The organism is Streptomyces sp. NPDC044704 (assembly GCF_056433525.1).
The window spans coordinates 1-56,186 of the sequence record NZ_JBWKGY010000026.1; the positions used below are offsets into that span (position 1 = coordinate 1).

General features: G+C 68.8%; 50 protein-coding genes and 6 pseudogenes (1 of these 56 running past the window's edge). 19 read left to right on the top strand and 37 right to left on the bottom strand.

Annotated elements, in window-relative coordinates; translation table 11 throughout:
- Positions 1 to 2,083: 2,083 nt before the first annotated feature.
- The 21 genes from AC07B0_RS36085 to AC07B0_RS36185 form a co-directional block, all read right to left on the bottom strand.
- Positions 2,084 to 5,392, bottom strand: coding sequence for a LysM peptidoglycan-binding domain-containing protein (locus AC07B0_RS36085; protein WP_469383268.1), 3,309 nt, complete (start codon positions 5,390 to 5,392; stop codon positions 2,084 to 2,086).
- Between the two features lie 33 nt (positions 5,393 to 5,425).
- Complete coding sequence (locus AC07B0_RS36090; protein ID WP_469383281.1) at positions 5,426 to 5,845, bottom strand: pilus assembly protein TadG-related protein; 420 nt, start codon at positions 5,843 to 5,845, stop codon at positions 5,426 to 5,428.
- 66 nt (positions 5,846 to 5,911) lie between these two features.
- Entirely contained in the window at positions 5,912 to 6,379 is a 468-nt protein-coding gene (locus AC07B0_RS36095) for a TadE/TadG family type IV pilus assembly protein (RefSeq protein WP_469383266.1), read from the bottom strand.
- The gene (locus AC07B0_RS36100) at positions 6,376 to 6,726 is read right to left on the bottom strand and encodes a TadE family protein (protein WP_469383278.1); all 351 of its coding nucleotides are present in this window, start codon (positions 6,724 to 6,726) and stop codon (positions 6,376 to 6,378) included. Before AC07B0_RS36100 ends, AC07B0_RS36095 begins: the two co-directional genes overlap by 4 nt.
- A gap of 139 nt (positions 6,727 to 6,865) precedes the next feature.
- A complete protein-coding gene (locus AC07B0_RS36105; protein ID WP_356877210.1) occupies positions 6,866 to 7,063 on the bottom strand; it encodes a hypothetical protein in 198 nt (65 codons plus the stop codon).
- A gap of 23 nt (positions 7,064 to 7,086) precedes the next feature.
- A complete protein-coding gene (locus AC07B0_RS36110) occupies positions 7,087 to 7,971 on the bottom strand; it encodes a type II secretion system F family protein (protein ID WP_469383264.1) in 885 nt (294 codons plus the stop codon).
- Entirely contained in the window at positions 7,968 to 8,897 is a 930-nt protein-coding gene (locus AC07B0_RS36115; RefSeq protein WP_469383261.1) for a type II secretion system F family protein, read from the bottom strand. Before AC07B0_RS36115 ends, AC07B0_RS36110 begins: the two co-directional genes overlap by 4 nt.
- Positions 8,894 to 10,462 carry a CpaF family protein gene (locus AC07B0_RS36120; protein WP_469383258.1) on the bottom strand — a complete coding sequence of 523 codons (1,569 nt, stop codon included), beginning with the start codon at positions 10,460 to 10,462 and terminating at the stop codon, positions 8,894 to 8,896. The genes AC07B0_RS36115 and AC07B0_RS36120 overlap by 4 nt, the downstream gene beginning before the upstream one ends.
- Positions 10,452 to 11,261 carry a hypothetical protein gene (locus AC07B0_RS36125; protein WP_469383255.1) on the bottom strand — a complete coding sequence of 270 codons (810 nt, stop codon included), beginning with the start codon at positions 11,259 to 11,261 and terminating at the stop codon, positions 10,452 to 10,454. The genes AC07B0_RS36120 and AC07B0_RS36125 overlap by 11 nt, the downstream gene beginning before the upstream one ends.
- Positions 11,261 to 11,842, bottom strand: coding sequence for an SAF domain-containing protein (locus AC07B0_RS36130; RefSeq protein WP_469383253.1), 582 nt, complete (start codon positions 11,840 to 11,842; stop codon positions 11,261 to 11,263). Before AC07B0_RS36130 ends, AC07B0_RS36125 begins: the two co-directional genes overlap by 1 nt.
- Before the next feature lie 194 nt (positions 11,843 to 12,036).
- The gene (locus AC07B0_RS36135; RefSeq protein ID WP_469383251.1) at positions 12,037 to 12,888 is read right to left on the bottom strand and encodes an ATP/GTP-binding protein; all 852 of its coding nucleotides are present in this window, start codon (positions 12,886 to 12,888) and stop codon (positions 12,037 to 12,039) included.
- 14 nt (positions 12,889 to 12,902) lie between these two features.
- The gene (locus tag AC07B0_RS36140; RefSeq protein ID WP_469383249.1) at positions 12,903 to 13,514 is read right to left on the bottom strand and encodes a hypothetical protein; all 612 of its coding nucleotides are present in this window, start codon (positions 13,512 to 13,514) and stop codon (positions 12,903 to 12,905) included.
- Between the two features lie 489 nt (positions 13,515 to 14,003).
- Positions 14,004 to 14,906: a replication-relaxation family protein gene (locus AC07B0_RS36145; RefSeq protein ID WP_469383247.1), complete on the bottom strand. Its 903-nt coding sequence runs from the start codon at positions 14,904 to 14,906 to the stop codon at positions 14,004 to 14,006.
- Positions 14,903 to 17,494: an ATP/GTP-binding protein gene (locus tag AC07B0_RS36150; RefSeq protein ID WP_469383245.1), complete on the bottom strand. Its 2,592-nt coding sequence runs from the start codon at positions 17,492 to 17,494 to the stop codon at positions 14,903 to 14,905. Before AC07B0_RS36150 ends, AC07B0_RS36145 begins: the two co-directional genes overlap by 4 nt.
- Positions 17,479 to 18,147, bottom strand: coding sequence for a hypothetical protein (locus tag AC07B0_RS36155; RefSeq protein WP_478900082.1), 669 nt, complete (start codon positions 18,145 to 18,147; stop codon positions 17,479 to 17,481). The genes AC07B0_RS36150 and AC07B0_RS36155 overlap by 16 nt, the downstream gene beginning before the upstream one ends.
- Positions 18,144 to 19,106, bottom strand: a complete 963-nt coding sequence (locus tag AC07B0_RS36160; RefSeq protein ID WP_469383241.1) for a C40 family peptidase — start codon at positions 19,104 to 19,106, stop codon at positions 18,144 to 18,146. Before AC07B0_RS36160 ends, AC07B0_RS36155 begins: the two co-directional genes overlap by 4 nt.
- A gap of 158 nt (positions 19,107 to 19,264) precedes the next feature.
- Positions 19,265 to 22,306, bottom strand: coding sequence for a hypothetical protein (locus AC07B0_RS36165; protein WP_478900083.1), 3,042 nt, complete (start codon positions 22,304 to 22,306; stop codon positions 19,265 to 19,267).
- A gap of 17 nt (positions 22,307 to 22,323) precedes the next feature.
- Positions 22,324 to 24,909, bottom strand: a complete 2,586-nt coding sequence (locus AC07B0_RS36170; RefSeq protein WP_469383237.1) for an ATP-binding protein — start codon at positions 24,907 to 24,909, stop codon at positions 22,324 to 22,326.
- The gene (locus tag AC07B0_RS36175; RefSeq protein ID WP_478900085.1) at positions 24,906 to 25,355 is read right to left on the bottom strand and encodes a hypothetical protein; all 450 of its coding nucleotides are present in this window, start codon (positions 25,353 to 25,355) and stop codon (positions 24,906 to 24,908) included. The genes AC07B0_RS36170 and AC07B0_RS36175 overlap by 4 nt, the downstream gene beginning before the upstream one ends.
- A 59-nt stretch (positions 25,356 to 25,414) precedes the next feature.
- Entirely contained in the window at positions 25,415 to 25,735 is a 321-nt protein-coding gene (locus tag AC07B0_RS36180) for a hypothetical protein (RefSeq protein ID WP_469383233.1), read from the bottom strand.
- A complete protein-coding gene (locus AC07B0_RS36185) occupies positions 25,732 to 26,535 on the bottom strand; it encodes a conjugal transfer protein (RefSeq protein WP_469383231.1) in 804 nt (267 codons plus the stop codon). Before AC07B0_RS36185 ends, AC07B0_RS36180 begins: the two co-directional genes overlap by 4 nt.
- Before the next feature lie 707 nt (positions 26,536 to 27,242).
- Between AC07B0_RS36185 and AC07B0_RS36190 the strand changes: the two genes are divergently transcribed.
- Positions 27,243 to 27,926 (top strand): HNH endonuclease family protein, encoded by a 684-nt coding sequence (locus AC07B0_RS36190; RefSeq protein ID WP_469383276.1) that lies wholly within the window; start codon positions 27,243 to 27,245, stop codon positions 27,924 to 27,926.
- A gap of 107 nt (positions 27,927 to 28,033) precedes the next feature.
- On the opposite strand, the gene AC07B0_RS36195 is transcribed toward AC07B0_RS36190, so the two are convergent.
- The 3 genes from AC07B0_RS36195 to AC07B0_RS36205 all read right to left on the bottom strand — a co-directional run bounded on the left by AC07B0_RS36195 (position 28,034) and on the right by AC07B0_RS36205 (position 29,515).
- Positions 28,034 to 28,273: a hypothetical protein gene (locus AC07B0_RS36195; protein ID WP_469383274.1), complete on the bottom strand. Its 240-nt coding sequence runs from the start codon at positions 28,271 to 28,273 to the stop codon at positions 28,034 to 28,036.
- Between the two features lie 32 nt (positions 28,274 to 28,305).
- Positions 28,306 to 28,542, bottom strand: coding sequence for a hypothetical protein (locus tag AC07B0_RS36200; RefSeq protein ID WP_469383229.1), 237 nt, complete (start codon positions 28,540 to 28,542; stop codon positions 28,306 to 28,308).
- Positions 28,543 to 28,774: 232 nt separating this feature from the next.
- Positions 28,775 to 29,515 carry a hypothetical protein gene (locus AC07B0_RS36205; protein WP_469383228.1) on the bottom strand — a complete coding sequence of 247 codons (741 nt, stop codon included), beginning with the start codon at positions 29,513 to 29,515 and terminating at the stop codon, positions 28,775 to 28,777.
- Positions 29,516 to 30,524: 1,009 nt separating this feature from the next.
- Between AC07B0_RS36205 and AC07B0_RS36210 the strand changes: the two genes are divergently transcribed.
- On the top strand, positions 30,525 to 31,106 hold the full coding sequence (locus AC07B0_RS36210) for a hypothetical protein (protein ID WP_469383226.1): 582 nt from the start codon (positions 30,525 to 30,527) through the stop codon (positions 31,104 to 31,106).
- 145 nt (positions 31,107 to 31,251) lie between these two features.
- Positions 31,252 to 31,488, top strand: a pseudogene (locus AC07B0_RS36215) (glycosyltransferase family 2 protein); the annotation flags it as partial.
- A gap of 498 nt (positions 31,489 to 31,986) precedes the next feature.
- Here AC07B0_RS36215 and AC07B0_RS36220 read toward each other — a convergent pair.
- Positions 31,987 to 33,900 (bottom strand): DNA/RNA helicase domain-containing protein, encoded by a 1,914-nt coding sequence (locus AC07B0_RS36220; protein WP_469383224.1) that lies wholly within the window; start codon positions 33,898 to 33,900, stop codon positions 31,987 to 31,989.
- 87 nt (positions 33,901 to 33,987) lie between these two features.
- On the opposite strand from AC07B0_RS36220, the gene AC07B0_RS36225 reads away from it, so the two are divergent.
- The 6 genes and pseudogenes from AC07B0_RS36225 (at position 33,988) to AC07B0_RS36250 (ending at position 38,697) form a co-directional block, all read left to right on the top strand.
- Positions 33,988 to 34,344, top strand: a complete 357-nt coding sequence (locus AC07B0_RS36225) for a nucleotide pyrophosphohydrolase (RefSeq protein WP_469383272.1) — start codon at positions 33,988 to 33,990, stop codon at positions 34,342 to 34,344.
- A 7-nt stretch (positions 34,345 to 34,351) separates the two neighbouring features.
- Positions 34,352 to 35,344 (top strand): hypothetical protein, encoded by a 993-nt coding sequence (locus AC07B0_RS36230; RefSeq protein ID WP_469383222.1) that lies wholly within the window; start codon positions 34,352 to 34,354, stop codon positions 35,342 to 35,344.
- Positions 35,345 to 35,447: 103 nt separating this feature from the next.
- Positions 35,448 to 35,744: a hypothetical protein gene (locus tag AC07B0_RS36235; protein WP_469383220.1), complete on the top strand. Its 297-nt coding sequence runs from the start codon at positions 35,448 to 35,450 to the stop codon at positions 35,742 to 35,744.
- A gap of 40 nt (positions 35,745 to 35,784) precedes the next feature.
- Complete coding sequence (locus AC07B0_RS36240) at positions 35,785 to 37,362, top strand: hypothetical protein (protein ID WP_469383218.1); 1,578 nt, start codon at positions 35,785 to 35,787, stop codon at positions 37,360 to 37,362.
- Positions 37,363 to 37,933: 571 nt separating this feature from the next.
- Positions 37,934 to 38,368, top strand: a complete 435-nt coding sequence (locus AC07B0_RS36245; protein WP_478900088.1) for a DUF6892 domain-containing protein — start codon at positions 37,934 to 37,936, stop codon at positions 38,366 to 38,368.
- Between the two features lie 39 nt (positions 38,369 to 38,407).
- Positions 38,408 to 38,697, top strand: a pseudogene (locus tag AC07B0_RS36250) (hypothetical protein).
- A 32-nt stretch (positions 38,698 to 38,729) separates the two neighbouring features.
- On the opposite strand, the gene AC07B0_RS36255 reads toward AC07B0_RS36250, so the two are convergent.
- A complete protein-coding gene (locus AC07B0_RS36255) occupies positions 38,730 to 39,179 on the bottom strand; it encodes a lamin tail domain-containing protein (RefSeq protein ID WP_478900089.1) in 450 nt (149 codons plus the stop codon).
- Positions 39,180 to 39,695: 516 nt separating this feature from the next.
- Between AC07B0_RS36255 and AC07B0_RS36260 the strand changes: the two genes are divergently transcribed.
- The 4 genes and pseudogenes from AC07B0_RS36260 to AC07B0_RS36275 all read left to right on the top strand — a co-directional run bounded on the left by AC07B0_RS36260 (position 39,696) and on the right by AC07B0_RS36275 (position 41,809).
- Positions 39,696 to 39,935: a hypothetical protein gene (locus AC07B0_RS36260; RefSeq protein WP_469383212.1), complete on the top strand. Its 240-nt coding sequence runs from the start codon at positions 39,696 to 39,698 to the stop codon at positions 39,933 to 39,935.
- Between the two features lie 564 nt (positions 39,936 to 40,499).
- Positions 40,500 to 40,631 (top strand): annotated as a pseudogene (locus AC07B0_RS36265) (HNH endonuclease); the annotation flags it as partial.
- A 174-nt stretch (positions 40,632 to 40,805) separates the two neighbouring features.
- Positions 40,806 to 41,240, top strand: coding sequence for a hypothetical protein (locus AC07B0_RS36270; protein ID WP_469383210.1), 435 nt, complete (start codon positions 40,806 to 40,808; stop codon positions 41,238 to 41,240).
- 170 nt (positions 41,241 to 41,410) lie between these two features.
- A complete protein-coding gene (locus tag AC07B0_RS36275; RefSeq protein ID WP_469383208.1) occupies positions 41,411 to 41,809 on the top strand; it encodes a hypothetical protein in 399 nt (132 codons plus the stop codon).
- On the opposite strand, the pseudogene AC07B0_RS36280 reads toward AC07B0_RS36275, so the two are convergent.
- Positions 41,804 to 41,931 (bottom strand): annotated as a pseudogene (locus AC07B0_RS36280) (IS5 family transposase); the annotation flags it as partial. The gene AC07B0_RS36275 and the pseudogene AC07B0_RS36280 overlap by 6 nt on opposite strands.
- A gap of 478 nt (positions 41,932 to 42,409) precedes the next feature.
- Between AC07B0_RS36280 and AC07B0_RS36285 the strand changes: the two are divergent.
- The gene (locus AC07B0_RS36285) at positions 42,410 to 43,015 is read left to right on the top strand and encodes a hypothetical protein (protein ID WP_469383206.1); all 606 of its coding nucleotides are present in this window, start codon (positions 42,410 to 42,412) and stop codon (positions 43,013 to 43,015) included.
- A 203-nt stretch (positions 43,016 to 43,218) separates the two neighbouring features.
- Here AC07B0_RS36285 and AC07B0_RS36290 read toward each other — a convergent pair whose 3' ends face one another.
- Complete coding sequence (locus tag AC07B0_RS36290; RefSeq protein ID WP_469383204.1) at positions 43,219 to 43,656, bottom strand: hypothetical protein; 438 nt, start codon at positions 43,654 to 43,656, stop codon at positions 43,219 to 43,221.
- Positions 43,657 to 43,831: 175 nt separating this feature from the next.
- Here AC07B0_RS36290 and AC07B0_RS36295 point away from each other — a divergent pair, with 175 nt between their 5' ends.
- Positions 43,832 to 45,169, top strand: a complete 1,338-nt coding sequence (locus tag AC07B0_RS36295) for a hypothetical protein (protein ID WP_469383202.1) — start codon at positions 43,832 to 43,834, stop codon at positions 45,167 to 45,169.
- A gap of 10 nt (positions 45,170 to 45,179) precedes the next feature.
- Here AC07B0_RS36295 and AC07B0_RS36300 read toward each other — a convergent pair.
- Positions 45,180 to 45,463 (bottom strand): annotated as a pseudogene (locus AC07B0_RS36300) (helix-turn-helix domain-containing protein).
- 131 nt (positions 45,464 to 45,594) lie between these two features.
- Between AC07B0_RS36300 and AC07B0_RS36305 the strand changes: the two are divergent.
- Entirely contained in the window at positions 45,595 to 46,269 is a 675-nt protein-coding gene (locus AC07B0_RS36305; protein WP_469383200.1) for a hypothetical protein, read from the top strand.
- 360 nt (positions 46,270 to 46,629) lie between these two features.
- Here the strand turns inward: AC07B0_RS36305 and AC07B0_RS36310 are convergent, their stop codons facing one another.
- Positions 46,630 to 47,082: a lamin tail domain-containing protein gene (locus tag AC07B0_RS36310; RefSeq protein ID WP_469383198.1), complete on the bottom strand. Its 453-nt coding sequence runs from the start codon at positions 47,080 to 47,082 to the stop codon at positions 46,630 to 46,632.
- A gap of 486 nt (positions 47,083 to 47,568) precedes the next feature.
- Between AC07B0_RS36310 and AC07B0_RS36315 the strand changes: the two genes are divergently transcribed.
- On the top strand, positions 47,569 to 48,573 hold the full coding sequence (locus AC07B0_RS36315) for a pentapeptide repeat-containing protein (protein WP_469383196.1): 1,005 nt from the start codon (positions 47,569 to 47,571) through the stop codon (positions 48,571 to 48,573).
- 170 nt (positions 48,574 to 48,743) lie between these two features.
- Here the strand turns inward: AC07B0_RS36315 and AC07B0_RS36320 are convergent, their stop codons facing one another.
- From AC07B0_RS36320 to AC07B0_RS36335, 4 genes are all read right to left on the bottom strand, one after another.
- The gene (locus AC07B0_RS36320) at positions 48,744 to 48,974 is read right to left on the bottom strand and encodes a hypothetical protein (RefSeq protein ID WP_469383194.1); all 231 of its coding nucleotides are present in this window, start codon (positions 48,972 to 48,974) and stop codon (positions 48,744 to 48,746) included.
- Between the two features lie 20 nt (positions 48,975 to 48,994).
- Positions 48,995 to 49,603: a hypothetical protein gene (locus AC07B0_RS36325; RefSeq protein WP_469383192.1), complete on the bottom strand. Its 609-nt coding sequence runs from the start codon at positions 49,601 to 49,603 to the stop codon at positions 48,995 to 48,997.
- Positions 49,604 to 49,835: 232 nt separating this feature from the next.
- Positions 49,836 to 50,405: an SMI1/KNR4 family protein gene (locus tag AC07B0_RS36330; protein WP_469383190.1), complete on the bottom strand. Its 570-nt coding sequence runs from the start codon at positions 50,403 to 50,405 to the stop codon at positions 49,836 to 49,838.
- A gap of 411 nt (positions 50,406 to 50,816) precedes the next feature.
- Positions 50,817 to 51,422, bottom strand: coding sequence for a hypothetical protein (locus tag AC07B0_RS36335; protein WP_056789649.1), 606 nt, complete (start codon positions 51,420 to 51,422; stop codon positions 50,817 to 50,819).
- Positions 51,423 to 52,353: 931 nt separating this feature from the next.
- Here AC07B0_RS36335 and AC07B0_RS36340 point away from each other — a divergent pair.
- A complete protein-coding gene (locus AC07B0_RS36340) occupies positions 52,354 to 53,169 on the top strand; it encodes a hypothetical protein (protein ID WP_469383188.1) in 816 nt (271 codons plus the stop codon).
- Between the two features lie 37 nt (positions 53,170 to 53,206).
- On the opposite strand, the pseudogene AC07B0_RS36345 reads toward AC07B0_RS36340, so the two are convergent.
- Positions 53,207 to 53,449: pseudogene (locus AC07B0_RS36345) on the bottom strand (NF041680 family putative transposase); the annotation flags it as partial.
- Positions 53,450 to 54,095: 646 nt separating this feature from the next.
- Positions 54,096 to 55,286 (bottom strand): transposase family protein, encoded by a 1,191-nt coding sequence (locus AC07B0_RS36350; RefSeq protein WP_469383186.1) that lies wholly within the window; start codon positions 55,284 to 55,286, stop codon positions 54,096 to 54,098.
- Between the two features lie 296 nt (positions 55,287 to 55,582).
- On the opposite strand from AC07B0_RS36350, the gene AC07B0_RS36355 reads away from it, so the two are divergent.
- On the top strand, positions 55,583 to 55,762 hold the full coding sequence (locus AC07B0_RS36355; RefSeq protein WP_469383184.1) for a hypothetical protein: 180 nt from the start codon (positions 55,583 to 55,585) through the stop codon (positions 55,760 to 55,762).
- A gap of 69 nt (positions 55,763 to 55,831) precedes the next feature.
- Here the strand turns inward: AC07B0_RS36355 and AC07B0_RS36360 are convergent, their stop codons facing one another.
- Positions 55,832 to 56,186, bottom strand: the 3' portion of a protein-coding gene (locus AC07B0_RS36360; protein ID WP_108999122.1) for a DUF5958 family protein. It continues 47 nt past the right edge of the window; 355 of the gene's 402 nt are visible here — the last part of the coding sequence; the start codon falls outside the window, past its right edge — the gene reads right to left on this strand; the stop codon is at positions 55,832 to 55,834.

Here is a 56,186-nt window from a genome sequence, read left to right on the forward strand (position 1 = left end):
CGCCCCGACGACGACCGCGGCAAGAGCGCGGACAACGCTTCCCACTCCAGATCCGACAGTTCATGACGACGCACCATGCGGCACATGATCCCCCATCAGAACCCTTTGAAGACAGTGCCTAAGGGGGGTGGCCGGCCTCAGGTGGATGGAGCCTCCCGGGGAAGCCCGGATCAGCAAGGGGCGCTGGAGGGAGTGACCCCGCCAAGTTCGGAGCTTGGAGAAGTGGGCGACGCGGGTACGGCTGCCGGCAACTATGCGCGCCACGTCACCACATGTGATCGGTGTCCCCGCGAGATGTGGTGTCCCCAAGGCTCTCGGTTGCGGAGGTACCTCATCGGCGAGCAGAACCACAAACGAGCCCAACATCTGCGGCACCCAACCACCCCATAGGCCAGGACACTGTCGCGGACGCGCTCAGGCCGCCATCGCACTCCTCATCTCGCACCGCACAGCTGACTCACACGCACCGGATACTCCGATGGACGGGTGAGTGGCCGATCCGCCATCGGCCACGGCCGAGCGGGGTCGGCACCGGCCACCGCTGAGGGGCCGATCCTTTCCGCCTGCGGACAGCCGGTGAGGACCTGAGTTGAGACCGGTGAGTTGGCCGGTGAACCTACCAGTGACGTTTGGCTTCGCCGGGACACGGTGACCGACGGACCGGGTGAGTTCATCGGTGAGTTCTCGGGTGACCCGTGACCAAAGTGGTGAACTTGCATCGCGACCGGTGAGTATGAACTTCACTACCCTGCAGGCACGGTCGGACTTGCTCGTTCCGTCCCCTGTAGGTGACGGTCTCAGCGAGCATTCTGAGGGCGAAACCAGCCTCAGTCTGGCGAGTGTGAACCGGGAGATCTGTATGGGTACTGCGCTGCGAATCGACACTGACGGAGCGACGGTCGCGTTGCCGTGGCCTCACGATGACGGAGACCGAAGGCAGGCCGTGCGCGCCGCTGTTGGCGGAGCGCCGGATTACGGGGTCTATCACCGTCGCGCGCACTTCCACGTCCACGGGAACGGGCAGCATGAGGGCCTGCCCGTGAACCTGGCGGCGTGGATTCTCGCTTCCCTCTGGCGTGGTGAGCTTCCGTACGGCTTCTATGGGCCGGTTGTTGTCACTGGGCCGGGAGCCGGTGATCTCGACGACGACATGGTGAGTGAGGTGCTGGCGGTATGTGCCGCAGTCGCGGAAGTACGCCAGGAATGGGTCCTGCGGCCGCCGGCAGGGGAGCCTCAGGCACGCGCCGAACTCTTCGCCGCGGCCAGGCACTCGTTGTCCCGACCCCCCTCTGGCGCAGGCCGCTAGATCCTTCCCCGCACGAACCGCGTCCGGTGCCCAAGCACACGGACCAGCTCGGCAACGAACTCCGGCAGCAGCGGGGGCCGTTTCGGAATTCGGACCCCAGGTATGCGAAGGCGAGCCCGTCTCCAGCCCACTCCCACGCGGCCAGTGGCACCTCACCTCCGCATACCGGACATGGCACGTCGGCCCAGCCGGTGTTCCACCATTCGCCCGTGGCCGGCGAGAACGCCTCACGATGCCCATCCCTGATCGCCGCCGCGCAGTACGGACGGAGCGGCGGTCCGCTGTACTGCGGCGAGAAGAACACCGTCCGCCCAGTGACAGCGGTCAGCCCCTTGCTCCCTCCCGCTTCCCAGAGCCCGGTCGCCTGCTCCTATCGCGGCCCAGGGCCGTAATCTGGCAGGCCACGATTCCCTCGCCCACCAGCCACGCCGCAACCCGCTCCCGTGCACGATGGCGTCCTCGGCGGTCGCGTCCAGGTCGACGATCGTCTGAAAAGAGCTGCTCACCGGCGAACGGAAGGCGGCCTCCTTGATTCCACAAAGCCCGTACATTCTGATCCCTATGGCGATACCCACCCGCGACAAGAATCGGAGGTTCACTTCCCTTGCGCGCGGCACGTCGCATACATGATCGACAAGATGATCGCTGGACCCCGGAGATCGTTTACGGGATGCCCTTGGCTCAGTGCCCGTGCTCCACTCAGCTGGGATCTCAGTACGAAGGGCCGTGCCCCATCACGACGTGATGGGGCACGGCCATGCTTGCGTCAGCGCGGGGCTAGCTTGTGGTGAGCTGCCGTGCGCTAGTGGCCGACTGGGTGGAGAGCACGCGGTTGATGGTTTCCTCGGTGGTGTCGTCCAGGCTGATGTCGTAGGTCCTGGCCATCTGCTGAAGCCGGGCAACCGTCTTGCGGACGGCCGCATGATTCTGAGCGGTCCACTCGATGGTGAGGAGGTCGCGGTAGAGGACCTCGGAGGTCTCCTCGATATCTAGGGCCTGGAGAACGGTACGGCGGGCGGCGTCCAGGTCGGGGTGCTCGCCGTCGGTGTGCCAGCACGCCAGCGTGTGGGCGGTGTCGGTGATCCTCGCCATCATTTCCTGGATCACCGGGTCAGCCCAGGGCAGGACGCGCCCGTCGAACGGCTTGGCCCGGACCAGGGCCATGGCCGCTTCCAGGTCTGCGGTTCCGGACTTCGGGCCCGCGGCGAGACCGCGTGCGGCCAGGGCTTTGAACTGGTCCCAGTCCGAGGTCACGGACGGATGGAAGCTGTAGCCGGCTCCGGACTTCGGCCGGGGCAGCAGGGGCTGGCCGTCGGGGGACGTCCCGATGGCGCCCCGCAGTTCCGACAGACGTGACTGCATGGTGTGGGTGTTCCAGGGGCTGACCGGGTCCACTGCCTGACACAGGTAGTCGACGCTGCGGCCGGGCCGCAGGTGGATCAGGGCCGCGACGGCGGCGGTGCGAGGGGCGTGCGCGGATACGGCGGTTCCGGTCAGCCGCAGAGAGCCGAGCACCTCGATCCGTACGACTCCCCCCTCGACGGCGGACACCGTCACCCCCGTTTCCGGGGCGATATCCGAGTCTCTGGTGTCCTGGCTGGGCACCGCAGCGGCCGGCTCTGTCTTCATTGCCTCGTTGGACGGGGCAGTGGGGTTCAGTCCGGCGAGGAGCGCGGGGAATGGCTTGCCCGGGTCCTTGGCGTCCTCGCTGGTACCGCGGACAGTGAGTGCTGTCCCGCTGGCGGCGGGCTGGCCGTGGCTCTCGGTGAACTCCCAGGCTCCGGCTGCGGGGTTGGCTTCCTCGGTGGTGACCTTCAAGGCGTGCACGAACTCGCGGTACTGCTCGTCGGTGACCCGCTGGAGTGTCACCGGCAGGTCCAGGGGGTCGAGGCGTGTGTCGGTGTCGCGGGCGGTGTTCAGGATTTCGGCGTGGGGGAATGCGCGGCGGGTGGCAGGGGTCGCGGGCAGGACCACGGCTGTGTACAGGTCGCGGGCGGCGGCGAGGGCGTCGGCGAGCTGGGTGACGTGCTCCTCGTCGTGGTCACCGGCGCCGATCATCAGCCACGACAGTGCCTGTTCACCGTTCTGGTGAGCTTCGAGGAGGAGTTCGCCGAGGTCGGCGGCGACGGCCGGCAGGTGCGGCATGGAACGGATCCTGCCCTGGGGGAGGAGTCCGGAGAGGCGGGTACCGAGGCCTGCGGTGAGGATCTCGCTGTAGTCGGTCCACGCGCACGTGCCTAGTTCCAGAGCGAAGGCGCGGGCGACTTCGAGGACTTCCTCCTCGGTGCCGTCCAGGAGTAGGACCCGACAGGTGGTCAGGTCCGCCAGGAGCAGACCGTGATCGCTGGCCCCGAGGGTGACGAGTCCGGGGTAGGGGGCCTGGACGTCGGCGAGATCATCGGCGGCTGGGAGGGATGTTTCGCCATCCAGGACCCAGGTGCGGGAATCACTGCCGGCCAAGAACGGCCGGATGGGTGTGGTCGGCTCGTCGAGGAGCAGCGTGATGCCGCCCCCGGTGAGGCGGACACCCCGCAGACTTGGCAGCTCGGTACCGTCCTGGGCCGCCCAGTGGGCGAGGGTACGCAGCACCCGGTCGAGGAGTTCGACACCCTCGTGCGCGGCCGCGGCCGCGAGGACCTGTTCGGTGGCGGTGGGGTCGCTGTCCTGGGCGATGGTCTGCCCTGCACGCCGTGCGCGGTGCTGAAGGATCCGGCGGACGCCGACGGCCCCGGCGAGGGAGGCGGCGAGGAGCGTTCCGATCCCGCCGACCAGCGCCCAGTTGACACTCTCGGCGGCGGGCTGCGCCTCGGAGCTGGCCGCGGCAGGGGAGGCGGACGCACTCGGCTTTGCGGGGGTCGCCTGCTTGGGCACCTGGGCGGCCGGGGTGGGCGAGGAAGGGGCCTTGGCCGGCGTGCTGGCCGAACCGGTCGGGGAAGGTGCGGGCGTGGTGGCAGGCGAAGGCCGGGCCGACGGTGGAGCGGCCGGCGAGGCCTTCGGCGGGGGAGTGGCCCCTACCGGATCACCGGTGCGGTCGGCGGGCCGGGCAGCATCCGGCGCCGGCTTGCCTGCCTCTTGGGGCTTGGCGCCTTCGGGGAGGGTGAGCTGCTGGCCGGGGTAAATCAGATCGGGGTCGGTGAAGACACCGCCCCCGGGCAGCGGACCGCCCTCGTTGAGCTCCCAGATCTCGAGGTACCGCGCCTGCTGTCCCAGCTGCTCACCGGCGATGCTGGAGAGGCTGTCCCCGCTGCGCACCGTGTACGGAGTGCTCTTGGCGGACTCGGTGTGGCTGCCTTTGGTGCTCATCCCACCGGTCTGAGGCAGCGCTGCTGCAGCCGTACCAGCCGGTGCCGGTGCCGGGGGTACGGGTGTTGCTGCTGTGGGAAGGTGGAGGATCCATCCGGGCTGGATGGGCTGGTCCGCGTCGAAGCTCTGGCCGTCGGTCATGGTCCGGCCCGTGTTGAGGGCGGCGATGTCCGTCCACTTTTCACCGTCGCCCAGTACCTGCTCGGCGATCGACCACAGGCTCTCGGCTGGGCGCACATCACGCACCGTGTACGTCACCGCCGCGCCGCCCGCCTTGTCGGTGCCAGCTGCGGGCCGCTGGCCTTCGCTGTGCGGGCCCGGTGTGCTGGTGGTGCTCACGCTCACGGACTGGGCTGGGGGTGCGAGGGTGGGGGCGGCGAGAGCGGTTCCGGCGGGCAGGACCACGAAGATGGCGCCGACCAGAGCGGCGGCGGCCCGCTGCCCGACGAGGCCGCGGATCTGCGGGGCGGCGCGGCCGCGGAGCTGGGCGGGGATCTCCAGCAGGACTGCGATGGTGAAACAGGCCCAGCCGATCCACCCGGCGACGGCGAGGAGCAGCAGGAAGACCTGGCCGGAGTCGTCGGTGGAGAACAGGGAGGAGAGCGCGGCGACGCCGGGCGGGCCGACGATGGTGGTCGCCCACCAGAGCAGGGCGGGCAGACCGGCGATCAGGGCGGCGAGGACAGTGAGGCTCAGCAGGGCGCGCAGGACCGCGCCGGCTGCTTGGGCACCGCTGCGGGCCGGCCGGGCTGGTGTGCGTGGGGGAGTGGGCGGCTTCGGCATGGCCGGGTCCTTCTCGCTTCAGGGAGGGAGGGGTTACTGGGGTTGGGTGATGCCATGCAACAGGCGGGCGCTGCCGTGCCCGGTGACGTCCATGGACCCGATCCCGACGATCGCCAGGAACTTGGTCTGGTAGCTGCCGTTGACGGCGACGGTCAGCTGGGTCCGGTCCGCGGAAAGGGTGGCGCTGCCCTTCGCGCCGGCCGCGGCCAGGTAGGCCTGTGCTGCGGCCTGGGCGGCGCCGGGATCGGCTTGGACGCCGGTACCGGTGACGGCGGCGGCGGGGTCGATGGCCTGCCCGGCGGCGCGGGCGGCCTCCATCGCGACGGAGTTCGCGCGTTCGGTGGCGCGCAGCTTGCCGCCGCCGTCGATGGCCAGCCCGATGATGCCCAGCAGAGCGATGGCGACGATGGCGGTGAACACGGCGATCCCGCCCTCATCGTCACCAGCGCGCAGCCGGGCCCACACCTGATGCGGCCCCAGCCCGCTGGCCGTCTGAAGCTCTTGTGTTGGGGTCACGGCTTATCCCTCCCGGGATCGATAGGCGTCCACCACGGAAGTGAACCGGCTGGTGAGTGTCTTGGACCCGGGTACTCCTGGCAGCAGGAGATCGGCCATCGTCACGGTGCAGGAGATCGTCACGGTGACGGTGCCGACCTCACCGATCGGCACGGCCAGCCCGGCCGTGTCGACGCTCGTACTCGTCGAGGCGCAGTGGATGCCCTGGTCATTGAGGGAGCGGGCGGCCGCGGCGCTGGCCTCGGCCTGCGCCCCGGAGTAGGTGCGTGAGATGGACGCGGCGCGGGCGGCGTCTTCCGCTGCGGCGTCGATCTTCGCCCCGGAGGTGACGATCCGCCCCCCGGCGATGGCCATGCACAGCAGCATCAGCAGGAGCGGGGTGACGATTGCGGCGGCGATGGTCTCGCTGCCCCGGTCCTCCCGCAGCCGGCTCACCCAACCGTGCGCCTGGCCACTGGCGTTGTCGCTCATGGCGCGGTCCACCGTTCGCGTGGTGCGCCCGCGGACTGCGAGACGCTCAGTCCGGACAGACCTGGGATCAGGGAAGGGGCGGTTCCGGTGACGGTCACCCGGACCTCGGTGGCGCTGCTGCCGGAGGTACTGATGGTGCTGTCGTTCAGGCTGTCGCCCGCGATCCGGCCGAGGGTCTCGCGGGCACGGGCCGCTCCCGCGCTCTCCGGCGCCTGGTGGACACGGGCCGCGGCCACGCCCTCGCGCGCTGCGGTCAGTGCGATGTTGCGGGCGTAGAACCACATGGAGGCCTGGACGACCGCGACCGTGACCAGGATGACGAACGGAAAGACGATCGCCATCTGAATGGACGCCTCCCCCCGGTCGCTCCGCTCCTGGTCGTCTGGGGGAGGTGCCTCCCCGGCTGTGGCCCGTTCTGTGTCCGACACCCCGCCCCCTTCTCCCATGGTTCTGCTGCCACGCTTCGTTGTGCCTGCCGTGCAGTGCTCAGATGCCCGAGAGCTTGGTGTTGTACTTGGTGACGACGATCCCGATCGTCCCGGCGATGGCGAGGGCCCCGGCGACGGCGGCGACCCAGATGATGATCGTGGTGATGGAGATGTCTCCCCGGTCCTTGTCGCTGTGCTCCTTGATCTCCTCCCAGTGCGAACGCAACGCGAGAGACAGACGGATGGCGAGCTTCATGAGTGGACTCCTTCTCAGGTGTGTCAGGTGTTGATCATGCGGATGACGCCGGGGAACGCGATGAGGAGCATGACCAGGACAGCCATCAGGGCGCCGGGGGCGGTCATCTTCTCGCTGTTGGCGTTCGCGTCGGCCGCCTGGGCGGCGAGGAGCTCGGTGCGCAAGTTCTTCGCACGGGAGCGCAGGGTGGCGTAGACGGAGGCGCCGTCGTCAGCGGACTGCCGCATGATCGCGGCGAGATCGTCGAGAACGGGCAGGTCGAGTTCGGCGGTTAGGCGGACCAGGGATTCCCAGTGCGGGACCTTGTCGACCCGCGAGCGGGCCAGCGCTTCCTGGATCCGCTGGAACGCCCACCCCTGCCCGACCAGGGCGGCCTGCTCCATGGCTTGCTCGGCGGACACGTTCCCGGCCCGGCGCAGCGCGACCAGGTCGAGGTAGGCGGCCATGGCGTGGGCGAACTCGTTCCGTGCCCGCTTGGCCTTGTCCCGCAGGGCAAGGTCGGGGGCGAACCACAGCACAATGCTGGCGAGGATCCCCACGATCGCGGGCAGATACAGCGGCACTCCCAGCAGCAGAAGCGGGATCGTGGAGAGGGGCGGAAGCAGCAGACCCCCGCCCGCCAACGCCACCTTCATCAGCAGGAATCGCGCCGGCGCCGTGCCGGTAAGCGCGAGGTCCTTGTAGGGGATCCGTACACCCGGGGCGTCGGCGAGACGCTCCACCAGCCACTGCCCCCACCGCTCGTCCGGGTCGGCTTCCTTGCCGAGGACCGGGGGCGTGGCCGGCTCGTTAAGACGTCGCAGGGCGGGGCCGAGGGCGGGTGCCGGGCGCAGAATCTCGCGCACCGCGAGGGCCACTCCACCGCCGATGGCCGCGCCGGCCAGGATCGCTGAGATAGGTGCAGTCATGCGCTCACCTCCTCGTTCGTGTGTGCCCCGTCAGAGAAGGGGGCGGGCCCGACGGCGCTGCGGGGGTCGGTGATCAGGAAGCGGGGAGTGGGCTTGGTGTCGGCGATCTGCCGCATGAGCGCGAGCACCCCGACGAAGCCGGCCGACAGGATCCCAAGGACCAGCTGGCCGAGAAACGTGCCGTAGGGGGCCGTATAGGAGGGGACAAGGAACCCGGCGCCGATGACGCCGAGGGTGATGATCGTCATCCACCGCATCGTCGTACGGGGCTTGGCCCGGTCCGCCTCGATGACCCGGCGCCGGGCGACCTCCTCGTGGACGGACTCGGCGAGGTCATCGAGAGCCTGCGCCAGGCCCGGCCCGCGGTCGGCCGCCGACATTACGAGCGCAGCCACCACCTTGTCAGCCGTCACATCGTCCAGGAGATCGCCGAGTTCGCGCAGTGCCTCCGTGAGCCGCCACCCGGCCTGAAGCCGGTCAACCAGGTCACCGACCTCGGCTGCGATCTCCGCGGGGCATCCCTTGCGGGACACCTGGAGCGCTTCGTCCAGGCCGCGGCCGAGCCGCAGCACGTTCGCCAGACGCTGCGTCCACTCGCCCAGCGCCTCCAGCTTCCCGATCCGCGCGGTGGCGGACTTCGTCGGCGACAGCAGCCACGGCACGCCGATCACGGCGAGGAACACCAAAGCTGCGGCGATGAACACTCCCGACACCAGCCACAGAGCCATCCCGGCCGTCGCGCCGATGGCCAGCCGCGTACGGCGGACCATCTTCTCGTCGCGGCCCGCGAGTCGGCGTCCGGCGCGTAGCCGGGCGGCTATCCCCGGCCCCTTGGGGGCCGTCGTGCCCGCCACACCGACGACGACACCGACCAGGCCACCCGCGACGGCAAGGCCCGCCAGGACCCACAGCAACAGCACGGTCATGTCGTGACCTCCGGCACCAGCAGCGGAAGAGCTGTCGCCCACGCCCCGGTGGGCGCATCCAGAAGGGCTGCGTCGAAGCCGGCTCGCCGCAGGTCGTTCACGCAGCGCGGGAGCATCAGAGGAACGGCCCGGTGCTCGCCCCAGTCCGGGCGCGGCCCGAAGACCGTGTTGGTCTCCGGCCGTCCGCCTTCACCGATCCCGGTGACCTCCAGGACGTGGGAGACGAACCGGTGCCGGTGCCCGCCGATCCGCGTCTCATCGATCTGCCCGACGAACACGATGAAGTCGAGTCCGTTCGCGGCCTGCCGGTAGGCGAGCGCCTCGGACATGTTCGCCTGTGCCAGCAGATACAGCTCGGCGATCCGGTCGAAGACCACCGACGGCCGGATGGCGTGCAGCGTGCACAGGTTGCCGCCCGCACCGTTGGTCATCGCCTGGAGCATCGCCACGATCTCCGGCCCGCGGACCTCACCGACCACGATCCGCGTCAGCGTCATACGCAGCGCCCGGTACATCAGATCCATCAGCGTGATCTCACCCGCCGCTACCCCGCCGACGACCTCGCCGTTCGACTCCCGGGCCTCCATCGGCACGACCTGCCGGTGGTAGCCGTTCTCGTGGGCGAAAAGCTCGTACTCCGTCTCCAGGGTCGCGAACCGCTCATCGGGGTCGATCTCCCGCAGTAGTGCCCGCAGCAGGGTGGTCTTGCCCGCCGCCTGCCCGCCGACGACCATGATGTTCTTCTCGGCGCGCACGCACGCCCGCAGGAACTCCTCCAGCGTCGTATCGAGCATGCCCTTGGACACCAGCTCGGGCAGATCCGCGTCACGCATGCTGTGCCGGCGGATCGTCACATAGGTGCCGGGGGTGACCTCGGTGACGGCCTGGAGCCGTGATCCCTCCGACAACCGCAGGGCCAGGAACGGGTCCGCCGTCGACAGACTCCGCTCCGACTGGCCGGTCGTGCGCCGGGCCAGATCGTGCAGGAGCTCGCGCAGCTCCTCGTCGGAGTCCGCCACCTGCGGCACCTGGACCCGACGCCCATCGGTGAAGTCGAGCCACACGTCGGAGTACGAGTTGATGAAGATGTTCTCGACGAGCACATTGTCGAGGTGCGCCTGGAGCCGACCGGCACGGAACTGAAGGTCGAATACGGCCTGCGCGATGGCCGCGTCCTCGGCCCCACTGGTCGCAGCGCTGCGCTTGATGGCCTCGGCGTCCGACCATATGGCGACCTGCTCGGCAATCAGATGACGACCTTGCTGCTCCCGCGAAGCCTCCGAAAGCCCCGGCCGGGCCCGCAGCAGGTCGGTCAGCCGCTCCCCGACTTCCTTCTTGATCAGCCGCACCGCCGCATAGTCCAGCGGTGCGGCAAGGACGCTCGGCGTCTGGGCGACGACCGCCGAGACCGCCGGAACGGCTGCCGCCGGGCGTACGGCATCCGGTCCCCAGCCCGTTGGCGGAACCGATGCGGGTGGGACCTGTCGGGTGGGTGCGGGACGCGCTTCGGACAGTCGGGCGGCGAGGGAACCGCGGGGGTCGTGGTGGATGGGGTTAGCGCGCATTGGTGACCGCCTGTCCCGCTGTCGGCGGGGCCAGACGCGAACGCCGGATCTCCACCATCTCCTGCACCCGCACCGCCGCCGACCGCGCCGACCGCATGAACGGACTCGCCTCGAACCGGCGAGGCTGCTCCGCCCCGTCCGACAACACCGCGGCCTCCTTCGGCCGCCACGGCATCACCGCCACCACCTCGACCTCCAACCGCTTGCGAACCTCCTCCCGGGAGAACGGGCCCTCATCGACCAGGACCATGGCGACGTCCGCCCCCGCCCCCAGCTGCTCCCGCAACGCCTTCAGCCGCACCTGCGCGCTTTGCAGGCTCCTCAACGTGTTCCGCGCGACCAGCAGCACGACGTCGGCGCGCTGCGCCAGGACGCCCGACGCTCCGAAGGCTCCTCGACGTCCGAGGTCCACCAGGACATCGTGGCCGTGGTCCTCGATCCCGGCGAACAGGCCGGCGAGCGGCCGCCAGACCGGCTCCATCGCCGACGCGTGCGCCGGGTCGTACAGGCCGGGCAGCACCAGCCGGTCGCGGGTCTCGGCGTCGGTGATGTCCACCAACTGCCGCCAGAACGCATCACCGAGCTGTCCCTGCCGGGAGGCGACGGCCAGATTCCGCAGGCCGTGGGAGTTGTCCAGGGTGCCTTGGAGGGCACCGGGCAGGATCGCCCCGCCGTCGGGGTCCGCCTCGGCGAGGAGCACGCGGTGGCCCTCCGGCATCGGCCACGTCAGCAGGAGCGCCATCGCGGTCGTGGTCACTCCCGGGGCGCCGAGTCCGCCCGCCAGCGCGATGACGGTCATCAGCCCTCCTGCGGCGCGATGATCAAAGCCACCGCACCCGTCGCCACCCGCGCGGCCAGCGTCGGCCCGTCACTGGCCGGCACCGCCACATCGATCACGACCACACCCGTCGCCGGAGCGGCCACACCCACCGCCACCACCGTCGCCGGCAACGTCTTCGGCGCCGCGGCCGCCTCACCCGGCTTGCCACCGTTCGCGGCAGCTGCCTGGGCCGGGTCGGGAGTCGAGACGATCAACACCTTCTGCCCCGGCGCCAGCCGGCTCGCCGGAAGCTGCGACGGCTTCAAAGCCACACCGACCAACTGCTCCCCGGTCTTGACCAGGGAGGTCGAGGTCACCTGTTCCGGCGACAGCAGGGAACCGGCCTTCAAGGCCACCGCCGCGCGCCGGCCGACGATCCCGCCCTTCTTCGCCACCGGGACGGCCTTCACCGCCGGATCCAGCGCCATCGACGCGGGCGCCAGATCCGCATCCGTGATCGCCGCGCCCACCTGCACATCACGCGCCACCACCAGCACACTCGACCGCTGCCCGGACGCGGTGAACAGCAGCGCACCGGACAGACCCCCGGCCGCGATCAAAGCTACGGACAGAGCGATCAGCCCAGGTCGACGACGTCGCTGACGAACAACACGCGGCGCCGACACTGGGCTACAGACAGGACCACCCGGACCGGGAACGGGAGCACGACCCTGCGCGGGCGTGACAGTGCTGCTCACGAGCGATGCCTCCAAGAAGAGGGGGGAGAAAGAGGAGAAGGAGAGGAGGGGCGGGGTTACTGGCCGACTACCTGGACTTCGCCCACGGCGATGTCCACTGCACTGGAGCGGACTTCCGTCAGCTGGCCGCTCTGTCCTCCACCGGTCCAGTCGATGGTCCAGGTCGAGGTGGCGGTCACGTGGTACTTCCCGGGGTTCGCGTAGCGGTGCCCACAGTCCGGCGACGGGTTCTTACCGAACGAGGCGTTGTAGGGCGTGCCCGGGGTGGTGCAGACGACGGTCTTCCCGTCACCCATCACCCACACGATCTTCGACACCTTCGCCGTCGCCGTGACCGTCACGGCACCGGCCGACGCCGACGCGACATTCGGCCCGTACGTCTCGGGGCCGGTCGCCGTCCACATGTAGACCGGCATTCCAACCACCCCGACGCCGCCCGGTTTCGGCACGATGCCGATCGCCGGAGGAGACAGCAGCATCGAATCCACCGCACGCTGCGCCAGCACCGCGGGATCGACCGCCACCGCGCCGGGCGGATCCTGCGCCCAGAAGGCCCGCCCCGCGCCCACGAGGGCTTCGCCCTGGAGACCGTTCCCGATGCCACAGGGGTCGAGGTAGATGGCGCCGTCACCGGGCGAATGCCCCTGCCACAACGTGCTGTCGGCCGGCGGTGGAGGCTGAAGCAGACGGAATGAGCAGTCCTCGCCCATCCCGTCGATGTTCCTCCCCGACCCCTTCGATGAACCGCCCGTCTGCCCCGCGCCCGAACCGGAGGGCGGCTTGCCGCCGCTGCTTCCTTTGTCGTTGGCTTCGAGGCAGATGCGCTTTCTGCAGGGGTCGACTTTGATCGGATCATCCGCGTAAGCGTCCGACGTGCCGGCTGCGAGGAGAGCGACCGCGCCGAGCACGCGCCCGCACCTTCTTAACACGCCTTCCCCTCTTGGTTGTCCTCCAGGACCATCCAGCCGTTCGGCCACTTCTCGACGATCACGGTGTTGACGTAGCGGAGCAGCCGGGATTCGGGCAGCTTCGCTTCCATCCCGTTCTTCTCCAAGGGCTTCCACTGGCTGATGTCCAGGCAGTCCGTGATGACGGCGGTCTCGAGCTTTGCCTCCGGCTTGAAGGTGATCACTGTGCTGGAGTGCTCCGGCTTGCCGGTGAAGACATATTCGCCCTTGCGGTAGTGCGCGAGATCCTGCTGGTTTTGCACGAGCGCTGTTCCGGTGACGACCTTGCTTAGGTCCGGGTGGTTGGGGTCGGCCTTCGCGTAGGCGGCGGTTAGCACGTCCCAGTACCGGGTGTATGCCGTTTGCACCTCGGCCTTGACCGCGGCCTCGGGGTCGGCGGACACGCTGGGCGCAGCCGGGGGCGTGGGGGCGACGCTGCTGGGGGAGACGCTCGGGGCCGCGGCTTTGTTTTCCTTGCTCTCGCCGGTGCACCCGGCTGTGAACGTGATGAGGCTCGCGACGATGGTGGCGGATGTCAGGAGCCGGCGGTGAGTGGTGCGGGTGTGGTGCTGTCGTGCCGTTGTCACAGAGTCTCCCCGGGGTCACCTTGTCGGACTGGGCTGAGAGCGCCCGGCCGAGCCATATAAATCGCTTCTGCAACGTGTTTGAGTACGGTTGTGATGTGCCTATCCGGCACCCTACGACCTCAACGGTCCAGGGCCTATGGGGTTCTTGGGATGCAGATGATCGAACGTGACTTTTGCCCCTGAATGCCGGTCAGTCATATGCATGCAGGGCCGCGAGGCGGGAGTTTCGGCTGTGACCGTTCGAGAGGACGGCTTTCGGAGGGCGTCCGGCAGTCTGTGGCCGGAACTCCTCATTCTGGCTTGTTCTTTGCTGCTGGTAATGATTGCCGTCGGATCTCACCGCTTTCCTCACCACCGCTGGGCGAGGGCGTCACGATGCGGTTCCAGCACCTGTTCACCGCCTGCCCCTGCCCCTGCCCCTGCCCCTGCCCCTGCCCCTGCCCCTGCCCCTGGCTGGGCGTGGTTGCCGGCTCTCGGTCTGGGCGGGGGTTACAGCTGGGTCCAGCCGCGGGGCTCCGCGGCGCCGGCCAGCGGTGTCCAGACCGGGGCTTGGGGGCCGTGGGTTTCGATGTCTTCGAGGATGGCGGCGCCGAGGGGGACGCGGGCGGCGAGGTGGGTGACGAGGTTGTGGTTGGCGGTCATGCGCCGCAGGTCCTCGATCCGGTTGGTGAGGGTGGTGCGGGACGCGCCGGTGAGGATGAACAGGATCCGGGGGAAGCGGGGGTAGGAGCGCTGCCAGGCCAGCATCGCGGCCTGGTCTCCGATGGCGCCCCGGCGGCCGGGGGGCAGGGGGGTGTAGTCGTGGAAGCGGGCGTAGGCGATGAGTTTGCGGGCCAGGCGTTCGCTGCTCATGGTGGTGCGGTCGACTTCGACGAAGGCCCGGTACTGGAGGCGGGGGCGGGTGGCGGTGTAGTGGAAGACGGCGTCCGCGATGAGCCGGTCTTCGCCCGCGGTGTCGGGGAGGCGGTGGGTGACTTCGGGGACCCAGTCCAGCGGCTCGTACTCGTCGCCGCGGGTGCGGGCGTCGGTGAGGAAGGCGAGGTGGGCGCGGACACCGGTGAGGATATGAGCCGCGCGCAGGGTCGCCGTCTCCGATGAGTGGATCGGTGAGACGGTGCGGCCGCGCAGCTCGGGCCAGTCGCTGACGGTCTGGAGGCCTGTGGGGGTGAGGAAGTGGGCGTGGAGTCCGCTTCGGCCGCCGAGGGTGGTGTGGGCGATCAGCCCTTGCTCGCGGAGCGGAACCAGCACCTTGTGGATCTTCCGGGGCGGGATGTGGGGGAGGAGCATCTGGTGGATCTGGGTGGAGGTCAGCAGCCGGTGCTGGGCGATCAGTGCCAGGGCCCGGTGAGCCTGGGTGTCGCCGGTGTGCGGCTGGAGCAGGGCGAGGGTCATGCGTACGTCTCTCCGGTCTCGGTGTCGCCGACTGCGGCGGCGGGTGTGGCTTGGGTGGTGAGGAAGGCGCGGACCTGGACCTCCTGGGCGAGGGCCACAGCGGTCGCCTCGGCCATCGGGCGGGCCCTGGTATTGGTGTGAGACGCCTGGAGGAGCTCGGGAACCCGGGACGGCCGGGCGAGATCACCGAACACTTCCTTCAGTTCAGGGCCCCGGATCAGCAGGGGTCCGATCCGCTTGCCCGCGATGGTGAAGGACGCGTAGTGCCACCAGCGGTCCAGCCCGGAGACATCGCCGGGAGTGACGGTGCCGGGCCACTGGCTGGTGATTTGCGAGATCGCCTCGACCGAGCCGGCTGTCGTCGAGAGGCCGCCCGCGTTCTGCATCAGCGCGGAGCGGGTGGCGGGGGAGAGCCGGTGCAGGAGTTGCGTCATCCCGTGCAGACGGCACCCGAACTTCCGCAGCTGCTCAGTGATCTGGGCGACGACGTGGGAGTCCCCCTGGTCCAGGGAAATCAGCTCGTCCAGGTAGAAGCGGAAGGCCTGGCGGTCTCTTTCGGGCAGGTCGCGGCGGGACAGGCCTGCGCGCAGGAAGTCGTGGATGATCAGGGAGATCAGCAGCCGGTCGGTGGGCCCGGTCCCCGGCGGGCAGATCCACATCACTTGACCGTCGTCCATCGCGCGCCGGATGTCGTAGCCACTGACCGGACACCCCAGGAAGGCGCGGATGACTGGGGACGAACCCAGACGCTCCAGAGGGTTCAGGACTGTGGGAAGCGAGTCCCTGGGCAGGTCGGGGAAGCTGGAAGTCCACCAGCGCAGAGCCTCTGTATCGAGCAGGGCCAGCACGAGCTGGCGAAAGGCTGGCTCGGTCAGGAGCGTCCGGACCTGGAAGACCGTGGCCTGCCGCTCCGGCTCACCGGCCGCGACCGCCGCCGCATTGACGGTGAGGAGGGCTTCGACGGCCTTGGTCAGGATGGTCAGCGCCCGCGGAGCGCTCATGTCTCCCCATCCCAGGGCGCCTGCTAGCGCTTCGACCACGGCGGCGCAGACCTCGTGCGCGGGCTGGCCGCCGCTCATGTCGAGGAGGTTCCAGCAGCTGAGCATGTCCCCGTCCTCGCGGACGGTCAGGTCGAAGAGGGCGATCCGGCCCATCATGCCGTCGTGTGCGAGGTAGCGGGCTACGTCCGCGAAGGAGTCGCCGTGCGGGTCCACGAATGCGAGGCCCCGCCCGTTGTGCGCACTGGCCACCGCGTGAACCTGGGCGCGCATGGTCTTGCCCCAGCCGGCCTTGCCCGACTGGACCTCGAAGAGAGTGTCGTCCTCATGGGTGGCCAGCAGCCGCTCACTGCCGTCCGGGCCCTGGTACCAGCCCTGCGGCAGCAGCAACTTGCCCAGGTCAAAAGTCGGCATGTCGCTCTCCAGCACCGGCACGCGCGCCGCGACGGTCGGCGGCTTCAGGAATCCGGCGATCTCCTCGATGTGCGCCCACCCTCCCCGGGCCGGCCGCATCACCGCCGTCGACCACTGCTCATCGAACCGAGCCCGCCACGGCCTGCGGTCCGGCCCGAACCGCACAGGTCCCAGAGACCAGCCGAGCGACGAGAGCCGCGACGCACCCGCGTAGACATCCATGGCCGCACCGATCCGGGCCAGCCGGGCTTCGGCCCGCCCCTGGGCATCCGAGACGCACCGCACCAGAATCTGTACCCGCACCAGACCAGGGGTGTGGGCGAGCTTGCCCAGCACCGCGTCCCGGTCGACGCGGCGCGGGCGCGGGGAGATCACCATCTGCCCGCGGCGCCTGCCACTCCATTCCGCCGGGTCAAAGAGCTTCCCCACGGCCACGGGCAGACTGTCGCAGGTGTCCCGGGTGAGCCACTGCGCCTCTTGCCGGGCCTCGCGCCGGGCTTTCTCCCGGGCCTGGTGCACGGTTGTCCAGCGGCGCGCCGCCAGATGCCACCGTGACGCGGGGGAGATGTCCACGCACACTTCAGCAACGTCCCCCGTGGCCGCCTTTACCCCGCCGACGGCATCGAGCAGAGGCTGAAGCGGATCCGGGTCCAGGGGAACATTCCGTAGCCGGGACCCGGGCTCGCCGTGCAAGGTCAGGACGGCCCGCACCACGTGGTTGCGCTGTTTGTCGGTGACCGGGGCTGCCGGCTTGACCTGCACACGCGGCGCGTAAGGCGTCTGGGCGATCAGGGCGCGGGCGCTCGCTGGGGCTTCGAGCCGGTAAGCCAGCGGGCGCTCTCCGTCAGCACGAAGCCGTACGCGCAGCGTGCGGGCCCGCCGCGGGGTCCACCACGGCCCTGACCCGGCCGCCCGCACCAGCTGCATGCCCTGACGCCAGATCTGCTCAGGATCCGGGGCGAACTGCGAGGTCGGCGCGAGCTCTACAAACGTGCGCTCGGACAGGGCCTTAGTTGTGAGGCGCCGCTGCACCACTTCCCAGGCCAGGAGTCCGGCAGCCCCGATCAGGGCCAGCCACCAGCCGTTCGCCCGAACCCACAGCACCAGTGCCACGAGGACTTCGAACGTTGCCGTAGCTGTGCCGAGGAGTCCGGACGCGGTCACGTGCGGTTCCATGTGCCTTCTCCGTTCTGGGTGAAGTGGACGGCCGCGGGGCGGCCGTCAAGGTAGGTCCCGGCCGGGTCGGCCCCGGCCCACACCAGCCGCACTACCGCCCGTCCCGCCGCCGGCCGCTCGGTGCCGGTGCCCGGCGTGGGCGCGGTGTCGCGGCGGGCGGAGGCCGCCTGGATACGGACCTGCGTGTAGCCCGCCGTTTCATCCAGCCACGCAGCGCGTCCGAGGGCGATCAGCTGCCGCTCGGTATCGGGCGGCAGGTCCGGTGTGGTGGCCTGGTCCAGGACCTGCTGGATCAGAGGGTCCGCTGCCGGGCCGGAGCCGGACGGCGGAAGTTCCTGCCGGTCCGCTCCGGGACTGGCGTCAGTAGACCGGGACGGTTCGGGGGCAGGTGGCGATGAGGAGGGCAGGGCGCTCACCGGTCCGGCTGGACCAGGGGAGGCCCGGAGGGAGCGGGACGGCGCGGGCGCGCCCTGACGGTGTTCGGCCGGCAGAGCGCTGTCGGGCATGAGGCCGGCTGACTGACTTATGCTGGCCTGCGGCTCGCCGGGCTGCTCTTGCCTTCCGATCCCCGCATACAGCAGCAGAATTCCGGCAGTGGCGAGGACAGCGGCGCTGACGATCAGCCGGCTGCCGCTTGATGGTGGGCGGGTCACAGGAGCCTCGCCCCTCCCGCGTAGTCGGGCATCGAGGTGACGGGGTCGATTCGTACGGGCTTGCCCGGCCGGGGCGCGTTGATCATCTTTCCGTCGCCGAGGTAGATCCCGACGTGATGGATGGTGGAGTCCGCGGTTGGGCTGTAGCCGAAGAAGATGAGGTCACCCGGGAGCAGGGCCGCGTAGCCGGCGGAGGCGGGGATCCGTTTCCCCACACCGGCCTGCGTGGCCGCGGTGCGTGGGAGCGTGATTCCGGCTTTGGCGTAGGCGTACTGGGTCAGGCCCGAGCAGTCGAACCCGGTGACAGTGCGGCCGTCCTGTCCGCCGGGGGAGCAGCAGATCCCGGTGGTGGGACCGCTGGGTCCGCCACCGCCCCAGGAGTAGGGGAGGCCCTGCTGGGCGAGCGCGGCCTGAATGACAGCGCCGACGTTCCCGGAGGGAAGGGAGGGAGTTCGGCCGAGGGCGTCGTAGCGGTCGATGCCCGACATGACGTCGTCCACGTACGCCCAGGACAGGTTGTAGGTGTGGATGGCCTTGCGCAGCTCCTCCCGGTCGCCGAGGTTGCGGCCCTTCCCGCACAGGTAGACGGCCGCCGACGCCGCGGCGTCATCGGCGTTGTGCGGGTTGGCCACCCCGTCGCGGTTTCCGTCCTTGCCGTACGCTCGGAACGTCTCGGGCAGGAACTGGAACGGCCCCACCGCCCGCTCGAACTCAGTGTCGTTGTCCCAGTGCCCGCCGTCGGTGTCCCGGATCGCGGTCGTGTTCCCGCCGGCCCCGGACCCGTCCAGCCGAGGGCCCATGATGAGCGGCTGGATGTCCCCGCTCACCCCGACCAGACGCCCGGACGCGTGATCGGACTCCACCCGCGCGATCCCCGCCAGGACCTGCCACCGCATCCCCTTGCAGGCGGGGACATGTGCCCCGATCTGCGCGGCACCGGTGAGGTAAGCGGCCATCATCCGCTCAGGGATTCCGGCCTCGGCCGCACTGACCGCCCCACCGGCTGTCCCGCCGACGCGGTTCTTGGCCAAGGCTGTCCCGAGCACTGCCGGCCCGGCGCAGCACACGGCCGCGACCATCACGAGCACCCCGAGACACCCCAGCCTTTTCCACCGCTTCACCCTTGACCCCCCTCGCCGCGCGGCCGCTCCCCGCCCTCACGGCGCCGCTTGCGCGCCTCGGCGGCGAACTTCTCGACGTTCGCGCGGTACCGCTCCAGCTCCGCCTCACGCTGTGAGGAGGCCTGCCGTCCCAACGGCTCCGGCTGCGCGGGCTCCGGACGTGCCGGGGCCGGTGGCTCCGAAGCCCGCTCCGCCAACGGCCGAGGCCGTGGCTGAGGCCATGTGGGAGGCAGCGCCGGACCTGCTTCTGGCGACGGCCGACGGGCAGGCGGAGTCTTCGGAACCGGGCGCGCCGGCCGAGGGCGACGCTTGGCTGGGCTGACGGAGGCGGCGGAGGGAACCCGCGAACCAGAACCAGAACTGGGCTTGGAGCCGGAATCTTCGCTGGAGCTGGAGCTGGAGCTGGAGCTGAGGCTGGGGACGGACGCGGGACCATGTCCGGGTACCCGCCTGGAGGGGCGGAGGGAGGAGACAGACGGCGTGGGTGTCCCAGGCGCAAGGGAGTCCTGGCGGCTGATCGTGCCTCGCTGGCCCGGCCGGGGCCCGCGCGCTCCTGCAGGCGAAGAGGTGTAGATGACGGCGCCTACCGCTCCCGTTCCCACAGCGCGCCGCGTGTGTCCGATGCCGGACCCCACGGCGCGCCCCGTACGGCTGATGCCGGATCCCACAGCCCGGCTGGCCTCGTAGGTGCGCTGGGCGACAGGCATCCATGCGGCGGCGTCCTCGCGGACATGATGGGCTGCCACCCGCAGCTGTGTGTGGGCGTCGCCGGTCAACTGCGACGCGGCCCCCTTGCCTCGCCGGACGTTGCGGGGAAGCCCCAGCGTCGCTCCGTAGACGAAGCGACCAGTCCGGGAGGCGACGCGATAGCCCCGCAGCCGCGAGGCACGGGCATGGAAACGCGACCCGAGCAACGGCCGGTCCGTGTCCGGATCGTGGAGGATTTCACCCGTCCGCTGGTCCGTCACCATCTCGCCCCGCTTCCCGGGCTGGCCGGGGACCATGCCGTTCGCGACCGCGTGAAGCCAGGCCGCCGCTGGATGCTGGCGGGGCTTGGGACCGATCAAGGCCGTATGCACACCGCGCAGCGCCATCGCGAGCGGGGCGATACCGCGTCGTCCTTCGGCGACCGCGTCGCCGAGCAGCCGGCCCGGGGACATCGGCATGCCCGCACCGTCCCCGAGGGCGGCGAGACTGCCGAGCTGCCGCAGCCGGGACCCGAACGCCCCGTGCACCACCGAGGGCCCCCCGCCCAGCCCGGCGCCGAAGCCGCCGCGATTCAGGGCGAGCGCGGCGCCCAGGTCGGAGCTGCTGCCGCGCAGGCTGCCGCCGCCGATCTTCGCGTACTGCATCCGCAGGGCCATGCGCTGCCCGAACCCGGCGGTCGCGGTCAGGATCCGGCGGTGCATGACCAGGAACGCCAGGGCAAGGGCGTCGACCAGGAGCAGCCGCTCCATCATCTGGTCAGGGCCGCTGTCGGAGAGCAGGGCATCCACGGCGATCCCGAACAGGGGCAGGCACATCGCGGCCACGAACGAAACCAGGGCGGAGACCACGAACACGCCCCACCAGCGCCACAGCAGCATCCGGGAGGGCCCGGGCAGCATCGCCCACACCCACACCACCGGCCCCACGGCCGCGGTCGCGGCGTCCGCGCCCTGGGAGCCGAGCATCACCACGGCCATCGACATGACCATCAGCGCCACGATCAGCACGGCGACCAGCAGGGCGATGACCGCCCACACCCGGTCCCAGGACGGCTCCTTCGCGTACTCGGCGCAGGCCCGGCCAACCGGTCCCGCCTCCTCCAGATCACTGATGAGCTGTGAGAAGGGATCCGGCGTGTAGTCGCCGGTGCTGGTGCCGGCCTCGCAGTAGTTCCTGGAGGCCCCGTCCAGCTTCGAGCACGGGTTCGCCTTCTCCGGGTTCTCGCAGTAGTCGTCAGCCGACCCGATCAGCCCTTCGCAGTCTTCGTTGGCCCGCCTCGGGGTGCTGGATTCGGAGGCGGCGCCTTCCGCCGGCTTCTCGCCTTCAGCGACGTCTTTCTCGCAGGATTCCTTCAGGGGCCCGATGACGCCTTCGCAATTGCTGTCCGGGCCGGGGGCCGGGGCCGTGCCGCGAGGTGCCTTTCCCTTGGGCAGGCCGCTCTTGACCCACTTCACATGGGCCTTGTAGGCGGCCTCTTGACCGGCCTTCCTCGGGTCCAGAACGCGGCCGTACTGGACCAGCATGTAGGGCTTGACGACCAGGGCGTCGGTGAGCGCGTGCTGGATCGGGGTGATGACGGTCCGGGCCTCGGCGCGCTCCTTCACGCACGCCTCATGGGCGGGCCCGACCGCGGTGTCGCAGGGACGGCCGCCGCGTGCCGGGGTGTCGAAGTAGGAGGAGGTGGTGATGGACGCGACCTCCAGGGCAGCCTGGTGGGTCTGGTCCAGGGGGCCGTCTTTGCCGAGGAGGTAGTCCGGGCGCACGAAGGCACTGGCGGCCAGGGCGGCGATGACCAGCGTCACCACGATCTCACCGAGGCCTTTGCCGACACGGCCGCGGACGAAGAGGATCAGGCCGAAGGCGAAGGCCCAGGCCAGCATGAGACCTTCGAGGCCCAGAGCGCCGACCACGTGCCGCTCGTAGGCGTCGGCGAGACGCTGCGCGGGCTGGATCAGCAGGGTGTGCAGGGGGAAGCGGAACACGAAGCCGATCAGCCAGCAGCACAGCCCGACCAGCAGCCGCACCAGCGTGAACAGGCCGCCCATGACAAGCCGCTGGGTCTCGCGGGCAATCCCGAGGTCGGGAGTCTGACCTGTCGCGACCGCCTCAACGATCGGCGCCGAGCCCGTCCGGGTGGGTTTCGGCCCGGCCGCCGCCTCCAGCTGATAGCCGCTCAGCGGAGCACCCTCGCGGGTCAGTACATCCAGCGGCCCCAGGAGTCCGCCGCCGGCCGACCCGTCGGCTGCCATCGCGACCGACGTGTTCGTCACCAGGAACACAACCGTCACAACCGCGACGAACCCGGCCGCCCGCAGCGTTCCCCGGTCCATCACGAAGCGACCGCCCCTCACGACGTCCCCGCAACGGCCTCAGCCTCAGCCGCAGCTGCGGGCCGTGTGGTGCGGCCGGGTGTGGTGAAGATCGATTCCTTCAGGCGGGGCACGGGCGGGACGACGACCTTGATCCGCCCGACCTGCATCCGTGGGTCGCGCAGCAGCATCTCGCCTTCCCGTTGGGCCTGGCCCACCGGGGACAGGCCGCTGGCCACCAGCCGGACCAGGTCCTCGTCGTCACCGTCCAGGCCCAGGAAGCGCAGGCCCTTCGCCGCCCGGACACTGTCCGCAGTGCGGGTCTGGTACCGGTAGGCGATCAGCCCGGCGTCCTTGCCGAGCTCATCGACATCGTGGGCACCCATGAACGCGCCGGCGCCGTGCTTGCGGCCGTCGTGCAGCATCTCGTGGATCAGCGCGGCACCCTCCGCGGAGGAGGTCAGCCAGTACACCTCATCCAGGGAGACCAGGCAGAACCGGCCCGGGTCGGTGAACGCCGCCTGCCGGGCGATCGCCGCGATCAAGTACAGCACTGCCCGCCCGATCAGAGCCTCCAACGGCTGCTGCCGCAGGACCTCGACATCGGCGAATGCTTCCCGAGGCGGCAGTGTCAATCCTGTGGTGGTGACCACGACCATGTCAGCGCCCAGGTCCCCGGCCAGGTTCACCGGCGGCAGATCAGCATCGAACACCATCGCGGCGAGGGGGTTGGCGCGGACGATCCGGAGAAGGTCGGCCATGGTCGTGGCGGCGTCCGCACGGCTGGCACCTCCGCTTTTGGCCAGGCTGGCCAGGACGTTTAGGACCTTGCCCATTGACGGGTGCGGGCCGCCGGACACTTCCTCCACGGCGTGGTGCAGGACAGCCCCGGCCGCCGTCATCGCCCCGACGCCCAGCTGCAACGTCAGGTACGAGAGCGCGTAGTGAGCGCCGACGGGACCGCCGAACACCCGCAACGGGTCAATGCTGATCCTTGCCTCGGCGGCGTCGATGATCTGGCACCGCCCACCCATCGACGCCCGGGCGAAGCTCGCCCACTCACGGATCGGGGTCCGGTCGATCACAATCGCCCGCCCGCCACGGTCCACCACTCCCGCGGTTACCAACTTCGCCAAGACGCTCTTGCCGCTGCCCAGGTCACCGATCACCGCACTCGACGCGGAAGCATTCACCTGCGGAGCGTCAGCCGGATTCAGCAGGACAGGACGGATCGTCCCGCTGTCCAGGTCATGACCGATCATCATCCCCGTCGGGTCACCCACCCGCGACAAAGTGAACGCACCCGCCGCCGCCCAGTCCTCCGACAGCTGGTGCTGCGCGAACTGCCCCAACTTCGGCGCCCGCACGGTACCGGGAAGCCCCAATGCGAACAGCTCCTCTTGCGCACCGTACGGCCGCACCACCCGGTAATCCCCACCAGACAGCGCCGCCGACAGCTCGCGAGCCCGGATGTCACAGGTGAGCGCGTCACCGGCCCACACCGTGAGCACGGTCACCGCCTGAACCTCGACTTCCACCAACGTCCGGGCCATCCGCGCGTCCTGCTCCGCCAGATCCTCCGCGGCGTCCGGCAGCGAATGCGGCAGACCGGTGGGCTGCGCACCGTACTGGTCGGCCTGGTCCAGCAGTTCGCGCTTCTTGCGCTGGACCTGCGCGCGGGCCTTCTTCGCGGAGACCACCCGCATGTCCACCGTCACGTCGACGGGAAACGGCAGTCCCTCCAGCTGGGCCAGGACGTCGGCGGCCTCCACCACCACCGCGGGCGGAAGCTCCGCCAGCACCAGATGCGCCTGGTAGCCGGTACCGGCCTCGGACTCGACCTGAAGCCAGCGCCGTCCCACCGGCGACGAAGCCCCGGCCGCACGCCACCACGACGTCTTCACCGCCGGTCTGCGGTCCTCGCGGACCTCCTGGCCGCCCTCGGCGAGACGAATCTCGCCCAGGTCCGCATAGGAGGGGGAGTGCAGCCGGCCCTCGCGGACACGGCTCCCGTACAGGGGGCTGTCCTCAGCGTCGGTTAGCAACGGTTCCTCCGGCAGACCGCGGTGGGCGGCGTGCTGGAGCATCCACACGATCTCAGCCGGAGAGGCGGGCCGCAGCCCGAGCCCCCCGCCCAGGGACGTCTGGACCCGGGCGGCCTGCGCGCGAGCGGCCTTCACCTCCGCCTCGGGTACCGGCACCGGAGGAATCCCCAGCACCGCCGACAGCTCCCCGTACAGGGCGGACAGAGACGCGGCCGCCGCAGATCCCGTTGACGCGACGGGCACCGTCAGCCAGAGCGTCCGCTCGTGCATCTCCTCCCCGGCCAGCAGATCAACGGCTGCCGCGCAGGTCTCGGCCCACTCGGGCAGCCGCCGCCAGTCCACATCGGCCACCATCCGCTCGGCGACCTCACCGGGATCGGTACGGGCCGCGAGCACGAACAGCCGCGGCTCCATACCTGGCATCGACCGCACCAGCGAGGTGATCTGCTGCAACAGCTCCTGCCGGACCCGGGCCGGCAGGTAGCCGCCCGGGAGCGGATCCACCCGCCACACCGCCCACACCCGGCCCGACTCCGACCACAGCAGATGACCGGCGACATGCCGCAACGGCGTCCTCATGCCGCCCTCCCCGAAACCGGGGCACCAGCGGCGACCAGCTGTGACAGACCCGACCCGGCCGCCACCGCCCGGTTCGGCACAGACACGACAGGGCGCGGACCAGCCGCCACGACCGGCACTGCGGCGGCAGCCGGCTCGATGACGAACCGCGGCCGCCACAGCGACGGGCCCCGGTCACGGGCCACACGACCCCCGACACGGCCCGCCGGATGCCGCAGAAACAGGGACAGCACCCCGAACAGAGCGCTGAACGGGTTCTGCCCGGAGACCTGCGCACCGCGTACCGCCCACACCGCCACCAGCCACAACACCACCGGCACCGGACCAGCCCACGACCACCACTCGAAACCCTTGACCAGCGCGAAAGCCCCACCACCCAGCACCACCAGCTGCGCAGGCGTGTACGGGCCGAACGGGACAGTCCAGTCGCCCAGCTTCCCCAGCACCCACGGATGCCGGCGCGCACTCGTATACGCCCGCGCGACGCGCGGCTGCCTGGACGCGCTCACAGCCGCCCGTCCTTGGCGACGGAAGTGCGTGTGTCCGGGCCGACGACGACCGTGACCGACCCGGCGCCCTTGGACGGGTTCTCGACCTCGTCCTTCACCTTGCCCGACAGGGAGTCACGCGCGCCGTAGATACCGAGGGCCAGCACCATCGCCAGCAGGGCCCCGATGCCCGCCTTGAGACTGAAGTTGCGAATGATGGCGACCAGAACGACGAAAGCCAGAGCGACCTTGAGAGCGTCATCCGTCCAGTCAGCGAGCGTACTGATGATTGAATCCCCAAACGCGTCCAGCTGACCAGCCAGCACATAGCCCTTCATCGCGCACCGCCCACGACCGCCGAGGGCGAAGCAGAAGACGTGATGCCAGCGGTGGCGGCCGGGCCGGTGCCGGTCTCCAGAGCGCTGACCTCCCACCGCCCCGCTCGCGCCGTCACCTCCACCCGGTACACCAGCGGCCACCGCACCCCGGCCCGGTCCTCACCCACCACCCGCACCTTCGCCCGCGCCCGCGTACCGTCCGACGGCACCGCCTCACCGGACGCCACCGCCGCATCCGCAGAGACGCCCTCGACCTCCACCCGCACGTACGACGACACCGACAGCGCCGACACCCGCACCCCCGGCGACAGATACCGCTCCAGACCCGCGCCCTGACCGCCCCCGAGATAGGTACGGACGAACTCGCCCAGCGAAGTGGCCAGCGGCGCCCCCGCCGACACCGCGTGCGTGAACAGAGACGCCGGGACAGCGCCCGTAGCCGGGGCGGCCACTTCTGCCGGCGCACCGGAGATGAGGACTGGGGCGCCGCCGTTCCCACCGTGGCCGGACACCGCGAAGTACCGGACCAGCGCGGTCACCCCAGCCGCAGCCGGGGTACTGGCCGGGCCGGGCGTCGAGGCCACGGATGCGTCGCGGTCGGCGACCGCCGCGACCACGACAGTCCACGCGTCGCCAGCCCGTGACATACGCACCGCCACCGTGCGGGCGCTGGTCGGCCCGCTCTCCTCCGTCCGGGGCCGCTTGGGCAGCTCGACGTCCGGCGCGAGCGAGCGCACAGCCCCCGCCACACCCGACTCCGGCGCCGACGCATCGGCACGCAGCCACAGATCCACGAACATCGCGGCGGCACCCGCCGGGTCAGTGGCGGGCTGGGTGGTGCGGTCGACGCTCGGAGCGGGTGCGGCCTGCGCAGCCGTGCTGCGGGGGAGTACGAGGGCGACTGCCAGAGCGAGGGGCCCGGCCGCGAGAGCGGTCCAGACGCCGACCCGGGTGAATGAGGGGCCGCGGGAAACCATTCGGGTCCGGTCGACTGGGACCGTCTCCGGCCGCTCCTTGCGCAGCGGCCCGGACTCGCCAGCTGTCCGCTCCGCTGACCGGTGAGACGGCCGCCGTCGGCCTGAGGGAGGAGAAAGGAGGTTCATGTGATGCCTTCCCGAGGTGAGGGGATCGTGTCTGCCTCAGGAAACGACCGTGCCCTCACCAGTCAGATCACCGTCATCAGCCCCCGCCATCACGAGCCGACAACGTTCTGGGTGGTGAGTCACCAGCAACTCACCACCCGCACCACAGAACTCCCCACCGCAAGTCAGCGACCTGCCGACCGGCAACTCACCGGCCACGTCACGACACCTTCAGCCGGGGCTGGCAGCAACTCACCGGCAAGCGGGCGCTCGGACGCCGGTTCCTCGGGGGAGGACATCGGCACTGGCCTGAACAGGATGCGGTGAAGTGCCGTTTCACCGGTGAATCCGCGCCCTCCGAAGGGTGAAATGCCGACCCGGGACTTCTGGCCGCGTGGTTGAGGCGGCTACAAACGGGCTTCGTGATGATCACGATGATGCGCGCGGCCGCAACCGCTGCCGCAGCTGCCGCGCTTGCCCTGTCCCTGCCCGTTTCGGCCGCGAACGCCGACGCCCGCCCTGCTGCCGCCCCCGAGGTCCTGCCGATCGGCATGGCCATCTCCAATCTCAAGATCGCGGTCGAGGACCGTACCGGCTATCAGCGGACCTCGTTCCGGCACTGGAACTCCGGCGCGAACCCGTCGGACGGCTGCAACACCCGCCAGGAGGTACTGATCGCCGAAGCCGTCGAAGCCCCGCTGGTCGGCCCCGGCTGCACGCTCACCGGCGGCACCTGGTGGTCCTACTATGACGAGCGGACCGTGACGCCAGCCGGAGCACTCGACATCGACCACATGGTGCCCCTCGCCGAGGCGTGGGATTCGGGCGCCAGTTCGTGGACGGCCGCCCGCCGGGAGGCATACGCCAACGACCTCGGCCAGGACGCCAGCCTGGTCGCGGTGACAGCCCGGTCGAACCGGCAGAAGAGCGACCAAGACCCGTTCGAGTGGCTTCCGCCGTCGTCACAGGCACTGTGCCGGTACGCGGCGGAGTGGACGGCGACCAAGCTCCGCTGGGGCCTGGCCGTCGATGAGGACGAGAGGAACCGGCTCCAGTTCATTGCGGCAGGCTGCGGCGGCAACAACGTCACCTACACCCCCGCGCCATAGTCACCTCGGCGAAGCGGGAAGGAGGAGGGGCCGGAGCCGAGGGATTCCGCCCCTCTGTCTCCTCCAAGCCATCTTCCGGCCGGTGTCTTTCAGCGCTTTCGCGGAAGCTACACCTCGATGTAAGCCACGACCACGACGGTGCGCAGCGCGGTGACGAAGTACAGGACGCGGACGGCTTCGACTTCGTCGGCGTACTGGCGCAGCTGGGGGCCGGTGGTGTCGCCGGGGATCGGTTCGCCGACGTCGGGGTCGACGGAGATGACGACCAGGGCACGGTCCAGGGCGTGAAGCTCGGCCTCACGTGTGATGTTCTCCAGCTGCTTGGCTGCGGCGTCGGAGAACGCGATCCGGGCGCGGCGACGGCCGTGCTATGCGGGCATCAGGCGACGGCCGGGCGCTGTGTGGACAGGCGCGCGATATGAGCCTCGCGCAGCTCCTCCCAGGGTGTGCACTGCTCTGGGTCGGGCAGTCCGTTGGTGGCGACGTCCTCCAGCACGGCGGCGAACTGGTCGGCCTGGGCGCGGGTCTTGGCCGCGTAGGCGCGCACCGCGTCGGCGGCTGCAGGCTCCAGGAGCTGCCGGGCGGCGGTGACGGCGGGCGTCGGTTGTTGGCTCATCGAGATCTCCAGGAGCGCGAAACTGGCTTCTGCGTCTACGGTATCGGCGTGCAGGACCCTGGGGGCCTCTTTTGTCCACGGGCTGTTGCCGGAGGGCCTTGGCGAAGGCAGATGCCGGTGGCCCGACAAGGGCCGTCGCTGAGCATCAGCCGACGACGACGGCGCCTTGCGCCACGAAGGCGGATATAGGGATGCCAAGGACCTGGGAGCCGATGCTCCTTTCCACTTCCCCTCAGGCATTCAGAACTGCGGATTCGCGCGCCGTTCCGGATGGAGGTACGCCTCGAACCGCTCCACTTGGTAACGAACCGCCTGCTCCCGACCATCCGCGACCGTCGCGTACCCCGTCCAGTAGATCGTCCAGGAGGAGTCGCATGGGAGAATCCCGAGCTTCGGTTGTGTGCTTGACGCCCTCCTGTGCCAGCCGGGAGAGATCCTGGGGGCGGTCGGTGACGACGGCCAGGAACGTGCCCGGTCGTGGGGACCCTTCTGGGAGGCCGTCCGGCCAGAAGATGGTGACGCCCGCCAGGTCGTGCGTCTGCGGGTGTCGGTAGAGCTCGTAGCATTCGCCGGGACCGATGCCGACCCCAGATCGCTCGCTAGTGGTCAGCAACGAGATAGTGCCACGCAGACCGATGTCGAAGACCGAGACGAACCTACGGGCCGTTCCCCGGTTGCGGATCCGGACGATCACCTGGTCGTCGCGGAACAGATGCTCACCGGAGTGCTCCCGCGGCCGTTCGGATCCGTCGGGCAGAAGCCATGAGTAGCGGAAGTCGAGCCCGCCATCGAGCGTTGCCGGCCCCGTGCCGGAGGCCCGCTCCCGCACCTGCGCGGCCCTCGCGAGACGCTGCAGGTCGACGCTGGTGAGTGTGAGTGCCTCAGGGGTTCGGGCTCGGGGCTGGTCCATCAAGCGCTCGCCCAGCTCGTCCAGGAGCTCGATGCCGTCGTCGGACAGGACGACGGTGGCCATCACGGGCTCCCGCGCTCCCACGACGCGTACGCGTGCCGAGCTCATGAGGACCCGGGCGGTGCGGTCGCGGTCCGGATGGTCCGGCGGTACGGCGGCGACTGCCCTGCGCCCCCGGGACACCCGCAAGGGATGGGCCTCGGTCCCCGTGGGCAGCGGGGAAACACCGGCGTGCCAGCCACCGGTCGCAGCCGGGCGCGGCCACCGGTGACACGGTCCACCGCTGCCGTCGCGAGCGGTGCGCGAACCTCTCCGCCGGGGCCCACCAGGGCGCAAATATCGCCCTCCTCGAACCGTGAAGAGATCCGCGCCGTCGATGAATGCCGCGTCCGCCGTGACCAGTACGGGCAGGACACCACTGCCCGACGCCTCGCGCACGTCGAACAGGAAGCGTTCCGCCGGGCCCTCCACGTCCGGGCGCTGGAACGGCTCGAGACGGGCGACGACGGGCCGTAGTTGCTCTATCAGCTGACGCCAGGTCAGGCGTAAGCTGCCCGGCCGACGGAGCAACCGTGCCAGCGAGGCTGTGAGCACCCCATGGCGTCCGAGGCCGGACACGTCGGTTTCGGAAGCGCTCTGGTCCCGGGGCGCAGGCCACGAGCCGGACGGCCAGGGGGCTGGCGTCCACGGCGGGGACGCCATCCCCGCCGGGTCCGGAGCGTTCCCCCCCAGGCGTCGCGCACCTGTTCCCAGGGCATCTGCCCCGGCCGGGGCCCTTGCCCTGGAGCGAGACCGTCCGCGGGCCATGCGCCCCGAGAAGCAGCAGTCGAGGATGGTCGTGACATTCGCCGTCCGCCGGGTCAACTGCTCCTGGTTCCGGCTCAGCGCGGCGGCGAGCAGGCCACGGAACTTTGTGCAGTCGAGGTCTTGGGGGCACAGGTAGGGGAGCGAGGCCGGTAGGGAAGGGGCGTCCGACGGCGCTGGGTTGCGGGCACGCCCGCCGTGCCCGGAGTAATAGACGAGGACGGCGTCCCCGGGCCGCCTCGGCGTCACCTGGGGGAGGGGGCGGTAAGTGGGGACACAAGCGGCTTGGGCCCGGCAGACGTTTGGCGACGCGGCCGAACCGCTGGCTGAGATCATCCCAGCATGCCTCAACCGCGCACACGACCGCGCGAGGAACGGCCATCTGGGCGTACTCACGCAGACGCTCGAAGCCTATGGACACGGGCTCCACGCCGTGCATTACGAGGAGTTAGCGGCAGGCCTCTCGTCGCTAACTGGCTCAACTGCGGTGCGATTCCAGGCGCGCACTGTGATGATCGTCGCCGGCCAGGTGATTCATCCGATCCGGTATGCCAAGCACAACGTGCCCGTCACGGCGGCGCGCCTCAAGAAGGCAGTAGGTCTGCGAGCAGACCTCATCAGGCGGCATGGTCCCGAACCTCGCCAGCAACAGCGTGACCTTGGACTCGAAGAGGATGAGCCGGACATGCATGGTGATCTCGGGCAACTGCCTTCAGGTGCCGACCTTGTCCTCGTTGCCTACGCATGCTCCATGGATCGTGGCGTCATGAGACTGGAATGGGGATCCGCTGAGCTACGACGGGAAGATCGCTACCTCGTCTGGCACCACCATGAACCCTTGCTGAACTAAACAGTCTGCGTGCGTCCGGCCGCTGCGCCTGCCGCCGTACGGACGTGCCTACGGTCGCCGTCGTGATCCTCGCCATGGGAGACCGTGAGGGGGAACTCCAGTGCCTCGTCGATTCGGTGGCCGCCCGGGAGGGAGACGCTGCGACTACCGGAGCACCGGACGCAACCGGGTCTGGCTGGTCAAGCGGCACCTCCCCGCCGTCCTGCTGTCCGTTTACCTCGCCTCGTGGGTGGCGTACACACTTGCCCAGCGTCCCCCGTTGGTAGGCCTGAAATCGTGGTGGGCCGGATTCGTCGAGGGAGTGCGGGACGTGTGTCCACCGCGTCGTCCCACGTGGTGGCGGACGGTATGGCGCATGACCCGGCTGGGCCGCCCCCGGTGATCTAATGCCTCGAGACCGGTTCGGCCAGCTGTACCTGGCTCTGGGACTTGGGGGCGCATGGGGGGAATTGTGAGGGGACGCAAAGGGTGGATGCGTGGGGGGAACCTAGAGGGGGAGGAGTGGGGGGAACCGCCACTTGGGGTGCGTCAGCAGTTGTGGCTGGTCAGATGCCCCTTTTTAAGTGGTGAGTAGTCAGACATTGCCTCTAGGGCTGGCGTGAGGGTGGGGGAGGGGTAGGCGTGATGAGATCGGGTGCGGCAGTGGCTCTGGTTGTGGCTGGGCGGTCATGGGGTTCGGCGGAGGTGGGGGCGGTCGTTCTGCGATGTTCTGCGTTGGCATAGGCGGGTCGCGGCGGCAGGGGTTGTGTCGGGTTGACTGGTGGTGCCGGTGGAGGCGGGAGCGGGGATGGGGCGTAGCGGCGTGGGGTGGCCGTTCTGGAAGGTCCAGGTGGCGCTGTGCGTGGGATAGACGCTGCCCTTCTTCGGCAGGAGCACTGTTTTAGTTCGATGCGTCTGCCCGCTTGCTGGGCTGGCTGATGGGCAGGAGGCGCTGGAGGTAGGTCTGCGTCTCGGGGTCTGTGGAGTAGAGGCGGGTTCCTTTGATGCCGCGGGTCGCCAGTACCCGGTAGGCGTTGAGCGCGTAGGTGAGGTAGCGGTCGGCTGGGAGGTTTGTGAGTATTTTTGTGTCCTGGCTGGCGCTGGGATCCGCGGTCCAGCGGTCGCCGCGGCGGAGGATGTCTTTGCCGATGATTACGACGTTGTAGTCGTACTCCATGCCCTGGGCCGTGTAGACGCAGCCGACCTGCTGGTGGCCGCCGGCGTCAGTTGCCCAGTAGGGGCGGCCCGGAACGTCTGGGATGTCTGTGCTGGTCTCTTCTCCGCGCGCGTTCCACGGGCGGGACCAAGTGTGGGGGCCGTCGGGCCCGGTCCAGGAGATCTCGACTTCGGGCAGGAGGGGCGGGGTGGGGGGTGACTTCCAGGGCCAGCAGAAGCCGGCGGTGATGCGTGCGCTTCTGTCCGCGGCGATGTGTTCGGTGACCCAGTTCTCGAATTCGTGCGGATTCCGGGCGATCGCGAGGTCGTAGTCCGTGCCGGTCCATATGGGTTCCGGCCCCTTGGGCTGGAGGAGCTGGTTGACCCAGTCTAGGTAGGCGCGTGAGCCGTTGCACCGGAACTGGGTGGTGAGGTTGATGTGCCAGAACGCGTGGCCCTTGTTGTAGGCGTAGAGGCGGAGCTCGTCAAGTGCTACGCCCTCAGAAGGTCGTACGATCTGTTGCTCGTCCAGGAAGAGGACACACACTCCGGCACGGTCGATGATCTTGTCCAGGATGAGTGGGAAGAGGCCGGGTCGGTTGTCCCGGTAGGTCCGGGCACGGTGTGCCTCATCGAGGAGTACGACGCTTTCGGACTCCAGACCCGCAGGGACCTTGTCCGTCAGGGTGGTGATGAGGCCACGCGACGCAGGTCCCACGGTGCGCTGGAGCTGCTTGGTAAGGGTGCCGCTGGGGGTGAACAGGCGCGGATTGGCGCGGGTTTGCGCGCACAGGTCGCCGAGAAGCCGGCAGGCGATGACGGTTTTTCCTGTTCCGGGTCCGCCGGTGACCACGATGATGCTCTTGCGGGCCCGTCCGCGGCTTTCGGCGACAGTGTGGAGTACCTCCTGCCGGGCAAGGTCCTGGTCTGCGATCAGGGTGAGTGCGTTGTTGCCTTCGATCACGCTTCCGGCGCGTTTCAGCAGGCCGGGGGAGGGACGGTGGCGTGCCTGCAGGAACGCTGTGAACTGCTGGCTGGTCGGGGCGCGCAGGCCGGCGCAGCGGAGACGGTCAGCGAGGGCGCTCGGACTGGGGTGTGGGGTGAGGTCTTCGCGGCCCAGCACCGGGAACTCGGATGAAGGGCCGTGTCCGACGAGGGAGCGCAAGGCTTCCATCAGGGAATCCGGGGCGTCATGCAGGAGCGCGACGCCCCGCACATCCATGGGGCTGGTGTCCTGGGGTACCCAGTCGCGGAGGTAGTTGACGTATCCGCCGACCTGACGTGCTGGATGCTGAGTGATCCGCTCGCCGACTTTGACCATGCCGGGCCGGGCTGGGCTGGTCTGGGCCGCGGTCCACTGCTTGAGTTCGACGACGATGGCGTGGAGGCCGCCGTCCGGTGCCTGGCCCAGCAGCAGGGCGTCGATGCGTTCCCCGGTGGCGGGCAGCCCGTATTCGAGCAGTACGCGTAGTCCGCCCAGACCTGCGGCCAGGCATGCGTTCACGAGGTGGGGCCAGCTCCTTCGCCAGCTTCGGATCTCCTGCTCGGAAGGAAGACTGCCGAACAGATGCTCGAATCGACTGGCGGCGGCCCCGTTGATGAATGCAGGATCCGCTAACTCAGCGGCCAGCGTCGCGATGGTTCCCTCGTACAGATGCATGGCCAGAGCTATATCAGGTGCCACTGACCCCCAACTCCGCAAGGTCCGCCGGAGCCGGCTGCCGGAGGATTCTGCTACTCCTTGATCATGACGATCCGATCCCTGCAGCAAGCCTTGGCGGACTTCGCCGCCGAGCGGGAGTGGGAGCAGTTCCACACCGCCAAGAACCTGGCCATGGCCCTCGCCGGCGAAACCGGTGAGCTGCTTGAGATCTTCGAGTGGCTGACGCCGGAAGAGTCCGACACGGTCATGACCGATCCGGCGAGAGCATCCCAAGTACGGGAGGAGATGGCCGACGTGTTCGCCTACCTCCTTCGGATGGCCGATGTCCTGGAGATCGACCTGGAGGAGGCGATGCTTGAGAAGATTGAGATCAACGGCCGCAAGTATCCTGCCGATCGGGCTCGTGGCCGGGCGGACAAGTACACGCAACTGGGGGGTTGAAACAACGATGCGCATTGTGATGCAGCCGGCACGCCGGTCCGAGAAGGTCGTCAACAGGCACTACGAAGACACCATCGCGAGCCCCGTCGACATAGATGCCAAGGCGCACCTCATGGAGCCCGACGTCGTCGACCAGCTCAAGACGCTGTTCCCCTCCGGCCAGGCACAGATGTGGGGGGTCGTTCCGGGCAAGAAAGAGGTCAACGTCGCTCAGGTGAAGAAGATGAGCCCCGGCGACTGGGTGTTCTTTACCGGTGACAAGAAGCTCTACTTCGGGGGCACCATCGCGCTGATGTGGCGCAGCCGTGACCTGGCAGAAGAGTTGTGGCAGACGAACGGTGCAGGCCAGACCTGGGAGTACATGTACGCCCTGTCAGGCACCCGCGGCTTCGACATCTCCATGGATGAGATCCGGACCCTCCTCGGCTGGAACCCGAACCGCAACATCATGGGTATCACCGTCCTGGGCGACGACGAGAGCGAACTTCTTCAGTCCTACCTCACCCTCGACCCCGCTCCGGCAGCCGCCCCAGCTGAAGACCCCAAACAGGACGAAAAGGCCGTTGCTGCCTACGACGGTGAGCTGGAACGCAAGGCCACCCGGGCCCAGAGGGGCGAGCAGACAGCGCTGAAACGACACCTTCTGCCCGGACTGACGGGGGAATGCGCACTGTGCGGCCGAGAACTCCCCAGCACGTTTCTGATAGCGGCGCACATCAAGAAGCGGGCGATGTGCACCGACGATGAGAAGCGCGACCTGACCAATATCGCGATGCTCGCCTGCACACTTGGCTGTGACGCCCTCTACGAGCACGGCTACGTCGCAGTCAGGGAGGGAGGTGCGATCCAGATCAGCCCCCTCGCCGGAGATATACCCGAGATCGCCACACACATGCAGGAACGGCTGGCAGGCCGTACCGTGACGTGGTGGAGCCCACAGCGCGAGCACTACTACCAGTGGCACCGCGCCCACACCTTCAAGGAACTCCCGCCAGCCTGAGTACAGGGCGCCCACAGTCAACTTCGCTGTCCCCGCGAGTCACGGACATCGCTGTCCTACCTGCGCGGGCCGGCCCGGCTGACGTCGCTAGGCCTCCGCGTGCATGGTCGACGACGACACGATCTCCGTGGACCTGCGGCGCGAGGCGAAGGGGCCCCGGCCGCTCGATCAGGTCGAGGCACAAGCCGCGCTTGCCCTGCAAGCGGCTGGTTCGCGCGAGGGGGTCAAGCAGCTGGTTCGCCACCCGAACCAGTCGTGGATTCTGATCGGCTCCACCGAAGAACGACTCGTGGAGACGGTGGGGGAGGGGGTGGCAGCCGATATTCTCGCGGTCGCCGACGTAGCGGACCTGCCGGCCAGGCCTAAGCCCGGCTGGGGCTCGGTTCTGCCTGCTAAATGATCATGGCTGACGCAGCTAGAAGGTGAGGGTCCGGGGGACTGTGCCGAAGAAACGCAACGTCGCTCAGCGCATCGGGGCGATCGGAGAGGACCGATTCCGACTCTCCTGCCAGGAGAACTTCATCATCCCCAACAAGGTCGAACATGACTTCGGGTTCGATTTCCTGTGCCAGCCGGACCTGGCCGCGGGCTTCGGCAAGATCGGACCGGTAGCCGGAGTCTTCGTCGGCTTCAGCGTCCGAGCAACGGATCGGGATGATGGGCGGATCAGGCTCAATCCAGCGGATGCTGAGTGCTTGCTGGCGGCCCAGTTCCCGACCGGTCTCGCCCTTGTGAAGCTGAACGGGCCGAAGTCCGCCGACGTCTACTTTCGGATGATGGACGCCGCCTTCATCGTGGAGCTGACCGATTTTCTGGCGTCCGCCAAGAAGTCCAAGCACTTCTACCCCAAGGACATGCGGCCCGTGACGGAGATCCGGGCCGCGATCGGTGAGGTCATCGCCTCCGGCTACCTGGAGCAGGTGCGTGCCGATGCTGCCCGGAAGATCGCCGAACCGATCATCGGACCCGTCCAGATTCAGATCCACCGCGATGCCGACGCCCAGGCAACCCTCATCACATCTCTGGACATGTACGCGTGGTTCGAGCAAGGAACACCCGCTCAGCAAGAGGCGCTCTACCTGTCAACCTTCGGCGAACCGGCGCGTCGTGACCAGAGGATGCGCGAACTCGCGCTAAGCGGCAAGGCCATGGGGGGCATGACACATCTGCCCCAGCCGTACGTGCTGACCGGCTTCGTCATGGACCATCCCACCAAGGTGTACGTCCAGACCACACCTGTATCCGCAGAACTACCGGTGCTGCGTACCGCCAACGAGCACCACTTCGGTTACGTCTACCCTGCGGGCTTCGCCCTCACCGTTTCCGGCCGAGTCGAGCAGGACGGACAGTACGTGCACCTGATGCGGGCGCTCGCCGATCCGGACAGCGACGCCCTGCTTGCCGACCATCCCGTCCTGCTTGACTTCCTTGCCACCTGCCACCCCGAGTCGACCTTCTGTTTCGACGATCGTGACGGACTGACTCTCAACGTGACGCACTTCGAAAACTTGGGCGATCTGGTCTCGTGCGTTGCCGCCTACCGCGATGCGCAGAGCCTGGACGGCTGGGATGCGGTGCCTGTCATGGTCAAAGACTTGGCCAGCCCAGAGTCCCGGAACTCCTTGATTTTCCTCGGTGCGGCAGCCGACCCTCAGGCTCAGCCGGTCCCCCGGGGACTTCTCCTGACGGCGCCGGCATTGGAGGAGCAGGACTGTGACGCCGCACCCGGGACCGTTAGCGTCCCGGTCGTCTGCAACCTGGCTGACTCCAGCCTCCTCGTCTGGTTCTCCGGCCACGGATCCGTGCTGCTCCATAACCGTGATGTGTGCGGATTTAAGGTTCCTACCTTCCACGTGGACACCATGGAAGTGCTTCCCCGGGTGCCGAGCCGATCCCTGTTCCCACGAGTCCACCTCGGGCCGCGGACGCTGACATGGGACGAAGGACGCTGGCAGGAGAGCGACGCCGACAAAGAGCCTTGGACAGACAGCCTCCGCGCTCGTTTTCAGTTGGACTAGCTACTGATCGTTTCGTAAGTTCGGTGGGTGTGGTGGGTGGATGGGTGAGAGTCTTCTTTCGTGTCGTCTCAACCTTCGTCGTGGCTTCCGGGTGGTCCGTTCCTCCTTTGTCGAGGCCGCAGTTGGCGGAGGCTCGGGCGGTGACTGATGAGGTCGGCGTCATCACCGGCGACGTCACCCTGACGGCCGAGCCTGGCCTGGACGGCACGGTCTCGGTGCGGATCCAGTACACCGGGGCCGAGGAGTGGGTACACCCTCACCGGCGGCCCCGTTCCCCTCCCGTCCGGCGGACTCACCGCGTTCCACAAGCATGTCGTCGAGGCCGTGCAGGCCGGTGCCGCCGCGGAGGTACCCGGCACCAGTTCGTGAAACCCGCCTGTGACCGCGGTCCGGCTGCGTCATCGTTGTGTGCAGGCGGCCCCGCGCCGTGAGCCGCTGAACACAGGTCAGGATCGGGCGGTGATCGACGCCCGGATCCGCGTGCTCGCTGCCCCGAGCGCGGGCCGAGCGCTGTACCTGGCCCGAGGGGGCCGGGCTCCGGCCCTTCGTCCCACCGTGGTAGTCATCTCCCATGAGCCAGTTCCGCGACTTTAACCTCAAGCTGCTCGTCATCGAGGAGCTCATGTACGGCCCCGAGCCGCTCCTCCCGGTCTACGACCTGCCCGCGCGGCTGGCCGGGCAGGGGATCGGCGACCCCGCGTCCCACGTCCTGGACAACGGCCTCCATGCGGAGGTGCTGCTGGAGTCCAGGGCTCATTTCGAGGCCCTGGAGATACCGGCCGAGCTGCTCGCCGGCATCGAGGAGCTGTGCTTCGACGCAGGGGCGGAAGTCTTCAGGCACTGCGCCCCGGCCTGGGACGGCGAGGACGACCTGTTCGACGTCAGGTCGCTCGACGATCTCAACCTGCTGCCCAACCTGCGGGAGGTCACTTTCGTGGACGACGGCGTCCTGGCGGTGCCGGACGCGGCGGAGGTCTTCGCCTCCCGAGGCATCGAAACGGACTGAGCGGCCCTCCTCGTGTAGTACCGGATTGGTCGTGACGACATCCCGCTCCCGCTCCCCGTCCCCCCGGCCTCGGCCGTACGGGCAGCTCGGCACCACCAGAACTTCCCCCGTGTCATCGGCGAGGCCCGCCTGATCACCCGGCTCCGCTCCGTCGGCGGAAACCGCCGCTTGCGCGGCCGCGAGCTCGTCGACCAGGGCACGCCATCGAGGCCGCATGCCGCATCGTCACCCTCGAGGACCAGCTTGAGGAAGCGCAGCGCATCGTCGCCGAATACCGGACCGCCGCCACGGGACCGTCGGTCTGGCGTGCATGGTCCGCAGGGCGGTGATGGCTGCGCTGCGGCCGGCCCGGGGGCGGGCTTCAGCAGGTTTTGTAGTCGTACTTGGTGGAGTTGTAGGCGCAGGTGTGGTGGACGGTCTTGTTGGCGCGGCGCAGGGTCGCGGTGTCCTTGTCGTTGTTCCAGACGTAGGCGGCGCGCTGCTGGAACAGGGTCGTGGCGGTGTTGGTGCCCTTCCCCGTTTTCACCGTGACCGTCTTCCCGGCCTTCAGTGTGAACGTGGCGAAGGTGTAGACGTGGCTGGAGGCGTCGGTCAAGGTCCAGCCCTTGAGGTTGACGGCGCTGGTGGTGCCGTTGGTGATCTGTACCCACTCGCCGTTGATCGAGGTGTTGGTGCGGGTGTCACTGCCGGGGGAGTCGTACCAGATCTTCGAGATGCGCAGAGTGCCTGCGGCGTGGGCCTGGCCGGGAAGGAGGAGCAGGGCCGCGGCCGTGATGGCGGTGACGGCGGCGAGGTGTCGGGTGCGGGTCATGAGCAAGGCGGAGCACGTCCTGTCCGGTGAAAGGCCCCCGCCAAGGTGGCGGTGGTGGTGCGGATCTCGGACATTAGGGCCCTCGGACCTTGGGCAGGTCTCTCGTGACAGCCTCGTGACACAACGTCACCCTTTGGTGTCTGATCGCCTGGAATCACCAGGAACTCGGCGACAACCGCTGAACCCGTACCTGCGCCGCCCACGCCCGCCGTGGGATTTCCCGGGCGGGCAGCGCCTGGGATCCCGCCCCGGAGGCCGGGGCCCGGAGCGGGCGGTTGTGGCTTTGGGTGTGTCAGCCCAGTCCGGGAAGTCTGCCGGTAGCGCTGCGGGGCCGGTGGGCGGGCGGTGTGGGCCCTGCGGGTTTTCGGCTTCGGCTTCCTCTTTCCGCGCGCGGAGGCGGCGGTGCGGGGCCGCGTCGACTTCGCAGGGCGTCCACCGCTTCCAGGAGAGGATCACCGCAGCCGCGCTCTGAGGGCTCGCGGGTGTCCTGCAGCCGGATCCCTCGTTGGGCACCGCATGAAGATCATCGCTGCCGCCGCGCTTGTCGGCGCGGCTCTGCTGGCCACCGCTGTCCCCGCCCTTGCTGACGAAGGGCCCCGTGGCATCCTGCAAGAGGCCGGCGCAGTGGGCGGCAACGACCCACTCACGGGCGACCCGATCAAGAGCTCCACCAGTTCCACTACGAACCTCAACGGGCAGACGGGTGCAGTGACCAGGCTGGTGGACTTCCTCGCCAGCAAGAACACCTCGGAGTAGGACCACAGGGATTCCGGCCGCGCACAGGGAGCGGAACGCCGTCGGGCGCCTGACCTGCCAGCCGCTGGCCTGGCGAGGCGTTGCGGCGTGCGCATCACTCCGCCCGGCCCCATGACCTTTCCGGCCTGGTCAGCGACGTGCAGGCGTCGCTTGCTCTGGTGACGACAGCGACTCTCGCCTCGGCTGATGGCACCTGACGCCACGATGTTGCATCGACTGCAACCGCAGGGGACGGCGCCTGACGGACTGCCCCACGGCAGCAGAGCGTCGTCCCGGGACGAGGATGATCTGGCTCCGCGGCGCACCACCGGCTGGGCCGCCTGCCCAATGAGCCGGCGCGCTATCTGGTGCCGGTCGGCCCATCCGCTGATCGTTTCTGCGGTGAAAGCCGCCCCCCGACCGAGTGACTTGTGGCCTCAGGACCTGTCCACGACGTTCTGGGCACCGCTACAACCCACAGCGTGATCAAGAAGCGGACCTTCGCCCGCATGGGGACCTGGAAAATCCCCCGCGACTGCCGACTGAAGGGCGCGAGGGAGGCCACCAGGCCATGCTGGGCATCGCCAGGGCCAGTCGGCTTCCCTGGTGGCGGTGACGGCCCGCTCGAACCGGTCGAAGGCGGACCAGGATCCGGCCCAGTGGCTGCCGCCGTCGCCGGAGGCGCTGTGCCGGTACGGCGCGGAGCGGACCGCGACCACGTGGTGAGGGGGCGGCGAGCTGGGGGCGGCGTCGGTGGCGGGCCGGGTGCGGGCCGAGCCGGGCGAAGGTGCTTTGGGCTGGCCGGCTCCCCTCGGGCCGAAGGCGCCGCCCGAAGGATCTGCCTGCATCCGATTATCGTCTAGTTGACGATATTGATGCTAGGGTCGGGTCATGAACGAGACGGAGCACGAGAACGCCGATGCGGTCCGCCCGCCCGCCGACACGGACGCCGAACTTGCCTGGAAGGCGGCCGAGCTGGCCACCGCCTGGGTCTCGGCGAGCACTCGTTTGACCGAAGACCAGGGCTGGCACCTCGTCGGTCTGCAGCACATGGGCTCCGCCCAAGGGGAGGAGTACGCCTGGAGGAAGGTCCACGCCTGGGAACGGCAACTGGCCGAAGTCCTCGCCGCCGACGACGGGAGCGAGGAGAGCCGTCTGCGTGTCACGAAGGCGCGCCAGGCGGCCGCCATGACCATGCGCGACATGGTCCTCGCCGGGATACCCGCCGAGGACGACACCAACCAGGCCCGGTGCGACACGAACAGGTACGACCCGCGCATGTACCTGCGCTCCTTTGTCAAAGTCCAGACGGCCCGCGACGCCTGAAGCGACCGAGCGGCCCCGGACGGCCACCCGGCACCAAGAACAATCAGCGGGCACCCCGCAATGACGTCGGCAAAACCGTCAAAGAGCATTTTATCCCGGCGGGGGTGTTTGGTAAGTCGCGCGGTGTGAGCGGATTGGGGTCACGCACGGAGGCGTGTGAGGATCCGCCCGTGGAGTGCGATGTGTGTGGACGTGCGATGTGGCGATGGCCGGCGCTGCCGACTACGGGGGAAAAGGAGATCTGGTCCTGTTCCTGGTGTCACGCCGCCACCCATGCGGGTGGTGAGTGGTTCGAGGTCTCGCGGCCGCCGTACGTGCCCGTGGACATGCGCTGGGAGAGGGCCATCGCGGACGGCCTTCCCGTCGACGTCTCCCACGCTTTCGGCATTTTCGACAGGACGTTGTGCGGAATCCAGGAAGCCGGCATGTCGCCGTCGGATCACTACTGGCTGCCGGAGCGGGAGAACGCCTGTGGCGCTTGCCGGGAAGCTGCGGGTGTCATTGATGACCGCTGGCCGCAGGCGATGAGGGGCGAGAACGCGCGGGTCAGCGTGGCCCGGCGGCTATGAGTCCTTCCAGTTCGGAGTCGACTCTCCGGTGAGCCTGCGGCTCATCAGGTCGATCATTGCGAGGCGGATCATGGCTTCGGAGCGGTGCGGGTGGGTTCGTAGTCGCGGGCGAGGCGGCGGTGGACCTGGTTGACGCCCCGCTTGGGGGGCCGCTGCAACGCCGACCCTAACCCCGCCATGCCCGCATACCGGCCCGGCCGTTGGAAGAAACCCGCAGCTCCGGCGCATTTCGCAGATGAAGCGATGAGCGAACATCGGACCGATCCAAGCCCGGTCAGATCGATCAAACGGAGATCCAGACTCCGCAACCACGTCCCAACGAACCCCAGCCCGCCGCCCCCAGCCCAGACACCGCGAGGTCCACACACAAGCCGGCGGAACACCACTCCACGCACCGCCCGCTCCCCGGCAGGCTTTCGTGAGCCGCCCTGCCGGGCGGAAGACCCCCACCCTGCGGCCGCCAGGAGCGCACCCGGGGGACGCTGCGCTGCGCGTCACCTCTTCGTGGATTCCGCCCCGCCCGCAGTGCCGGCTGAGGCATCGTCATGCTCCGGCGGCCCCTGCCGGGGCCGCCGCCAGGTGCGGGAGCGGGAGGGTGCTGTGGGCGAGCGGGAGACATGGACGACGGATGAGTTCGGCACGTCCCACGAGGGCGCGGTCGGTGTGCTCCTGGCCGACGGGAGCGTTCCGGGCCCGGTGTACTTCGATTCCGGCTCCGGCCCGGGCGGCCAGTCGGTGTCGCACTGGTCCGTCTACGACGGCCACACCCCGCGCATCCCGCGGGCGGCCGTGCTGCGCGCGATCTGTTCCTGCGGCTGGGCCGGCCCGGAACACCGCCTGGACTGGACGCTGATCGGCGGCCAGGACCTCGCGGAGGCCGGCGATGAGCAGGCCGACGCCTGCGTGCGGGACTGGGACGGCCACACCGTCCAGGTCGAGGCGACCACCGTCCCCCTGCCGGAGCAGGTCACGAGTCTGCTGGAGCGGCTGGAGGAGGAGATCGAGAAGCTGACCAAGACGTCCCCCGTCGCGGGCGTGCGGGCGGCCCGCCGTATGGAGGTGACCGCCGGGCGGGTCGGTTACTGGGCCGCGCGCGGGACCCGCGCCGACCTGAGCGCCGGACAGGCCGCGGCCGCTCTCGGCCTGGACGAGCACGCGGCACGCCAGCTGATGGCCCGCTTCGGCGGCTGGAGCCCCTACCGCTGAAAGCCCGCCCGCCTGCGCAGAGGATCAGCGGCGGGCGGCCACCTGGATCCAACGAAGACCGCTGCAGGAAGCGCAACACGGGGGAAGGGCCATCAACCGGCTCAAGCAGAACCGGGCGGTGGCTAACGCTACGACAAGCGCCGCTACGTCTGCTTCGGCACGCGACCGCGGCAGCCCTCACCATCTGGCTCCGGACCTGACCGCTACGCGACGACCCAGCAGTACACGCCGCGGCCGTGTGCTTCTGCCCCACGGGTCAGAGTGCCCAAGCTTCCCAGCATCTCGACGGCCACCTCAGATCCGATTCCTTCGCCGTCCTCGGCCCGCTGCCTGGCCCACTCCGCGGCGACCTCGCGCAGCCGGGACGGTTCTGCCTTGGCCAGAGCATCCACCAGACGGGCGGAGAGCGCGAAGACAACACATCCGTCATCGTCCTCGCCAGCGACCATTCGGGGTTCGCCGGCCTCCAGGAGCTCCTCGAAGTCGTCTCCGAAGAAGAGGCACTCCCACTCCACTATGGCACCTTCGGGATCGAAATTGCCGAACGAGATGTACTCGAAAGCAAGCTCCGGTCCACCCCCGACAACGCGGGCAGCAGCCGCATCGTCCGGTGCTACAAAGAACTTCACGATGATGCTCACCGATGCATGATGCCTGACCGACCAGACGCCACCACCATGCCGGACAACTCCTAGGCGCCGCTACATTCCGGTTCGATGGCAGCGGTTTCACCCGAAGAAGCCATGGGCCCCACAGAGTCGGGGCAGCGGCGAAAACCGGGAGCCGAGTGTCACTGCAGCACGTCATGCTGAGCACATGAACGAGGTGAGCGAACCGGGCACAGCAGGCGATGAGTCGGACGCGACGGCTGCGAAGCCATGTCCCATCCGAAGTGTTGCGGTGAACCCAAACCCAGGGCGCATCCCCCGCGACTTTGACCCTCTTGCGCCGACCCGCGCCCAGCTCGCTGAGCTGAGCGCGTGTCTGATGCCGCGGAAGCCCCTGGGGCACTTGTTCGCTGACGTCGGCGCCGTGAGCATACTTCCGCAGCTAGAGCGGAGCCTGGGCGCCGTCGGGGGGCTGGCCAGCGCGCAGGACGCGATCCGTCGGCTGGTCGACTCGGGCAGCATGCCCGGGACGGTAACCAGCCAGGGCATTTTCGCTGACCTGGTGAAGCCCGCACCGTTCCCGCTCGGGCTGTCCAAGAGCGTCCTGGACAGCGTCCTCCGAAGCCAGGCAGATCGGAATCGTGCCTTCGCTGACATAGCGGCCAAGTCCCTCGGCCCATCGCTGGCACGTCCGATGATCTTCGACCACCTCAAGGCCAGCGTCGTCCTCTTTCCGCCGGTGTCGCTCGCCCGAACGGCTCTTTTCGACTCGGCCCCGTGGCGGACCGTGCTGGCGCAGATCGACGAGCGGAACCGCCTACTGACATCCGGACTCCTCGACACCTTCGGCAAGTTCGCTGCCAGGATCAAGGACCTACTGCCGGAGAACTTGCAGGCACTGCGTACCGCGGAATGGAAGCAGCTGTTCGCCATCTGCGAGGAGGACGGCATCTGCCTGATCTGGGCACCGCGAACGGAACACCTCGAAGGGCTGCTCAGACTGCCCGGTCGAACCGAGCGCCAGCAATACCTCGTGGAACACTGTTCGGAGATCGTCGACGACGTACTGGCCAGCCTTGAAGCTGTCGATCATCCCGAGCTGCTCGACCTCGCGGAGCTAGCGTGGGACGCCGCCGACGCAGTACGGGGCGGCCACTACCGACCGGCTCAGGCTCTACTCGGGAACGTCCTCGACACCGCGATGACCAGGCACGGCCACACGTGGCTGCGGGCTACGTTCCCCTGGGCCCAGTTCACGAGTCGCAGGAAAGGCCCCGGCAGTAACACGGTGCTCACGGAAGCCCGGGACGCGCTGCCTGCATGGGGCGAACTGCAGATGCTGCTGGTCGTCCCCGCCTTGATGGTGAGCGGCATGATGAAGGCGTTCGCCAAGACGGATCGAGAGCAGACGTTCAACCGGCACCTCACCACACATGAGGCTTCGATATCCGCGTACCGGATCGAGTTCGCCCTGTCCTCGCTACTGATCGTGCAGGCCCTTCTACGACAGATCGACCAGCACCTCTACGCCACCGAAGAGCGATAGCAAGGGCAGGTCAGCCAAGGCTCCGTCCGGCGTATGGGATACGCCCAGCAGCGCTGAACGCGGACCGCCCGGGCTGGCGCGGGACCGGTCGCGCCAGATCTGCACCCTCGCCGCTGGCCGCCCGGCTCGCCGGCGCGGGGACCGCTCGCTGGACCGCGACCGGCTCGGCCTGTAGTAGGTCGGCCACCGTGCAGTCCAGCGCGATGCGGATGAGGTCCAGATCGTCCAGCCTCAGCGTGACCGGCGTTCGCCCCACAGCGTCGCGACCTTGCTCAGCGACGGCGTGAATCCCACCGCCCGAAACGCCGCCTACGCGGACGGGGACCTGCCACCGAGGTCGCCCTCGCCCACAAGCTGGACCCCGACTGGGTCAACAACCTGTAACCACCGGCACACCCCAACCTGCGCAGGGAAGGCTGAACGACATGGACGAGCACTTCTCCGAAGCCCTGTTGACCCTTCGCAGGTTCATCGGCGTACCGCTGCCCGGCACCGACTGGCGTCTACGCGCCATGGTCCGCCCGGACCCGGAAACCATCCGGGTCCGCCTCGCCGACACCACCGGCCAGACCGTCACCGTGGACCTGCCCGTCCGCTACGGCCGCGAGCACGGCACCTGGTGGTACACCGGCGCCCTGCGCCACACCGCGGCCTGGCTCACCGAGACGGCGGCCCCCGCCACCGGGGCGGACGGTCTCCCGTACGTGGACGTCGCGACCCTCGTCGGCACGCTCGTCCCCGAAACGACCGAGGTCACCCTCGACGACGGCATCGACTACCTGCTCGCCGACCTCGCCGGCGACCCCCTCTGGCACCACGCGGTGCCCTCCATCGACCCCGCCCTCTACGTCCTGACCGGCTTCGACCACCACCGGCCCGACACCGTCCGCGTCTACCTCACCCACACCGACCACACCATCGGCATTGACCTTGCCGTCCGCGACACCACCGGAACTCCCCGCACCGTCGGCTGGTGGGCCGCCACCAAAATCATCGCCCTTCTGCGGCCGGACGAGCCGACAACTCTGGCAGCACACCGCGCCCATGACGTGCGGGACCCGCTGTGTGAAGTGGTCTACGACCTCACCCACTGGGCTTGAACGCCCGCCACGCCGCGATGTGGTCAGAGCACTAGAAGGGGGGTTCCGAGGAGTATCCGTTTTCGGGGGCGGGACCGGATGCGAGTGCTGCTTCGGCTGCCGCCGCCCGTGTGGCGGCGCGTTGCTCGGCCGCGGTGGGGTGGGCGGCTATCGCCTGTTCCGCCTTCCCTTGCCGGAGCGGGATCTCGAACAGGGCCTCGCGCGCTTTGATCGTGGCGAGGTCCCGCAGTGACGCCGGCCGCGGCCCCGGCGGCTCGGCCGCGGGCGCGGCTGGAGGTGTGGCGCAGACGCCACCGCGCCTTCCCGCCCGAGTGGATGCCGTGTCCGTTACCGACGGCCGGTGCCGCGTGCGCGGGCAGGTCAGCAGGTTTTGTAGTCGTAGCGGGTGGAGTTGTAGGGGCAGCTGTGGTGGAGGGTTTTGTTGGCGCGGCGCAGGGTGGCGGTGTCCTTGTCGTTGTTCCAGACGTGGGAGGCGCGTTGCTGGAAGAGGGCGGTGGTGTTGGTGCCCTTTCCGGTCTTGACGGTGACGCTCTTGCCGGCGCCGAGAGTGAAGGTGGTGAAGGTGTAGATGTGGTTGGACGCGTCGCTCAGGGTCCAGCCCTTGAGGTTGACCGCGCCGCTGGTGCCGTTGGTGATCTGTACCCACTCACCGTTGATCGAGGTGTTGGTAGCGGTGTCGGTGCCGGGGGAGTCGTACCAGATCTTCGAGATCCGCAAGGTTCCGGCGGCGTGGGCCTGGCCCGGGAACAGGGCCATGGTCGCGGCGGTGATCACAGAGCCGACGACGAGGTTGCGGGTCAGGGGCATGAGCATCTGAGGTACGTCCTGTCAGTGGGGGGAAAGCACCACCTGTGCGGCAGCGCGGACCCTGGACGCTAGGGGCCGCGAACTTTGGATAGGGCCGCCGTTTCTTTCCTGTGACAGAACGTCATCCTTTGGTGTGAACACGTGAGACGAGTGCGGATTTCGACGCATCGTTGCCCGGCTGCCCGGCTGCCCGGCTGCCCGGCTGCCCGGCTGCCCGTTGCCGTGAGCCTGGCGCCTCCGCCTCGCGCGCGGGTCCGGCGATCTGCGGGGCGCGCCTACGGCGGGCCGGCTGCCCGCACCGGCGCCCGCCACGTCTACCGCCCTGTTCCAGCCGGGACGCTGCCGAGACGGGGCCATCGAACCGTGGATGTCGCCAACGCGGCTGGGTGGATCGCGCCTGCGGAGCCCGCAGGCGCGCGCACCGGCATCAAAAACCTCCGTGTTGCCAGGAGGGTCGTGCGGTGCTGGGCTGGATGGTGGAGGGTACCCGCCATGGAACTTATGACCGTGTTAGAGGTTCTCGGGGGCGTGATAGTCGCAGCGGGAATCGTCTTGTACCTCCTGCTGGGGCCGATTGCAAAACGGGTCGGCGGCAGTCGCCTCGCGGCACTGACAGGCAAGGAGAGGATCGAAGCAGAGAGCTCCATTCGCCAGACTCTCATTCATGCGGCAGGTGGTATTTTCCTGGCCGGTACGCTCGCGGCCAGTGCGATCGCTGCCAAACAGTCTTTCGAGACTCTTGAAGCTCAGCGGGACGCTCAGGTAACCGATCGATACGCGAAAGCGGTGGATCAGCTTGGGCACAAGAAGAAGTCGGTAAGGGCTGCGGCAATCTTCGCGCTCGGGCGCATAATCCAAGATTCCCCTCGGGACCGCGAAACAACAGTGATGGCCCTTGCCGCTTTTATTCGCGACGGCGCCAAGCGGCCGGATGCAAAGACGGAAGCCAAGGGCCAAAAGGAAGATGAACCTGCGGCAGACATTAGCGCAGCGCTGACCGTGCTCGGCCGACGAGGTGAAGATGGATACGAACAGCGGCTCAAGTTGGAAGAAGTCTATCTACCCAATGCGAAACTGTACGCTCTCAAACTGCCGCGCACGCTCTTCAACGGAGCGAATTTGGCCGGGATTCGTGCGCGTGGCGCAGAGACCAATTTGCGGAATGTCGATTTCAGTCAGACGATCCTGATCTGCGCGGACCTCAGGTGGGCCGATATGTCCAGCTCTGATCCGCAGGGCGAAGACCCCGCCAGGAGGACCAATATGCAGTACGCCGACCTGACCGGCGCCAAGTTGTCGAAAGCCAAGCTGAGAGGAGCCTTGATGAAAGGAGCAACCCTCGACTACGCCCACCTGGAAGGAGCAGATCTTTCGCATGCGCAAGGTTTGCAAGCCGAACAACTCTCCCGGACGTTCATCGACCCCGATACCGAACTCCCCGAAGGAGTAAAAGTCGAGCACCCCTACGAGGGCCCCGACCACAAATGCTGGAATTGATGCTGGTCGGCACGAGCATGCACCACACGACTGGCCGCCGCCGCGCCGGCTGCGCCGGTGGGGAGGGAGGCGAGGCCGTGGGGGCCTCCGCCGCCGGAAGAGTACCGGGCGCGGTGGATGGCGGTGCGCGAGGCGCACGCTCACGAGAATTAGGAGCGCCCGTGGCGGCGTCACTGCCCGGCGAGCGCTGGCAGGGTGAGTCCGGCTCCGACCCTCGTCCGCATCTGGCCGAGAAGGTGGAGGGCTCGTGCCCGTGTCGGCGCTCCGAGTGTTGTGCCCGTCCAGTAGGCGTCGGTGAGTTTCTCGGTCACCGCGAGGGTCTGGCTGTCGTCTTGGGCGGCGACTATGAGGACGAACCGCACGTAGTCACCGATGTCGGTGCCCTGGGGGCGCTGGTTCATGAACGTGTGCAGGCGCGCTGTCAGGGCGGGCAGAGTGCGGTCCGTCGGGAAGACGACGGTGAGGGCCAGCCGAACTGCGTAGCATTCGGCGGGCCAGCGGGCCAGCGGGCCAGCAGATCAGGAGTGTGCAACTGGACCGCGTTGCAGGCCCGGGCCTCGCTGTCGGGATCGGCATGCTGCGGGGTGGCCGGCCAGGTCTCGGCGGGGTGGCGCTCGGCGACGGTGGCGGCGCGGAACAGCAGGCCGACGACTTCGAACCGGTGGCGGGCAGGAATCCGGTCGTCGACGGCCAGGGCAGCGGGCAGGACGAGGCCGTCGGCGGCGTGGGGCTGACAGGGGTACTGGTGGAGCATCTCGTTGTAGAACTCGGCGAGGAAGGCCCGGTCGTCCCAGTCGGGGTCGATCTCTGAGTCGAACAGCATCGCCGCTTGGAGCGGCACGCGGTCCGGCAGACGATCGGCGATGACGTCCCGGAAGAGCTGCCGGATCGGCGGACCACAAGCGATCGCGTCGTGCTGGGTCTGACCGGGTGCGGTGTGCGTGTCCATGACCAGCGCAGCCTTCTGGAGCGTCTTGGGCTGACGGCCCGGCGCGGTCCTGACCGAACGCGAGGAAACAGCGTCGCCCACCCCCGTTCCCGACGGCATCATCGGCCAGGTGACTCCCGCAGGGCGGACGAATGGGCTGACGGGTCGTCCGGAGCCGTGGGAGAGTGGGCCTGAGTCAACCTTTGTGGAGTCCGGGACCTGGGCAGTCTGTCCCGCTGGGCTTGGCGTGGTGGCGGCTGGTTCTTCCTGCGGGACTGCCTTTGCGTGCGACGACACGGTGAACACGAGCGAGTCGTGTGGAGCCGTCATTCGCTCAGAAGGCCTCGACCTGAGGCCGTACCGGCGGCAGCTCCCACAGTTCCAAGGCTCCACTGATCAGGTCGGCGAGGAACTGGACAACGCCTCCGGTGTAGTGCCACCAGCCGCCGTTGCGTGAGGCCACTGTGACGGTCCGGTCGTCGGGACCAGGCCCTGTGGTGTTCCAGAGGAAGTAGTCGCCCTGGTTCGAGGTGGCCCAGGGCAGCAAACCTCCAGGGGCAGGAAAGGGGTGCAGAGGAATGGACATCTCTGCGTCCGCACACCACTCAGCGAGGATCCCAAGATCTTCGGAGTTCTCTGACCAGTCCTTTTCCTGTTCGGGGTTCGGGAAGCCGACGCAAAGGAAGTCCCCAAAAGCCAAGGAAGGGTAGCTGTCGGCAAGCAGCTTGAAGTCTGAAGGCAGCTCGGTGGTCAAGCACTCCTCGACCGTTGCCCAGTCGATGCCGGCTGGAGCCGTACGTCGAAGGAGGGCGAGGCCGGGGACGGCCCGCTCCAGAGCCGCGACCGCCGAGGCTGGATCAGTCGAGCGCTGACGGGGTACTTGAGTGCCGATGAGAGCGTCCACCGGGACAGCGTGCCAGAGCACGGATCACGGGCCTTCACAGACCTCCCAGGCTCGACCAACGATGGGGTGTCGGCAACGCCTGGGCGGATCGCGCCTGCTGAGCCCGCAGGGGCTCCGCGGGCCGACGTCAGAAACTGCCGTGGGTTGCCAGGAGTGACGTGTGGTGCTGGGCTGGATGGTGGAGGGCGCTGATCCGGGGCCGTCGCACCCGGCGGACGGCGCCGAGTCTGCGTGACCGAGAGGACAGTCGAGGCCCAGCTCGTGCGGGCGCGGGAATGATTCCGGCCTCGCTGGGGCGGGTGCGGAATCCCACCCGGGCCGCCGGCGGAGCGGGTGGGCGCGACAGCGGCGCGCCCGGGTTCCGGCCGCGCCGCTGTCGAGCTGTGGTCAGCCCTCGGGGGAGCCTCCGGGTCAGTGGAGCTTGTTGACGGCGGTCTTGGTCGTGGTGCGGAAGGCGGTCAGCGGGGCGTCCTCGAGGTCGCCCATCTGGCCCCAGCGGACGAGGGTGACGGTGCGGCCGTCGCGGCCGACGGAGAACAGGTGGATGTCGGAGATACCGATCTGCGGGTCGGCGGTGTCCAGGCTGTAGACCCAGGCGCCCTCCTCGACGGCGAGCTTGCCGTGGGAGGCGCTGACGGCCTGCAGGCCCGGGTTCTGCTGCTCCAGCAGGGGGCCGCAGCCGGCGAGGGCCCCGCGGAGGGTGTCAACCAGCTTCACGGCGTCGGCCTCGGTACGGGCGACGGTGGTGACCTGGACGCCGTTGGTGTCGAGCTCGGTGCTGAACTCGCGGTAGCGGGTGTTCTGCGCCGGGATCTTGTAGGGGGCGCAGAGGACGCCGCCGTTCTCCGGGACGCCGGTGAAGACCTGGGTGGCGGTCCACGGCGTCGACGAGGGCGGCATCTGGGAGGCGGCGAGGAAGGCGGGCTGGGCAGCGGCCTGCGCCGGGGCTGTGGCGAGGGCCGCGAGGCCCAGTGCGGCAGCGGCTGCGGTGGCGAGTGCGGTGCGGAGCTTGTTCATGGTGGTGGGTCCCCCGTCGGGTCGTTTGTTCGGTCAGTGCTCAACCAGCGTGGGGCCGGCGCCCGCCGACTGCAACGATCACGCGCCCACCAGCCGTCCCGGAATCATTCCACCCCCGCTGACATGCAAGGACGTGAAGGATGGGACGCAGGGTCGAGGGGGGTGGAATGCCGAAGGACGCCGCCGTCGAGGAGTTCGCGGGGCTACTGCTCGGGCGCTGATGTGTGAGGGCTCAGGACTTGCTTGACGGTCTGTCCTCAGGACTCTCTTGACGCGGCTCGCGTGACTGACGGCTCGGCCATGCCTTGATCCGGCTGACGGGCTTGTCGCTGGTGCGGGGGAATACGGCCAGTTCCGTGCCGTTGTGGACGACGCGGAAGTGAGTGTCCTCCAGATGACGTTCACGGTCTTTCCGCCGTGCGCATAGCCGATCAGGAGCGGTTGACGGGCCCCCATTACCCGACCGGTCGTGTTGACCAACCGCTGAACGGTCAGTGGTCTGGCCGGGCCACCAGGTGGCAGCGGGCCGGCGGCGGCACGAACGCCCTTCAGCAGGGGAAGCCACCCCGGAGGGATTGGCAGCGGCATGGTCTTCACCACGCGCCCATTGCTGATGGCGTGGAGAAGGTGCTCATCCATCCGCAGCACCACGCGGCTGCCGGCGAGGGTGCGGGACAGCATGACATCACGGTCGCCGAGGCCGACGACTCCATCGCGCGTAACCGAGCGGTCGACCTCGACCGCCGTTCCCGGAGGAAGCTGCGGCCGGCCGCGGTGACGGGGGAGCGCGGGGGCAGCGGGCGGTGGCCCCGCCTGCCGGCCCGAGCTTGTTCTTTAAGGTCGGACCGCTGGCGAGATGCGGCTGCGGGTTACGCAACCGCCCCGAGCTAATCCGATGGCACCGACAACCTCCGGCGACAAGACTGCACCGGTGAATACCCTGCCACCGCCGTCCGGCCCGCTCCTGCTGCCGGTACGAGACCCGCGCGCCCGCGACCTCGTTCTCGACTATGCGGAGATGCAAGCTCTGGTTGCCGACCTGGTTCTGCCCGGCGGCGCGTCGATGTACGTCATGAGCGCGTTGGAAACTTCCCGCGAGCTCATTCGGCACTCCTACTTCCGGTACGAGTTCGCCACCGTCGCCGTCACGCATTCGCTGTTCGCCCTGGAGCACGTCCTCGCTGAGCGTCTGGCCACGAACGAACCGTTCCACGTTCTGATCGAGCGGGCCACCGACGCCGGGCTCATCACTGCCGAGCTCGCCATCGAACTCGACCGCAGCCGATTGCTGCGCGACAAGCTCACGCAGGGCGCCGAGTCAAGTGCCGCTCTCCGCCCGATCCGGGCCGTCGCGATGCTGCGTGCCGTCTTCGATGCCGTCTCCTTGCTCCTTCGCCCACCGTCCGCGGCAGAGGCGACAGCCGCCGACGTGGGCGGAGCACAGCTCGAAGGCGGACTTGCCCGTTTGTGGGAGGAGCACCTGCGCGCATTGTTCCCCGACGGCTTCCGCGGTGTGGACTTCGACGGCGTGGATCTGGTCCTCCTGGACGCCGACATCGCCGGCCTCGTGCAGAGGGAGCTGAAGGGCGGGCTCGACGGCAGTGGCATCGCCTACCTCTGGGGCTGCATCGCCGACCTCGACAAGATCGTTCCTCTGATCAACGAGGAGTACTGCGCCTCCTACTTTGCGAATCTTCGGACGATGGCCCAGGTCGCAGCAGCGCCCTACGTCCCCACCGCGACGTGACCACCGAGGTTGAAACAAGCGGTCTCCCATGGCCTCGTCAGGGTCTGGCTCGGTTCCGTTCGATGATGCTCTCGGGTCGCTTGGCCGTTTTGCCCACGTCGTAGCGGGTGGCGGGTCGCTGGTTTTTCGAGCCGAGGGGTCTGCCGGGGCCGGGCCGGGTGGGTTTGGGTGCATGGGCCGGACAGGGCAGGTGGGGGCGGAGGTTTCTGAACCCCCGGCGAACCCGGGCCGGGGTGAGCCTGTTCGGTTCCACCGGTCTCTCCCAGGGGCGGCGGACGTCCTGGCTTTGTACGTCAGTAGCGGGTTCTGGCACAGATCTTGGGGAGCCGTCGCGGAGGGTGACGAACCGTTCGAACGAAGCGGAGGGGCTATGACACTGGGGCCGTCAGCGATCAGGCGTTCTGGTCCACCACCAGCACGTCATCGCCCACTCAAGGTAGTTGGGATCGGGCAAGGTGCGGTGCTCGAGTTCCTCATCGATACGTGTGATCAATCGGCCCAAGTCTCGTTTGGCTCCGGGTGGAAGGTGCCGCATCGCCCACTCCAGGTCATCACGGGCATCTCCCACCCCGGGCGAATCGAACGCGGAGGCGTCCAGGTACCGTCTGGGCTCCCTAAAGGCCCACTCGAAACACGAGAGCGCATTGGCGACCGCGTTGGGCCACATCTCCTGATCTTCGACCTGGCGAACCGCTGCACGCGTCCGCGCGGACACACCGGGGACCCTCAGGACCGGATACTGCCATCGTGGCCGCCACCGCTCTGCGCGGACGGCCTTGGGACGCCTACGCGGCATCGCCCTTTCGGATCAACATGAGGCCATCCTGCCACGGCTGAGCACCTGCATGCACTGGCTATATGCCGGCCGCAGCAGGGGTTCCCACTATCCGGTTCTCGCGCAGTTCTTGGGGGAACATCGCGAGGTGCTACTGGAGAAGGATGATCTTGCGGAGTAGTTCGAAGCCGGCGCGGCCGTAGAGCTGTCGCTTGATTTTCTTGATGCGGTTGACGGCGCCCTCGATGCTGCCGGAGCTCCAGTCGAGCGTGAGGCCGGCTGTCACGGCGTCGAGGTCTCGGTGCAGGCGGAGTGCGAAGCCGGTGAGGCCGGGTAGCTGGCTGGTGTCGACTGCGTCGATCCAGGTGGGGAGTGTGGAGCCGAGGCGGTCGGTGAGTATCTCGCCGAAGTCGCGGACGTGCCTCGCGGCTGTGTCCAGTTCGGGGCAGCGGGCCAGGACCTCCTTCAGGCCAGCCCGGTCTGCCTCGGTCAGGGTCGTGGGGTGTCGAGTGAGCCAGCCGGTCACCTGCCGCACCGTTGGCGGCCGCACCGGAGCGCCGGCCGGAGCCCCGCGCAGGGTGGCGATGTGGGCGCGGACCATCTGGTAGGTGACAGGTGCGTTGTCGGCGACGAGTTCGCTGTGGAGGTGGGTGACGCTGGTGCATCCTTCGGCGAAGCGTCGCTCCAGGCGAGGCTTGTAGGGGTCCAGCCTGCTGGGTCGGGGCCGGTTCTCGCGGATGGTGTCCTGCCAGCGTGCGGCGTTCGCGTACCGAAGGACGGTGTTGAGGCCCCAGCCCAGGTGCCGGGCAATCGCCCGGCGTGAGCAGTGGCCGCGGCGGATGGCGAAGTCGTCCACGCCCAGCACGCGCGGGGTGTCGAACTGTGGGTCGGGCAATGCCATGACCCTGCGTATCAAGGTCATCCGGCCCGCGGCGAAGCCCAGCTGGGCAGCCAGCCGAGCGCCGGCCCGCCCCGCCAGCGCGAGACCCACTCGCTCCAGGGCATGGTTGAGCCGGGTCGTGAACCGTGCGTGCGGAGCGGCCAGCCGGGAGAACGGCTCGGCGAACGTCCGGCGCGGGCAGTCCGCCGAACCGCAGATGAAGCGCCGGACCGTCAGCCGGATCACAAAGCCCTGCTCAGCGAGCGGAAGATCCTTCAGCAGGCGTTGGTAACGGCCGTGGACCCGGCCCGAGAAGCACCCGCAGCCCGGACACGCCGCCCCGGCCGCGCGGCCTCTCGCCCCCACCTCGACCACACCGAACGCCGCCGTAACCGCCTCGACATCCACCTCGTCGAACCCGGCGAACACCAGCGAGTCCCAGAACGGTGCATCGGTCTGCATGACCAGCACCATCACCGCCCACAACCGACCACAGCATCGACCGGCAAGAACCTGAGGGAGCGTCACTTCTGGCGGTCAGACGGCAAGGCGTACGCGGTCTCACACGAAACGCCCCCTCGCAATCGAACATCGAGGTGACGCTCCGCGACGACTCCCCAAGATCTGTGCCAGAACCCAAAACTCGACGACATCACTCTCACGGGGAAACCGGTGCTCTCGCCCCCGACCGACATGCGCTCTCGCTACTGACGTACAAAGCCAGTTGTGAATGCGGTGAGTGGGGGTGCTGGCCGCTCATGGCCCGCATCACCGCGACAGCGGATCTCGTAACCTGGGACGCCTTCGAGCAACCCCACCGCAAGACCCGCGACTACGTGGCATTCGGTCCGTTCCAGTTCGACCGCCACCAATACGATGACGCCTTGCAGGCCCTGAGCGCGGTGATCGGCTCCGCCGCCCACGACACGAGCGCATGAACACTGCCGTCAGTCCGTCTTGCCGCACATGGAGTCCAGGGGCGGAGGCCAGCGGCGGGGGACTCGTCCTCACCCGTCGGCGACGGGCAGGTTGTGCCACCAGTGACCGCATCCGCCGGAGCAGAAGCGTTCGCGGCGCCGTTCGTCTGCGACCGCGAGGACCTCGACCAGTAGCCGGAACGCCTTGCGTCGTTCGTCGACAGGGGTGAGGCCGGCGATCTTCCCCAGTTGCTGGTCGATCGGGCCGCAGGTGATCAAGACCGCCGGGGTGTGCGTCGGGCGCAGCCCGGCACGTCGGATGCTCTCCGGTCCGTCTTCGGTGACGGCGCGCGCCTGCACGCAGTGGTGGCGCAGGAACAGGAGTATCTCGGCCTGCTCCTCCGGGCTGTGGGTGTCGAACCACTCGATGCCCTGTGACATCGGG

What these genes read in the sequence shown, in the direction of transcription:
- AC07B0_RS36085 (WP_469383268.1), bottom strand. Translation starts at nt 5,392, where the DNA reads ATGCCGAAGCCGCCCACTCCCCCACGCACACCAGCCCGGCCGGCCCGC.
- AC07B0_RS36095 (WP_469383266.1), bottom strand. Translation starts at nt 6,379, where the DNA reads ATGAGCGACAACGCCAGTGGCCAGGCGCACGGTTGGGTGAGCCGGCTG.
- AC07B0_RS36105 (WP_356877210.1), bottom strand. Translation starts at nt 7,063, where the DNA reads ATGAAGCTCGCCATCCGTCTGTCTCTCGCGTTGCGTTCGCACTGGGAG.
- AC07B0_RS36110 (WP_469383264.1), bottom strand. Translation starts at nt 7,971, where the DNA reads ATGACTGCACCTATCTCAGCGATCCTGGCCGGCGCGGCCATCGGCGGT.
- AC07B0_RS36115 (WP_469383261.1), bottom strand. Translation starts at nt 8,897, where the DNA reads ATGACCGTGCTGTTGCTGTGGGTCCTGGCGGGCCTTGCCGTCGCGGGT.
- AC07B0_RS36120 (WP_469383258.1), bottom strand. Translation starts at nt 10,462, where the DNA reads ATGCGCGCTAACCCCATCCACCACGACCCCCGCGGTTCCCTCGCCGCC.
- AC07B0_RS36125 (WP_469383255.1), bottom strand. Translation starts at nt 11,261, where the DNA reads ATGACCGTCATCGCGCTGGCGGGCGGACTCGGCGCCCCGGGAGTGACC.
- AC07B0_RS36145 (WP_469383247.1), bottom strand. Translation starts at nt 14,906, where the DNA reads ATGACCCTCGCCCTGCTCCAGCCGCACACCGGCGACACCCAGGCTCAC.
- AC07B0_RS36150 (WP_469383245.1), bottom strand. Translation starts at nt 17,494, where the DNA reads ATGGAACCGCACGTGACCGCGTCCGGACTCCTCGGCACAGCTACGGCA.
- AC07B0_RS36160 (WP_469383241.1), bottom strand. Translation starts at nt 19,106, where the DNA reads ATGATGGCCGCTTACCTCACCGGTGCCGCGCAGATCGGGGCACATGTC.
- AC07B0_RS36165 (WP_478900083.1), bottom strand. Translation starts at nt 22,306, where the DNA reads ATGGACCGGGGAACGCTGCGGGCGGCCGGGTTCGTCGCGGTTGTGACG.
- AC07B0_RS36170 (WP_469383237.1), bottom strand. Translation starts at nt 24,909, where the DNA reads ATGAGGACGCCGTTGCGGCATGTCGCCGGTCATCTGCTGTGGTCGGAG.
- AC07B0_RS36180 (WP_469383233.1), bottom strand. Translation starts at nt 25,735, where the DNA reads ATGAAGGGCTATGTGCTGGCTGGTCAGCTGGACGCGTTTGGGGATTCA.
- AC07B0_RS36185 (WP_469383231.1), bottom strand. Translation starts at nt 26,535, where the DNA reads ATGTTCGTGGATCTGTGGCTGCGTGCCGATGCGTCGGCGCCGGAGTCG.
- AC07B0_RS36190 (WP_469383276.1), top strand. Translation starts at nt 27,243, where the DNA reads ATGATCACGATGATGCGCGCGGCCGCAACCGCTGCCGCAGCTGCCGCG.
- AC07B0_RS36200 (WP_469383229.1), bottom strand. Translation starts at nt 28,542, where the DNA reads ATGAGCCAACAACCGACGCCCGCCGTCACCGCCGCCCGGCAGCTCCTG.
- AC07B0_RS36205 (WP_469383228.1), bottom strand. Translation starts at nt 29,515, where the DNA reads ATGGCCACCGTCGTCCTGTCCGACGACGGCATCGAGCTCCTGGACGAG.
- AC07B0_RS36220 (WP_469383224.1), bottom strand. Translation starts at nt 33,900, where the DNA reads ATGCATCTGTACGAGGGAACCATCGCGACGCTGGCCGCTGAGTTAGCG.
- AC07B0_RS36225 (WP_469383272.1), top strand. Translation starts at nt 33,988, where the DNA reads ATGACGATCCGATCCCTGCAGCAAGCCTTGGCGGACTTCGCCGCCGAG.
- AC07B0_RS36230 (WP_469383222.1), top strand. Translation starts at nt 34,352, where the DNA reads ATGCGCATTGTGATGCAGCCGGCACGCCGGTCCGAGAAGGTCGTCAAC.
- AC07B0_RS36235 (WP_469383220.1), top strand. Translation starts at nt 35,448, where the DNA reads ATGGTCGACGACGACACGATCTCCGTGGACCTGCGGCGCGAGGCGAAG.
- AC07B0_RS36245 (WP_478900088.1), top strand. Translation starts at nt 37,934, where the DNA reads ATGAGCCAGTTCCGCGACTTTAACCTCAAGCTGCTCGTCATCGAGGAG.
- AC07B0_RS36255 (WP_478900089.1), bottom strand. Translation starts at nt 39,179, where the DNA reads ATGACCCGCACCCGACACCTCGCCGCCGTCACCGCCATCACGGCCGCG.
- AC07B0_RS36260 (WP_469383212.1), top strand. Translation starts at nt 39,696, where the DNA reads ATGAAGATCATCGCTGCCGCCGCGCTTGTCGGCGCGGCTCTGCTGGCC.
- AC07B0_RS36270 (WP_469383210.1), top strand. Translation starts at nt 40,806, where the DNA reads ATGAACGAGACGGAGCACGAGAACGCCGATGCGGTCCGCCCGCCCGCC.
- AC07B0_RS36295 (WP_469383202.1), top strand. Translation starts at nt 43,832, where the DNA reads ATGAACGAGGTGAGCGAACCGGGCACAGCAGGCGATGAGTCGGACGCG.
- AC07B0_RS36305 (WP_469383200.1), top strand. Translation starts at nt 45,595, where the DNA reads ATGGACGAGCACTTCTCCGAAGCCCTGTTGACCCTTCGCAGGTTCATC.
- AC07B0_RS36310 (WP_469383198.1), bottom strand. Translation starts at nt 47,082, where the DNA reads ATGCTCATGCCCCTGACCCGCAACCTCGTCGTCGGCTCTGTGATCACC.
- AC07B0_RS36315 (WP_469383196.1), top strand. Translation starts at nt 47,569, where the DNA reads ATGGAACTTATGACCGTGTTAGAGGTTCTCGGGGGCGTGATAGTCGCA.
- AC07B0_RS36320 (WP_469383194.1), bottom strand. Translation starts at nt 48,974, where the DNA reads ATGAACCAGCGCCCCCAGGGCACCGACATCGGTGACTACGTGCGGTTC.
- AC07B0_RS36335 (WP_056789649.1), bottom strand. Translation starts at nt 51,422, where the DNA reads ATGAACAAGCTCCGCACCGCACTCGCCACCGCAGCCGCTGCCGCACTG.
- AC07B0_RS36350 (WP_469383186.1), bottom strand. Translation starts at nt 55,286, where the DNA reads ATGCAGACCGATGCACCGTTCTGGGACTCGCTGGTGTTCGCCGGGTTC.
- AC07B0_RS36355 (WP_469383184.1), top strand. Translation starts at nt 55,583, where the DNA reads ATGGCCCGCATCACCGCGACAGCGGATCTCGTAACCTGGGACGCCTTC.